Origin of the sequence: Acinetobacter sp. YH12135 (assembly GCF_013418565.1) — a bacterium.
Classification (GTDB): domain Bacteria; phylum Pseudomonadota; class Gammaproteobacteria; order Pseudomonadales; family Moraxellaceae; genus Acinetobacter; species Acinetobacter towneri.
On sequence record NZ_VPBU01000023.1, the window covers coordinates 1 to 43,722 of the forward strand.

General features: G+C 41.6%; 43 protein-coding genes and 1 rRNA gene. 38 read left to right on the forward strand and 6 right to left on the reverse strand.

Features of this window, described 5'->3' with window-relative positions; genetic code table 11:
• The 8 genes from rrf to hisC all read left to right on the forward strand — a co-directional run.
• Positions 1-86, forward strand: a 5S ribosomal RNA gene (rrf, locus tag FTU70_RS11880); the annotation flags it as partial.
• Positions 87-293: 207 nt separating this feature from the next.
• Entirely contained in the window at positions 294-1,748 is a 1,455-nt protein-coding gene (locus FTU70_RS11885; RefSeq protein ID WP_154320393.1) for an RNA polymerase factor sigma-54, read from the forward strand.
• Positions 1,749-1,914: 166 nt separating this feature from the next.
• Entirely contained in the window at positions 1,915-2,247 is a 333-nt protein-coding gene (gene hpf / locus FTU70_RS11890; RefSeq protein WP_004975196.1) for a ribosome hibernation-promoting factor, HPF/YfiA family, read from the forward strand.
• 138 nt (positions 2,248-2,385) lie between these two features.
• Positions 2,386-2,637: a BolA family iron metabolism protein IbaG gene (gene ibaG / locus FTU70_RS11895; protein ID WP_004975198.1), complete on the forward strand. Its 252-nt coding sequence runs from the start codon at positions 2,386-2,388 to the stop codon at positions 2,635-2,637.
• A gap of 7 nt (positions 2,638-2,644) precedes the next feature.
• On the forward strand, positions 2,645-3,901 hold the full coding sequence (murA, locus tag FTU70_RS11900; RefSeq protein WP_004975199.1) for a UDP-N-acetylglucosamine 1-carboxyvinyltransferase: 1,257 nt from the start codon (positions 2,645-2,647) through the stop codon (positions 3,899-3,901).
• Complete coding sequence (hisG, locus tag FTU70_RS11905) at positions 3,901-4,605, forward strand: ATP phosphoribosyltransferase (RefSeq protein WP_167846233.1); 705 nt, start codon at positions 3,901-3,903, stop codon at positions 4,603-4,605. Before murA ends, hisG begins: the two co-directional genes overlap by 1 nt.
• Positions 4,606-4,791: 186 nt before the next feature.
• Positions 4,792-6,096 (forward strand): histidinol dehydrogenase, encoded by a 1,305-nt coding sequence (gene hisD / locus FTU70_RS11910; RefSeq protein WP_162495523.1) that lies wholly within the window; start codon positions 4,792-4,794, stop codon positions 6,094-6,096.
• A 135-nt stretch (positions 6,097-6,231) separates the two neighbouring features.
• Complete coding sequence (gene hisC / locus FTU70_RS11915; RefSeq protein ID WP_180060637.1) at positions 6,232-7,320, forward strand: histidinol-phosphate transaminase; 1,089 nt, start codon at positions 6,232-6,234, stop codon at positions 7,318-7,320.
• Between the two features lie 66 nt (positions 7,321-7,386).
• Here the strand turns inward: hisC and pabB are convergent, their stop codons facing one another.
• Positions 7,387-8,727, reverse strand: a complete 1,341-nt coding sequence (gene pabB, locus FTU70_RS11920; RefSeq protein WP_180060638.1) for an aminodeoxychorismate synthase component I — start codon at positions 8,725-8,727, stop codon at positions 7,387-7,389.
• 255 nt (positions 8,728-8,982) lie between these two features.
• Between pabB and FTU70_RS11925 the strand changes: the two genes are divergently transcribed.
• The 6 genes from FTU70_RS11925 to FTU70_RS11950 all read left to right on the forward strand — a co-directional run bounded on the left by FTU70_RS11925 (position 8,983) and on the right by FTU70_RS11950 (position 17,159).
• A complete protein-coding gene (locus FTU70_RS11925) occupies positions 8,983-10,002 on the forward strand; it encodes a DUF6160 family protein (RefSeq protein ID WP_180052204.1) in 1,020 nt (339 codons plus the stop codon).
• Between the two features lie 192 nt (positions 10,003-10,194).
• On the forward strand, positions 10,195-11,028 hold the full coding sequence (locus FTU70_RS11930) for a C39 family peptidase (RefSeq protein ID WP_180060639.1): 834 nt from the start codon (positions 10,195-10,197) through the stop codon (positions 11,026-11,028).
• Between the two features lie 46 nt (positions 11,029-11,074).
• Positions 11,075-12,205 (forward strand): hypothetical protein, encoded by a 1,131-nt coding sequence (locus FTU70_RS11935; protein ID WP_180060640.1) that lies wholly within the window; start codon positions 11,075-11,077, stop codon positions 12,203-12,205.
• A 12-nt stretch (positions 12,206-12,217) separates the two neighbouring features.
• Entirely contained in the window at positions 12,218-13,882 is a 1,665-nt protein-coding gene (locus FTU70_RS11940) for an OmpP1/FadL family transporter (protein WP_070154334.1), read from the forward strand.
• Positions 13,876-15,228 carry a putative pilus assembly protein FilE gene (gene filE, locus FTU70_RS11945; RefSeq protein ID WP_180060641.1) on the forward strand — a complete coding sequence of 451 codons (1,353 nt, stop codon included), beginning with the start codon at positions 13,876-13,878 and terminating at the stop codon, positions 15,226-15,228. Before FTU70_RS11940 ends, filE begins: the two co-directional genes overlap by 7 nt.
• A gap of 20 nt (positions 15,229-15,248) precedes the next feature.
• On the forward strand, positions 15,249-17,159 hold the full coding sequence (locus FTU70_RS11950; protein WP_180060642.1) for a flagellar protein FilF: 1,911 nt from the start codon (positions 15,249-15,251) through the stop codon (positions 17,157-17,159).
• A 99-nt stretch (positions 17,160-17,258) separates the two neighbouring features.
• On the opposite strand, the gene FTU70_RS11955 is transcribed toward FTU70_RS11950, so the two are convergent.
• Complete coding sequence (locus FTU70_RS11955) at positions 17,259-17,807, reverse strand: NUDIX hydrolase (protein WP_026438436.1); 549 nt, start codon at positions 17,805-17,807, stop codon at positions 17,259-17,261.
• Positions 17,808-17,930: 123 nt separating this feature from the next.
• Between FTU70_RS11955 and FTU70_RS11960 the strand changes: the two genes are divergently transcribed.
• From FTU70_RS11960 to FTU70_RS12000, 9 genes are all read left to right on the forward strand, one after another.
• On the forward strand, positions 17,931-18,527 hold the full coding sequence (locus FTU70_RS11960) for a CoA pyrophosphatase (RefSeq protein ID WP_180060643.1): 597 nt from the start codon (positions 17,931-17,933) through the stop codon (positions 18,525-18,527).
• A 31-nt stretch (positions 18,528-18,558) separates the two neighbouring features.
• On the forward strand, positions 18,559-19,089 hold the full coding sequence (locus FTU70_RS11965; protein ID WP_180060644.1) for a gamma carbonic anhydrase family protein: 531 nt from the start codon (positions 18,559-18,561) through the stop codon (positions 19,087-19,089).
• A 160-nt stretch (positions 19,090-19,249) separates the two neighbouring features.
• The gene (gene tsaB, locus FTU70_RS11970; RefSeq protein ID WP_180060645.1) at positions 19,250-19,915 is read left to right on the forward strand and encodes a tRNA (adenosine(37)-N6)-threonylcarbamoyltransferase complex dimerization subunit type 1 TsaB; all 666 of its coding nucleotides are present in this window, start codon (positions 19,250-19,252) and stop codon (positions 19,913-19,915) included.
• A gap of 12 nt (positions 19,916-19,927) precedes the next feature.
• Positions 19,928-20,752 (forward strand): undecaprenyl-diphosphate phosphatase, encoded by an 825-nt coding sequence (locus tag FTU70_RS11975; protein WP_180060646.1) that lies wholly within the window; start codon positions 19,928-19,930, stop codon positions 20,750-20,752.
• Positions 20,746-21,567 carry a class I SAM-dependent methyltransferase gene (locus FTU70_RS11980; protein WP_180060647.1) on the forward strand — a complete coding sequence of 274 codons (822 nt, stop codon included), beginning with the start codon at positions 20,746-20,748 and terminating at the stop codon, positions 21,565-21,567. The genes FTU70_RS11975 and FTU70_RS11980 overlap by 7 nt, the downstream gene beginning before the upstream one ends.
• A 146-nt stretch (positions 21,568-21,713) precedes the next feature.
• Complete coding sequence (locus FTU70_RS11985; protein WP_180060648.1) at positions 21,714-23,123, forward strand: C13 family peptidase; 1,410 nt, start codon at positions 21,714-21,716, stop codon at positions 23,121-23,123.
• Between the two features lie 18 nt (positions 23,124-23,141).
• The gene (fghA, locus tag FTU70_RS11990) at positions 23,142-23,981 is read left to right on the forward strand and encodes an S-formylglutathione hydrolase (protein WP_180060649.1); all 840 of its coding nucleotides are present in this window, start codon (positions 23,142-23,144) and stop codon (positions 23,979-23,981) included.
• Positions 23,982-24,149: 168 nt separating this feature from the next.
• Positions 24,150-25,253, forward strand: a complete 1,104-nt coding sequence (locus FTU70_RS11995) for a YjgN family protein (protein WP_180060650.1) — start codon at positions 24,150-24,152, stop codon at positions 25,251-25,253.
• 14 nt (positions 25,254-25,267) lie between these two features.
• Positions 25,268-26,299 carry a M48 family metallopeptidase gene (locus FTU70_RS12000; RefSeq protein WP_180060651.1) on the forward strand — a complete coding sequence of 344 codons (1,032 nt, stop codon included), beginning with the start codon at positions 25,268-25,270 and terminating at the stop codon, positions 26,297-26,299.
• A 10-nt stretch (positions 26,300-26,309) separates the two neighbouring features.
• Here the strand turns inward: FTU70_RS12000 and FTU70_RS12005 are convergent, their stop codons facing one another.
• A complete protein-coding gene (locus tag FTU70_RS12005; RefSeq protein WP_180060655.1) occupies positions 26,310-26,594 on the reverse strand; it encodes a DUF2218 domain-containing protein in 285 nt (94 codons plus the stop codon).
• 228 nt (positions 26,595-26,822) lie between these two features.
• Here FTU70_RS12005 and rpe point away from each other — a divergent pair, with 228 nt between their 5' ends.
• The 8 genes from rpe (at position 26,823) to FTU70_RS12045 (ending at position 34,395) form a co-directional block, all read left to right on the forward strand.
• The gene (gene rpe / locus FTU70_RS12010; RefSeq protein WP_004975246.1) at positions 26,823-27,509 is read left to right on the forward strand and encodes a ribulose-phosphate 3-epimerase; all 687 of its coding nucleotides are present in this window, start codon (positions 26,823-26,825) and stop codon (positions 27,507-27,509) included.
• A 426-nt stretch (positions 27,510-27,935) separates the two neighbouring features.
• Entirely contained in the window at positions 27,936-28,457 is a 522-nt protein-coding gene (locus tag FTU70_RS12015; protein WP_253105011.1) for a hypothetical protein, read from the forward strand.
• Positions 28,458-28,502: 45 nt separating this feature from the next.
• A complete protein-coding gene (locus tag FTU70_RS12020; RefSeq protein ID WP_180060652.1) occupies positions 28,503-30,548 on the forward strand; it encodes a multicopper oxidase domain-containing protein in 2,046 nt (681 codons plus the stop codon).
• A complete protein-coding gene (locus FTU70_RS12025) occupies positions 30,535-31,470 on the forward strand; it encodes a copper resistance protein B (RefSeq protein WP_180060653.1) in 936 nt (311 codons plus the stop codon). The genes FTU70_RS12020 and FTU70_RS12025 overlap by 14 nt, the downstream gene beginning before the upstream one ends.
• A gap of 122 nt (positions 31,471-31,592) precedes the next feature.
• Positions 31,593-32,654 (forward strand): cation transporter, encoded by a 1,062-nt coding sequence (locus FTU70_RS12030; RefSeq protein WP_004975253.1) that lies wholly within the window; start codon positions 31,593-31,595, stop codon positions 32,652-32,654.
• Positions 32,655-32,800: 146 nt separating this feature from the next.
• Positions 32,801-33,118, forward strand: a complete 318-nt coding sequence (gene sugE / locus FTU70_RS12035) for a quaternary ammonium compound efflux SMR transporter SugE (RefSeq protein ID WP_004975255.1) — start codon at positions 32,801-32,803, stop codon at positions 33,116-33,118.
• A gap of 95 nt (positions 33,119-33,213) precedes the next feature.
• Entirely contained in the window at positions 33,214-33,705 is a 492-nt protein-coding gene (locus FTU70_RS12040) for a methylated-DNA--[protein]-cysteine S-methyltransferase (protein ID WP_004975257.1), read from the forward strand.
• 51 nt (positions 33,706-33,756) lie between these two features.
• On the forward strand, positions 33,757-34,395 hold the full coding sequence (locus FTU70_RS12045) for a nuclease-related domain-containing protein (RefSeq protein ID WP_180060654.1): 639 nt from the start codon (positions 33,757-33,759) through the stop codon (positions 34,393-34,395).
• Between the two features lie 63 nt (positions 34,396-34,458).
• On the opposite strand, the gene FTU70_RS12050 is transcribed toward FTU70_RS12045, so the two are convergent.
• On the reverse strand, positions 34,459-35,226 hold the full coding sequence (locus FTU70_RS12050) for a hydroxymethylpyrimidine/phosphomethylpyrimidine kinase (RefSeq protein WP_167846215.1): 768 nt from the start codon (positions 35,224-35,226) through the stop codon (positions 34,459-34,461).
• An 88-nt stretch (positions 35,227-35,314) separates the two neighbouring features.
• On the opposite strand from FTU70_RS12050, the gene FTU70_RS12055 reads away from it, so the two are divergent.
• Both FTU70_RS12055 and FTU70_RS12060 read left to right on the forward strand, forming a co-directional pair.
• Complete coding sequence (locus tag FTU70_RS12055; protein WP_019837216.1) at positions 35,315-35,974, forward strand: HAD-IA family hydrolase; 660 nt, start codon at positions 35,315-35,317, stop codon at positions 35,972-35,974.
• 106 nt (positions 35,975-36,080) lie between these two features.
• Positions 36,081-36,428 (forward strand): hypothetical protein, encoded by a 348-nt coding sequence (locus tag FTU70_RS12060; protein WP_004975264.1) that lies wholly within the window; start codon positions 36,081-36,083, stop codon positions 36,426-36,428.
• A gap of 117 nt (positions 36,429-36,545) precedes the next feature.
• On the opposite strand, the gene hemJ is transcribed toward FTU70_RS12060, so the two are convergent.
• Positions 36,546-36,998 (reverse strand): protoporphyrinogen oxidase HemJ, encoded by a 453-nt coding sequence (hemJ, locus tag FTU70_RS12065; protein WP_004975266.1) that lies wholly within the window; start codon positions 36,996-36,998, stop codon positions 36,546-36,548.
• Between the two features lie 18 nt (positions 36,999-37,016).
• On the reverse strand, positions 37,017-38,246 hold the full coding sequence (locus FTU70_RS12070; protein WP_004975268.1) for a beta-ketoacyl synthase N-terminal-like domain-containing protein: 1,230 nt from the start codon (positions 38,244-38,246) through the stop codon (positions 37,017-37,019).
• 284 nt (positions 38,247-38,530) lie between these two features.
• Between FTU70_RS12070 and FTU70_RS12075 the strand changes: the two genes are divergently transcribed.
• From FTU70_RS12075 to FTU70_RS12095, 5 genes are all read left to right on the forward strand, one after another.
• The gene (locus tag FTU70_RS12075) at positions 38,531-40,039 is read left to right on the forward strand and encodes an EcsC family protein (RefSeq protein ID WP_167846213.1); all 1,509 of its coding nucleotides are present in this window, start codon (positions 38,531-38,533) and stop codon (positions 40,037-40,039) included.
• Positions 40,040-40,178: 139 nt separating this feature from the next.
• On the forward strand, positions 40,179-40,553 hold the full coding sequence (gene rpsL, locus FTU70_RS12080; protein ID WP_000246374.1) for a 30S ribosomal protein S12: 375 nt from the start codon (positions 40,179-40,181) through the stop codon (positions 40,551-40,553).
• Between the two features lie 191 nt (positions 40,554-40,744).
• Positions 40,745-41,215, forward strand: a complete 471-nt coding sequence (gene rpsG, locus FTU70_RS12085; protein ID WP_004975277.1) for a 30S ribosomal protein S7 — start codon at positions 40,745-40,747, stop codon at positions 41,213-41,215.
• Between the two features lie 131 nt (positions 41,216-41,346).
• Positions 41,347-43,482 carry an elongation factor G gene (fusA, locus tag FTU70_RS12090; RefSeq protein ID WP_004975278.1) on the forward strand — a complete coding sequence of 712 codons (2,136 nt, stop codon included), beginning with the start codon at positions 41,347-41,349 and terminating at the stop codon, positions 43,480-43,482.
• Between the two features lie 95 nt (positions 43,483-43,577).
• Positions 43,578-43,722, forward strand: a 145-nt coding sequence (locus FTU70_RS12095; protein WP_257218308.1) for a GTP-binding protein, incomplete at its 3' end; no start/stop codon positions are given.

A 43,722-nucleotide genomic window follows, 5' to 3' on the forward strand; every position in this document is an offset into this window, starting at 1 on the left:
TGATCCCTTCCCGAACTCAGAAGTGAAACCTCTTCGCGCTGATGGTAGTGTGGGGTTACCCATGTGAGAGTAAGTCATCGCCAGCTCATTATTCAAACACCCTCAACTAGCGTTGGGGGTGTTTTTTTATGTAGGAAAGAAAAGTAGAAAGAAATCTGAACAGAACTTCTGATTAAAATCTTTATGTCTTTTGATAAATCTGTGCTATACCTAATAAAACGGCATAGAAATTGCTTATCAAAAACTTATATATTAAGTTGTTGAAAAACATAAATTTAAAAGAGTGGGTGAAAATGAAGTTATCGGTTGGATTAAAAGTTGCAAACTCCTTGTCACTGACACCGCAGTTACAACAAGCCATTCGTTTGCTTCAACTTTCGAGCTTGGAACTTGAACAAGAAGTTCAAATTCAGTTGGACAGTAATCCCTTATTAGAAAAAGTCGAAGAACAAAGTAGTGTCGAAAGTTTATCCACCTTAGAAGAGCAAGAGCATGATCAAAAGGATTTGACTAAAGAATTAAATGCAGATCATCTACCAAATGACTTGCCTGTCGATACAGACTGGGATGATGTGTACACTCATTTACCCACGAGTTTGGGAGCAGCGGAATATGAAGAGCGCGAGGATAATCGTCAGGGACATTTAGGTTTAAAAGAGCACATGATGCAACAAATCAATCTGTTGCATTTTTCTCAAGTCGAGCAGCTCATTGCCTACTGTATTGTCGATGCTTTGGATGACAATGGTTTCTTGGATTGTGAAATATCTGAAATCACTACATCTGTGCAACATTTATTGATCTCCATGGAATACGAAGATGAAGTTGAAGACGATGAAGTTTTGGTCGTTTTGAAACATATTCAGCGTTTAGAGCCGATTGGTATTGGTTCGCGTAATTTGGCGGAATGTTTATCTATTCAGCTTGAAAGTTTGGCTACAGATGTGCCTTATCGGCAGGAAGCACTGCAACTCTTGCAGCATTATGAGTTATTAATTTCGAATGATTTAGCCAAGTTAATTAAGCAAACGGGTTTAAGCGCAGATCAGCTACAGCATGCAGTGGCTTTATTAAAAACCTTGAAAGCGCATCCTGGTACAGCATTTGAAGATCAGGAGTCAGATTATCAAATTCCAGATGTAGTGGTCAGTAAAAAGCAGGACCATTGGCAGGTGCAGCTGAATCCTGATGTTGTACCGAAGCTTAGAATCAATTCATTTTATGCCAATATGATTAAACGCGCAGATCAAAGCGAAGACAATCAATATTTGCGCAATCAAATGTTGGATGCAAAAAACTTTATTAAAAGTGTCGATGAGCGTCATAAAACTTTATTAAAAGTCGCAACCTGCATTGTGCAACATCAACGTGAATTTTTAGAAATTGGTGCTGAAGGAATGAAACCGTTGATTTTGCGTGATGTTGCCGATGAGGTGGAGTTGCATGAATCTACAGTTTCACGGGTGACCACCAATAAATATATGTTAACTCCACGTGGTTTATTTGAATTGAAATATTTCTTTTCAAGTCATGTTGGAACAAGTTCAGGTGGAGAAGCATCCTCAACTGCGATTCGCGCCAAGATAAAAAAATTAATTGCAGAGGAAAATCCACGTAAACCTTTGTCAGACAACACAATTGCAAACCTTCTTAAGGAAGAGGGAATTGATGTAGCACGCCGAACAGTTGCGAAATATCGTGAGTCATTAAATATTCCGTCATCTTCTGAACGAAAAGTCTTGATCTAATTTTTAAAATCGGTCTATTCTAAGGATTCATTATGACCAAATAATGAATCTTTTTTGAAGGAATAGTTAGACATGATTTAAAGTGACCGCTACAGTGATCTGTTATTTGGCAATCAATCATGTGAACTATGCCTTCCTAATCCTAATGAAGGTGAGGGATAGAATTATGCAAATAACAATTCGTGGACATCACTTAGCTATCACCCCTGCAATTGAAGAAAATATTCGACTTAAATTTGCACAAATGACCAAACATCTGGATCAGGTCAATAGTATGCAGGTGAAATTAAGTAAAGATCATCAAATCGATAAACATTCTAAAAAAGGTAGCGCCAATCATATTGCAGAAGCGATTATTCGTTTACCTGGAACGGAGCTTTTTGCGCAGGCTAGTGCAGATGATATGTATACTTCAATTAAGATGATGACAGAAAAATTAAAACGTCAGTTAGAGAAACATCGGAAGATGCAGTTGGATTATCAGCCTTTAGCCATCTAGTTAAAATGTGATTTAAAAAGAGGTTTTGGATAAACCTCTTTTTTTATTGCGATAATGTATAGGATTAATGAATTATTTTTTCTATTTATAGTAAAATGACAGGTTTTTACACCGTTGGTCCTATAAGAGGTCTTTGTGATGAATAGTGAACAGCTCACTGAAATTTTAAAAGCTGCTTTTCCAGAGGCTGAAGTTGCTGTAAGTGGGCAAGGCGGCAAGTTTGATCTTCGTATTGTAGATAATCAGTTTGAAGGTAAGCGTCCTGTTGCTCGTCAACAAGCAGTGTATGCACCATTGAATAGCTATATTGCCAGCGGTGAAGTTCATGCGGTTACAATTCGTGCAATGACACAAGAAGAATGGCGTAAAGCAAGCTTATTTGGAGCTTAATAATTTAATGGATAAATTTTTAATTCAGGGCGGTAATAAGCTCGAAGGTGAAGTGCGTATTTCTGGTGCAAAAAATGCAGCCTTGCCACTTCTTGCTGCAATGATTCTTGCAGAAACGCCAATTACATTGAAAAATGTTCCAAATTTAAAAGATGTAAATACCTTGGTGAAGTTGATCGCAGGCTTGGGCATTAAAATGTCTTATGAAGGCGATACAGTCATTGCTGATACATCAACGTTGGACAACCAATTTGCACCTTATGAATTGGTAAAAACCATGCGTGCTTCTATTTTGGTGCTTGGCCCATTGGTCGCGCGCTATGGTAGTGCAAAAGTATCTTTGCCAGGTGGTTGTGCAATTGGTTCACGTCCTGTCGATCAACATCTTAAAGCACTCGAAGCGTTAGGCGCAGAAATTGAAGTTGAAAATGGCTATGTGAATGCCAAAGTTAATGGTCGCCTTAAAGGTGGCGAAGTGGTCTTTGATATGGTCACTGTTGGCGGAACAGAAAACATTCTCATGGCTGCGGTATTGGCAGATGGTGTTACCACTATTCGTAATGCTGCACGTGAACCTGAAATTACCGACCTTGCGCAAATGCTCATCAAAATGGGCGCTAAAATTGAAGGTTTAGACACCGATACTTTAGTGGTTACAGGTGTTGAACACTTGCATGGTTGTGAGTATTCAGTAGTTGCTGACCGTATCGAAACAGGTTCTTATTTGGCTGCGGCTGCAATTACGGGCGGTAAAATCAGAACCACACATACCGATCCTGCCTTGCTAGAATCTGTGTTAGATAAGTTTGAAGAAATGGGTGCGGAAGTCACACGTGGCGATGACTGGATTGAACTGGACATGATGGGCAAGCGCCCTAAAGCCGTGAGTTTCAGAACTTTACCACATCCTGAATTTCCAACAGACATGCAAGCACAGTTAATGGCGGTGAATGCGATTGGACGCGGTTTTGCTACCATTTCGGAAACTATTTTTGAAAACCGTTTTATGCATGTCCCTGAGTTGTCACGTATGGGTGCCAATATTCAGGTAGAAGGCAATGATGCGGTGGTGACAGGAGTAGAAAAACTTTCTGCTGCACCTGTTATGGCAACCGATTTACGTGCCTCATTCTCGTTGGTGTTAGCAGCATTGGCGGCAGAAGGCGAAACATTGATTGACCGTATTTATCATATTGATCGCGGTTATGAAAATGTAGAACAAAAGTTACAAGGTTTAGGCGCCCAAATTAAGCGAGTAAATTGATGAATGACATGAGAAACGATGATCCAAATTTTGACGTCATGGGCAATTTTGATCATGGTTTAACTTTGGCATTAAGTAAGGGGCGAATTTTAAAAGAAACTTTGCCTTTATTGGAAACTGCGGGAATTAATTTACTGGAAGATCCAGATAAATCACGTAAGTTGATTTTTCCAACCACACATAAACAAGTGCGTATTTTAATTTTACGTGCTTCTGATGTACCAACTTATGTTGAAAATGGTGCAGCAGATATTGGGGTTGCGGGTAAAGACGTGCTGATGGAGCATGGCGCTCAAAATGTATATGAGCCGCTGGATCTGAAAATTGCCAATTGTAAATTGATGACTGCGGGCAAAGTTGGTATGCAGCGTCCCAAAGGTCGTTTAAAAATTGCCACTAAATATGTGAATTTGACCCGTCAATACTATGCCAGCTTAGGCGAGCAGGTTGATGTCATTAAACTCTATGGCTCAATGGAATTAGCACCATTGGTCGGTTTGGGTGATTACATAGTCGATGTGGTTGATACAGGTAATACTTTACGTGCCAACGGTTTAGAGCCGCTAGAAGAAATCTGTAAAGTATCTTCACGTTTAATTGTCAATAAAGCCAGTTTTAAGCGCAAGCAAGATTTGCTCAATCCAATTTTGGCACAACTTGAAAAAGCAGTGGTAGAACGCGAGTTGGCAAAACAATCTGCTTAACTTTGCATCCATCATCCTGCTTTCTCAAAAAACCGTCATTTAATGACGGTTTTTTTATGTCCACCCATGATTCTGTTCTTGAATGATTTTGAACGTGAATTTCCATCAAAACATACTGCTTTCGCCATGTATAGATTCCCACAAAGCCCTAGAAACAAGGTAAACTAAACTTTTCTATCAAACCTTGTGGGTAAATTGATGCGACGTTTATCGACTCAAGATCAAAGCTTTAAACAAGCCTTTGCAGACTTGTTGGCTTTTGAAACTGTCAGTGATCCTGAACTTTTAAAAACTGTAGATCAAATTATTGCTGATGTGCGTCAGCACGGTGATGCTCAGGTTCTTAAACTCACTCAACAGTTCGATCGACATCCAGCGCATCAATTTTCAGAACTTGAGTTAAGTCAGGAACAACTGAAAGCCGCATTTGATGCTTTAGATAACGAAGTTCGTGAAGCTTTGGAATTGGCTGCTGTACGTATTCGTGAATTTCACCAAGCGCAAAAGCAGGATGGCTGGACTTATGTTGATGCTTTGGGCAATACACTTGGGCAAAAAGTCACGCCATTAGATCGCGTTGGTATTTATGTACCGGGTGGTTTGGCATCTTATCCATCTTCTGTGCTCATGAATGCCGTGCCTGCGCATGTTGCTGGTGTACCTGAAATTATTATGGTGGTACCTGCACCGAATGGTGAACTCAATCCATTGGTTTTGGCGGCTGCATATTTAGCAGGGGTGACTCGTGTATTTACCATTGGCGGAGCGCAAGCTGTTGCTGCATTGGCTTATGGTACAGAAACCATCCCATCGGTAGATAAAATTACGGGGCCAGGTAACCGCTTTGTGGCGGCTGCAAAACGTGCTGTATTTGGTCAGGTTGGCATTGATATGATTGCTGGGCCATCCGAAATTTTGGTTTATGCCGAAGGTGAAAATAATCCTGAATGGTTGGCGATGGATTTACTTTCCCAAGCCGAGCACGACACGGTTGCACAATCTATCTTTATTACACCAGATGCGCAATTGCTGAATCAGGTTGAACAAGCGATTGAACAGCACTTGGCGAATTTGCCTAAAGCTGAAATTGCCCGCACTTCTATTGCAAATCGTGGTGCATTGATCTTAGTCAAAGATCGTCAAGAGGCGATTGAATTGATCAACCAAGTTGCGCCCGAACACTTGGAGTTGTGTATGGATGATCCACAAGTGATGGCAGAAGAAATTCGTCATGCGGGTGCGATCTTTATGGGGCGCTATACACCAGAAGCTATTGGTGATTATTGTGCAGGGCCAAACCACGTATTACCAACGTCGGGTACAGCACGTTTTTCATCGCCATTGGGTGTTTACGATTTCCAAAAACGCTCAAGTCTGATTATGTGTTCAGCTGAGGGCGTGAAAAGTTTGGCGAAAACCGCTGATATTTTAGCGAAGCAGGAAAATCTGGATGCGCATGCACGATCAGCACGTTATCGTTATCAATCATAAATAGCATTACAACCTCTCCCTGACCCTCTCCTAATAAAGAGAGGGGAATTTAAACCACACAAATTTTGTGTCTTTAGTAATGAAAATTCCTCTCCCTTTGGGAGAGGTTAGGAGAGGGTTTAAAGAGAATACAAAATGAATATCACAGCAGAACAAATGCGTTTTTGGAGCCCTGAGGTACGTGAGCTAGAGCCTTATGTACCGGGTGAGCAGCCAAAAATTCAAAATTTATTAAAATTGAATACCAATGAAAACCCGTATCCACCTTCGCCTAAAGTGCTGGAAGCGGTGCAAAAGGTTTTAGAAAACTCGGCAGATGCACTGCGTTTATATCCAGATCCAGATGCGTCTGAGCTTAAGCAAGCCATTGCGAAACAGCAAAATGTAGCTGTTGGAAATGTCTTTGTTGGCAATGGTTCAGATGAAGTCCTTGCACATATTTTTAAGGCTTTTTTTGTTCAGGAACAGCCATTACTGTATCCGGATATCACCTATAGTTTTTACCCTGTATATAGTCAATTTTTTGGGGTAAAAACTAAAATTTTGCCTTTAAATGATGATTTTGAAATTGTGGTTGATGATTATAAGCAAGCCAATGGCGGCATCATCATCGCCAATCCGAATGCACCGACCAGTATTGCTTTGGGTTTAAGTGCGATTGAAGAAATTTTACAGGCCAATCCAAATTCAGTGGTGGTGATTGATGAGGCTTATGTCGATTTTGGTGCAGAGTCTGCAGTAAAATTGGTAGAAAAGTACGATAATCTTGTGGTGTGTCAAACCACATCTAAATCACGTTCTTTGGCAGGTTTACGTGTTGGTTTTGCGATTGCGCAACCGCATTTAATTGCCGCACTGGAAGCCGTGAAAAATAGTTTTAACTCCTATCCAATGGATCGTTTTGCGATTGCAGCAGCGGTGGCATCTTTTCAAGATCAGGCGTATTTTGAAGCACAATGCCAAAAAGTTATTGCAAGCCGTGAGAAATTGGTGACGGATTTAACGAGCTTGGGCTTTAAGATATTGCCATCACACGCCAACTTTATTTTTGCATCACATCCTCAACAGGATGCGGGTGAATTAGCTGCAGCATTACGTGAACGCGGTATTATTGTGCGTTATTTTAATAAACCACGCATCAATCAATATTTGCGCATTACTATTGGTACAGATGATCAAAATCAACGCTTAGTAGATACTTTAAAATACGATATTTTGGCTTAATTGTTAAAATATCGTAGAGGCGGGTGAAGCATTGAATTCACTCGCTTTTTTTGTTTTTGCGACATGCTATTGCGCAGGTTTGTACCAGCGGTTCAATAAGTCCAACATCGCTGAAACCTTGTCAAAACATTCTTGATATTCTGCTTCACAAACAGATGCAATCGTGACGCCACCACCAGCCCATAATGAAACATCTTGCTGATATTTCTGAATAGAACGGATCAGGATATTCCAAGAACCCGTTCCATCGGCATCAAAATAACCCATAGAGCCGCAATAGGCGCCACGTGCTGCACCTTCGAGTTCATCTATAATTTGCATGGCACGAATTTTCGGTGCGCCTGTAATTGACCCACCTGGCAAGGCAGACATCAACACATCAAAAGGATTCATCTCGGCTTTTAGTGTTGCGGTCACTTCACTGACCATGTGATGCACTTGGTTAAAAGACTCAATATTGAATAACTTTGGCGTTTTGACGCTGCCAGTTTCGGCATAAACACTTAAATCATTACGTAATAAATCCACAATCATCACATTTTCAGCCTGATCTTTTTTAGATTCACTTAATTGTTGTTTCGATTGTCGGTCTAATTCAGGATCATCATAGCGTGGCATCGTGCCCTTAATGGGTTTTGTGGTAATTTTTCGATTTTCCTCAAAATCGATAAAGAGTTCGGGCGAACAACTTAAAATTTCAAAATCACCAATACGTAAATAACCTGCATAAGGTGCATTGGTCAGTTGCCAAAACTGAGCTGCAGTCTCTAAAAGTTGACCTTGAGCCTCAGCGCTAAACTCTTGCGTAAGATTAATTTGATAACAATCTCCTGCCACTATATAGTCTTGAACATGTTGAAAGGCGCGTTGGTAATCTGTGAAATTCCAGCGTGCTTGACACTTTTGGCTTAATTGGAACTGTTCAATTATGGTTGATTGAGTATATAAATTTAAAATAAAATCAAAGATTTGAGTAGCAGCATCGTCTGAACTATAAAAATACCAGCCATCAGTTTCTTGCTGTAAATAGCTTTTAAATTGACCTAAAAAAATACTTGGCTGGGGACGAGACTGCATATTGATGTGTTGCTGTGCTGCTGCATCATACGAAACAAACCCCATTACACTGCAAAATGGGGCGGTGTCAGCATCTTCTAAAGCACCGAGATGAGCTGTTAAATCTAATTGAGTTGGACTTAATTCATATTGATCCAATGCCGTTTTTTGAAAGTAAAAATGTTGATGGTTTTGCTGCACACAATAGCGTTCAGCCAAAAAAGCAATACGTGCCTTTCCATTATTTTGCAAATAAATACAATGTGAAAGTGCTGCCAAAGCTTGCAAAATTCTTGCAGCCTCATATTCAGGTTCACATAATAATTTTTTAAAATGAGTAGGATAGGACATAAAGCGTAAACAGCTGAGAGATTTTAAAAGGCTATTTTACATGATTGCAGCAGATAAAAAGCAAATAACCGTTTGTCGGTAAGATGTGGATTGCGACAAACAGCAGTTGAACAAAAAATAACTCAGATATACCTTTGTATGTGCAAACCGACTACTCAAGGAATGTGTGTTAGTGTTGTCCTCATCAAATAAAAAAACAATTACTAGCACTGAGTGGTAAAACCAAAAAAATAATACTCTCGGGAGAGTAACAAGATGAAAAAATTTACTAAACTTGCTTTGGTATCATCAATTGCGTTAACGACAAATGCAATGGCAATGCAGGCAATGGACGATACTGCATTAAGCGCAACTACTGGTCAAGATGGTTTAAGCATCGGGATTGGTATTTCTAAAATCGAAATCGAAAAACTTTTAATCCATGATAATGATGGTTTGGCTGCAAAAGGTGCTGCTGGAGACTTAGGTTTCGGTGGTACTTCAAAGGCAGGTGCTATCGTAATTAAGGGCAATGGCGAAGGAAAAACAGCGAATCACGGTGTGGTTATTGAAGCCAATATGTCTGATGTGACAAATCCAACAAAATATTTATTGGCTTCTCATAATTTAGCAGATTTAGTCATTGATACAGATGCTGGTGAGACTGCTAATGGTGGTGCATTTATTAATGTAGCTGCTCAAGTAGCTGGGCTTGAAATTAATATTGGTGAAATTGGTGTCTCTGCATCGAATGCTAAGCCAGTAGCTGGTGCTACGAGCATTCGTCGTGGTAATGATGATAACAACTATAATGCAATTTTATCTGGCTTAACGTTAAAAACAGGTAAAATGGATGCCAATATTCAATTGGGTGCAGCGCCACAAGGTGCAATGATTAAATTAAATACCAAAATGGTGGGTGGTTTAGAAATCGCAAACTTAGGTATTTTGGACAACTCAACTAAGCAAGGTACTGGTGATGGTACTAAAGGTAATCGTGCAGCAGGTCAAATCTTTATTGAAAGCATTAAGTTTGCAGATGCTAATTCTACGGACTTAACCTTAAAGCAAGATATTAGTGTGATAGGTAAGGAAGGTGCAAACAATGGCTATATTCAAATCATTAGCCATGGTGGTGCAAAAGATAATTATGTACAAGGTATCCGTTTAGGCAGTAAGACTGCTGCTTCTATTGGTGATATGGAAGTTCAAGGCTTACAAACTTATTACGGTGGTAATACATTGCAACCTGCTGGTTATACACAAGGTGCAAAAATCACCATTTCTGGTCACTAATTTAAAAACTGAAAAAGCGCGTGAATTCACGCGCTTTTTTTTACAAATAAACTGATGAGTTCGCAAAAAAATAAAGAAAGCTCTTTTTTTTTTCTATAAAACGAGTATCTTTCTAAATACAAGGAAGTAGAGTGAAAACTCTAAAATAAAAATATTAGGCAGGTATTGCCGAGAACTAAAAAGTAAAAATATATGTTAGAGATCGCTTTGGGCTCGGCATTGATCTATTACGCTGCCACACAAGCCTTTGATTTAAAAGAACAGCATCCTGAAACTGTGCGTTACACAGAAACTTTGGATTCTAGAAATAATTCCTTTACCCGTATGCACAGAGAGCCTGTGCAAATTAAACCTGCTTTAGAAGATCAATTTCGCGGAATTGTGCGCCAAGCCTATGACTATAGCTGTGGTTCTGCAGCGTTAACGACTTTGCTCAATGGTTATGTTGGCACACAACTGAACGAACAACAGACCATGAGTGGTTTACTTCGTTATGGAGAGTATGAGCGAATTATCGAGCGTCGTAGTTTTTCATTGTTAGATATGAAGCGCTTTGTTGCTGCTTTAGGGCTAGAGAGTGGGGGGTATCGTGGTGAATTTGAAGATTTAGTCAAGCAAGGGCAGCCTGCAATCGTACCAATTTCTTATGCAGGTTTTAAACATTTTGTGGTGTATAAGGCATATAAAAATGGACGTGTCTATGTGGCAGACCCTGCATTAGGCAATATCAGTTTCGATGAAGAACGCTTTAAAGAAGTTTGGGAGAATAACACCTTATTTCTAATTAATGTCGCACCGCAAAATCGTCAAACTATGTTGGCATTACAAGAAAAAGACTTGCGTCATGTGGAAGACGCAACAGTGAATCGTTATGCCTTTGTTGATATTCAATATCCACAATTTGCGATGGAAAAAATAGCCGATAAAGCATCGACAATACGTCTAGAGCGTAATGTAAATAAAGATTCTGAAAATTACGGACAGTACGAGCATCGTTTTTTAAGACTCTACTACAAAAACAAATAATCAGTTGTTCACGAAATACAAAAATAAAAAATGGAAGGGGTAAATCATGGATCGTAAATGGATGAATAAAACCTTATTGGCTCTCAGTATTCAAATGGTATTTGGGGTGGCTTATGCCGCAGAGGAGCCGCAATTAGGGGAATATGAAACCACAACTGAACAGGCAGAAGTATCAGATACAGCAGCATCAACTGCAGATACAAGTGCTGAAACAAATAGTGCGGTTGTCGCTGCAAATGGTGCACAAGCAGCATCATCTGCTTTGCAACAGCAAGAGGGCGACGCAACCAAAGAGGCGAATTTAGAGGAAGTGTTTACCTCGAATGAGCGTCAATATTCCCTTATGAGACAAGGTGAAATTTCATCTTATTATGATATTGATTATACCTATCATCGTGATACGCAGCTCGACCTTGAAATGGCTCAAGGTCAGTTGTATCAGCTTCGTGTGCAAGAAAATGCGTCCCACGCATTAACTAACACCTTCACCGCACAATATGGTTTGCGTGACAATTTAACTTTATCTGCTTCTGTACCATTGGTTGCAAAGTCAGACTTGTTAAAAGATGCCACGGCAGCAGGCTTGGGGGATATTTCTTTAGGTGCACGTTGGGAGCCATTCCCATTAAAAGTGGGGCGTTTACCTTTAATTTTATTCGCAAATTTATCGACCAAAACGGGGGATAGTCCTTACGAGATTAATCCTGTTAAAGATTTATCAACAGGTAAGGGTTACTACTCTGCAGGCATCGGTGCAAGTACGCGTAAGTATATTGACCCAGTTGTATTGTTTGCTTCTGCTTCAGCCAACTATGGTTTTAAAGAAAGCGGTCTCAATCAAATTCGCGGTAGCCGTATTATTGAAGAGTTTGAGCCAGGTATTAGTGGTGGTTTTGCTTTTGGTTTTGCTTATTCGTTTAACTACGATGTGTCGATGACCATGTCCTATCAGCAAAGCTTTAATACAGGTTCGGAGTTTACTTATCATACGGGTGAAAGCTATTCACCTGCAGACCAGACCAGTTCGACTTTGGCTATTTCATTAGGCGTTCGCGTTTCACCTGAAACCATTGTGAATGGTACGGTAGGAATCGGTCTGACCGAAGACGCGCCAGACGTATCACTTGGTTTGTCATTCCCACTGGATATTCTCGGTTTCGGTAAAAAAATTCGCTAAGAGGCTAGTCGCATGAAAATGATACGACTTCGCCCGTTAGTGACTGCAATTATACTGTCGGGCTGTTCAGGGGCTGCTTTTGCGCAGCTTGGACAAAACTTATCTGTCGATATTCGTTCTTTGACTATGGGGAATGCGGTCACTGCAGATCCTCCTGGTATTAGTGCGATTCACTTTAACCCTGCTGCACTGACCAAGATTGAAGGTTTGCAAACAGATGTGCAAGGGGTGTTGGCACATTTTGATGTACAGCGTGAGCTTTCCGTTCCAGCAGGTTATGACGTATTTGGTTATTCTGATGACCCTGTGGTGTGTAACGATGGACCAGAAATTTTGGCCGATTTTTGTACCGATTTTAAAGGTACAGTACAAGCCGATGTAGAATATCCAACGCTGTATGTCCCGATTCTGAAAAAATTTGTCGATTTGGGTAAAGGCATGCCACTGGCAGCGCCAACCAACGGTATTGCCTATAATCCACCAGGTTCCAAAGTGACCTTTGCCACCGCATTATATGCGCCGTTGATTGCGGGCTTTGGTGCCGAAAATGGTAACCCTGGTAACTTTATGGGACAACAGGTTGCCTTAGAACGTATCACCTATCTTTCTCCATCTATCGCCTATCAAGTCAATGATGAATTGTCAGTCGGTGCGTCAATAGGGATGTCTTACCAAGCCATCGCCATGAATACCGATTTACGCTTCCCGAATGAACTGATCGGGATGTTACGTATGGTGGATGAAGTGGTCTGTACGCCATTTAAAGAAAACGCCAATATCATCACCGATATTTTGTTGCTCGGGATTTGTAATGCCGAAGAAGGCATGAATCCATTTTCCCGTTTTGGGCAAATGCAACTGGCGGTTGAGCAAAGTTTAAGCCCGAGTTATAACTTGGGTATTTTGTGGGAACCGACAGAAGATTTTAGCTTTGGTATGGTGTATCAGAGTGCAGCTAAAATGCGCTTAAAGGGCAAATATCATATTGATAACTCGAAAGCACCACGTGAGTTAATTAATGGTTTGATGTCTTCACCAACAGGTCAGATTTTAGCGGCAATTTTAGGTTTCCCAAGTTATATTCCAGCCAGTGAGTCTGGTTTGGTTTCTATGGATTTTGAATATCCTGCGCACTTTCAAGCGGGGATAAAATATAAAGTCATGCCTGATTTACAAGTCAATTTTGATGTGGGCTGGACTGACTATAAAGCATGGGATAAATTCAAATTCGAGTTTGACCGTCAAATCTCGGCATTAAAAATTGCAAAATTGCTTTCGGAGCATGTGTCTGATGACAGTTTAGCTTTGCCATTAGAGTTTAAGTCACCGTGGAACTGGGGTGTTGGCATCGAATATTCAGCCACAGACCGTTTAAAACTGCGTGCGGGTTATGAACCACGTGGTAGTGCGATTCCTGACAATAAACGTAACACTATGGTACCAATTAATAATGCACGTTTATTCGGTCTGGGTGTGGGATATCGTTTTGATGCAGATACAGACCTTGATTTATCCATCGGCTTTTTACAAAGTAAGGATAAAATTCCAGCCAATACCAGTAGCTTAGCCAATAAGGAAGGTGTGAATAACCTGCTGTTAAACCCTTATGCGGGTTTGAATGTGAAAACGGATACAAAAATTACAATTCTTGGATTGAGTTATAGAACACGATGGTAAGTTCAGTACGGAAAATAAAACGGACTTTATTTTCAAAGTCGATACTCACACTGATTTTCAGTATGGGATCGGTGTGTTACGCGAATCAGTTTTACACCATTATTGGACCAGATGGTCGTCCAATTGTGGTGCAGCGTAATGCTGCAGAAAAAAAGCAAACGATACAGGCGTTGGAAACCGCACAACAGCAAAAGCAAGTCCAACAAAAGCAACTACAAGAAAACCAACAACAAGACCAGTTTAAGCAAGACAAGGTGCATCAAGTACAGCAGATAACTGCTCAAACATCCGTTCAGGTATCTAAAAATATTTCTGTTCAGGCGAGCAAGCAACTGAATTTGTCTAAGCCGAATATCTCAGAACAATCCGCTATGTCACAAAATCAGGCTAGTCAAAGCAAAGAGAACTCATCATTGCGTGCATCACACACTGAGCCAAATGCAGTGCAGCAAGATATTTCCAGTGCGGAATCTGTTCATCAAACAGGATTGGCAAAAGAAGCAGCGATCAACAAAGTCGCGGTAAAACCATCTGTACTAGAGGATTTACAACAGCTTCCTCAGCCATTTACGATTGATCCATCCACAGTGACTGTCTCTAAAAAAACACCAGATCAAGCATCGAATGCATCCGCCCAACAAATGGGTTTTATAGAGATGGCGGGTGAACAATATGTTAAAAGTGAGTATTTAGAAGATCAGGAGTTTAATTTAGAAGGAAAAAAACGCTTTTACAGTATGCCAGAAGGCATGATTGACACAAAAAATGGCGGTGGTGCTCGCATGCAAGTGGTCGAACGTGAACGTGGTGTAAGTCAATCCGTTCTCAATAAATTATTTAAAAAGCAATCGGTTGCTAAGCCTCTAACTATTGTTTTGGCTGCAGACTATTATCGTGTTAATCAAGCTGAAGCAATTGAGGGTTTGGGGCAGCAATGTTTTGCTGAAAGCAAAAAAAATAAAGCTAAAACCTTAAAAGCACAACAAGATTTAAATTTGTGGCCTAGAGCACCCTTAACTGAAAAATTTGATTATGAGTTGGTGAAGTTAGAAGGCAACATCCAAAACATTCAAATTAAATCTTATGCCACAAAGCAAAATCAACCTACCTTTTATTGGCCTTTTGTGATTTTTCTGGATCAAAAAGGCTGTGTGATTGAAGGGGCTGGTGGTTTTAGAAATCAGGATACTGCAGGCAATGTCTTACGACATGAGGTGATTGAAGGTATGCTGCAACTTCCAGAAAATAGCCACTATGTATTATTAACGCCATTGGCTTCTGCAGTGGATATGGAACATCGCGCGCTCAGTAACCAAGGGCAATTAAAACTTATTGCGATACGCTAACAACAATAAGAGAATTCAGGATGAAAACAAGACATATTTTACCTTTTGCAACGACAGCATTGATGGCGGCATTGAGTGGCTGTGGTGGAGAAAGTGCCAATATTAATCCAGAGCCGAATGCTGTGCCGTATATCAATGGAAGTTGTGCCAGTACAGCAAAAAACTGTGTGGAATTTGCATTGGATTATCCTGTGGATGGTTTGAATTTTACCTGTAGCAGTGATACCAGTAAAACCTACATCACTATGATTGAGCCGAAAAGTAATGCGGCAACAGGTAAATGTAGTGAAGGAGATAAAGTCCACTTCTTTATTCAGGAAAAGACCAATCAATATATAGACTTAGGAACAGTGTCATTGTCTGATATTGGAATGGTCAGTACTGCAGGTGCGGGTTATCCACGTTTAAGTGTGCTTGATATGGCACGTGGATTAACAGGACGCCAAGCAACGAGTTTGAGTAGTAGCGACGAAACAATACAGGTCGCGACTGCAATTGTACGTTTGCTACAAGCACTTTCTGTTGAGGGTGGAGGAACGATTGCTGGTGATATTCAGCCTTTAACAATTACGCCCCTTAAAAAAGAACAATTGGCAAGTATTGCTGAGTCCGTTGACGTTGGGGATTATCGTTCAGGGGCTTATGCCAGTATTTTACGCCCATGGGTAGATGTGTCACAGGTGTCTCAAGATGATGCTTATCAAGCATTAAACACCTTGGTTTATATGAATAACTCGGCATCTTATCAAGCCAACTATCCAATTTTAGCCAAAGAAGATTCACAATTGCCACAAGGTTTATATGGCTGTAATTTGGCAGACTGTAAATCTACGGTCGCAGATTTGAAACACCTCATTGGGCAATATCAACTGATCACAGACCGTTCTGGATATACCTTCGGTTATGGTATGCAATGGAAAGGTACAGTGTCTGCAAACACCACCAACCCAATTTTAACGGTGAGTGGTGAATTGATTCGTAAAGTTCGTCCTGAGCGAATGGTGGCATCAGCACAAACCACATGGGTTAACCCATTGAATAAACGTATTCAGGGGCCATTCCATTTTAGTGTGAATGAAAATGCGTCTGATGATTTTAAAATAATCCAAGGTAAGGTATTTAATGATTATTTAATTGCGGGTACGGAAGGTTTTTATAAATTATTGACCAAATCTACAACAGCAAATCCTGCAGATTATGGTCAATGGCAACAAACCATAGGCACCGATCAGTTCAAAGGATCTTTTGATGCCTATAAATTCTTTTCTGTGAACTTTTTGGATAATCGTGTTTTTAAAACTCAGAAAAATGTACCTTTAGGCAGTCGCTATATTTTCCCAATTTATGCAACCTTGACCTTTAATTTTGATGGTGGAACGACGACAGATACCATCAAATTAGGTATTGTTTTAGATGAGGATGGCAATATTCGTACAGATATAGCACCAAATGCCACAGCAACCGATATGTCTGGTCAATGTGCAGCAATTCGTCAGTCTGCTGCTGAATATGTTGATACAAATGGTGTGCAGCAATACCGTATTGGTGTGTTAGGTGCAACCGATATTGACAATAAAGCAGTCACTTTGCGTATGATTTTAGCCAATCCAAAATTTAATAAACTTGATGGCGCAGTCATTGGTTTGAATACCAAAATTGAAGCGGTTGAAGGTGGGAATGGCCAAGTGGTGGGTGGTGCACGCGCTAATATAGGCAATTTAGTTGCTGCCAACTCTACACGTATTACTTTGTCTGATTTTAATGGCTCAGCAGTGAAGTGGAGCAATATTTATCATGCGCAACTAGCAACTTATGTGGCTCAGAACCCAACTTTAGCAACCGATGCAGATAAAGCTTTGGTGAAAGCTCAAGGTGGAGTTGTAAGTCTAGATGTTGCTGAGTGTTATAACCCAAATAAAGTGCGGACTTAGCATTCATTTTAGGTGACATCTAGATGAAAATAGCCCACTGCGAGAGTGGGCTATTTTTATTCGGATTTCAGGTTGATTCAAATGAACATCATGTGGGGGTTAACCCGTGTGATCGGTACGTGAACCTAAGGTTTCTAAATGGGTCGTGAAATGATTGTTTTTTCGATCTGCAAAGTAGTGCTGTAAAGTACGTTCTACACTTGGGAACGCCAATTCAGACCACGGAATTTCATCTTCACTAAACAAACGTGATTCGATGGTTTCTTCACCCGCACCAAATTGACCATTCAACAATTGAGCTTTGAACAGCACATAAATTTGCCCAATCCGTGGAATGTTATACATGCAATAAAGTTGTTCGATTTCAATTTCCGCTTCGGCTTCTTCGCGGGTTTCACGGGCAGAACCTTGCTCCATGGTTTCAAACATTTCCATATAGCCTGCGGGTAAAGTCCACAAACCATAGCGTGGTTCAATTGCACGACGACACAACAATACTTTATTTTCCCAAACGACCAATGCACCACAAATGACTTTTGGATTGACATAGTGAATATTGCCACATGCGCTACACACTTGACGTAATTGCTGATCGCCAAGCGGAATTTTCGTTGTTGTTTTTTGTCCACAATTTCCACAAAAGTTCATAGTGATCGTCATTGTTGAAGGGAGTTCTCAGAATAACTGAAAATTTCAACTTTGGCATCCTCTCTATCTATTGCCCACCTATTTCAGCTATGATGAAAACTTAGACAAGGAGAATTATAAGGCATGATTGATCATTCGCTCACGCATCTATTACAGCAACGTTTGCGCTTTTCTAAAACGTTCATGGAAGCGCATGCAGCGGTATTGATTGCCATTACCGACGAGTCTGATCCAAAGGTATTGCTAACCCGCCGTTCTACCTTACTCAATAATCACGCGGGTGAGGTGTCTTTCCCTGGTGGCAAACGCGATCCGCAAGATACCAGTAATATTGTGGTGGCATTGCGCGAAGCACAGGAAGAAACCGCATTAAATCCATTTGAAGTACAGTTGATTGGTGATTTGCCAATGCAAAAAGCCCGTAATGGAATGTTGGTTAAACCTGTGGTGGGGCTGATTCCCCCAAAAGTAGAACTAATTCCACAACCTTCAGAAATTGATCGCATCTTTTTTGCCTCTTTACAACACTTGATGGAAGCGCCACCGATGCCGTATGAAGTGAGCTTTGCACAACAAAAATTATATTTTCCGAGCATGCAGGTTGAAGATGAAGTAGTTTGGGGCTTAACAGCACGGATGTTAGTGTCTTTATTTGAATACGGTTTGGATTATCGTAAAGAATGGCCGTTTTTGTTAAATTCACCAACATTTAAGAAATAGAAAAATTTTGATGTGAAGATAGGAAGGAACCATGTTGTATAAATTTAAAGGATATGCCCCGAAAGCAATGCAGCAACCGTGGGATGGTTGGGTGGCGGATAATGCCACGGTCATTGGTCAGGTTGAGTTGGGACAGAAAGTCAGTATTTGGTTTGGGGCTGTGGTACGTGCCGATAACAGTAAAATCAAATTGGGTAATTTTAGTAATGTTCAGGAAAATGCTGTTTTGCACACCGATGCAGGTATTGAAATGCAGATTGGTGATTATGTGACTATTGGACATCTGGCGATGTTACATGGTTGTACCGTGGGCGATAACACCCTGATTGGTATTAATGCAGTGGTGCTGAATCATGCGGTGATTGGTAAAAACTGTATTATTGGTGCCAATGCTTTAATTCCTGAAGGGAAAGTGATTCCCGATAATTCTGTGGTGATGGGTTCTCCCGGTAAAGTAGTTAAGACTTTGGATGAGTCTGCTGAAGCACGTTTAAAAATGAGTGCGCTACACTATGCTGAACATTTTCAACATTTTGTAAACCTAGAACCTTGCACACTTTAAAATTGAATTTGCATCGTACAGTCAAACGCATATTTTCGCTGTAATGACTTAGAATTTTATACGCAGGAATTGCAATCTGGTACGTGTAAAACCTCGCTTGAATTTCAGGAGTGGAGTATCATAACGCCAATTTTTGATATTTAATTCTTGAAGGTTGTGCATGAAATTGCTGGCATTGGAAACTGCCAATGAGCAGTGTTCCGTTTCGATAGTAGATGAAACACAGGAACTTTTTTTTCAATTAGATGCGCGAGCAAAAGCACAAACGCAAACCATCTTACCGATGATTGAGCAAGGCTTTGCTGAAACTCAAATCAGTACAGCCGAGCTAACTGCAATTGCCTTTAGCCGTGGTCCGGGTTCTTTTAGCGGTGTGCGAATTAATGCTGCAGTGACGCAAGCTTTGGCGTGGTCACATGATGTACCTGTAATTCCTGTATCGACTTTGCAGGCATTGGCGCAAGCGGCTTATCGTCTTGAAGGATTAACTGCAGTTACTGCTGTGTTGGATGCACGCATGAATGAAGTGTATATCGCCAGTTATGAGCTAGATGCACAAGGAATTATGCAGGCGATTGATCAGGAACAATTATTGAATTATAGCGATGCTGCACAGGCGGTTCGCTTTCAATTGGTCGGTTCTGGGGCGGGTCTGATTGATCAAGAACAAATACAATACAAAGGCTTAAGTGCAAGCGCACAAGATATTGCTACTATTGCACGCGTCTGTGCACAGCAACAGCAATGGGTCAGCGCAGAACAAGCATTGCCTGTCTATTTACGTGACAATGCTTGGAAAAAAATTCCAGAACAAGGCAAGGCATAATTAGGGTTATTTATGGATCTTTTACTGCTGCTCAAAGCGGCAATTATGGGTATCGTAGAAGGGATTACCGAATTTCTCCCCATTTCTAGCACAGGACATTTGATTCTAGCTGCAGAGCTAATGGACTTTTGGACCAAAGAAAAAAGTGATGTATTTGTAATTGCCATTCAAATGGGGGCAATTGCAGCGGTCATATATGAGTATTGGGCACGTCTATGGGGCGCAGCCACAGGTATGTTTACAGGCGAAGAAAAAGGTCGACGCTTGGGCTTTGGTCTGATTATGGCATCTATTCCAATTATTCTGATTGGATTGACCTTTGGGCAGACTGTAAAAGAATTACTCTTTAATGATGTTGCCGTGGCGATTGGTTTGATTATTGGCGGCTTTATCATTATGTGGATTGAAAAACATCCACCACAAGTACGTGCCCATGAGGTTGAAGAACTAACTTACCGAGATGCTATTTGGATTGGTCTAATTCAGGTATTGTCGCTGATTCCGGGGACTTCGCGTTCAGGTGCAACTATTATTGGCGCGATGTTCTTGGGTGTATCGCGTAAAGCGGCAACTGAGTTTTCCTTCTTTTTGGGGATTCCTGTCATTATTGGTGCAGGCTTACTCGACTTGTACCAAAGCTATGATGTATTCCAAACCACCGAAGATTGGACCGTGCTCAGCTTCGGGATCATCGTTTCTTTTGTTTCCGCACTTTTGTTAATTCGTGCATTGGTGGCGTATGTGGCTAAGCGTGATTTTATGATTTTTGCTTGGTATCGTATTGCTTCAGGTTTAATCATTTTATTGTTCGCATTCACAGGCTGGAAACTATGGTAAGCGAACTTCGCTTATATACCGAAGCCAAGTGTCTCACTCAAGCACAGCATTATTCTGCTGTGCTTTTGTCTAGAGGCGTGCAAACGCGCATTGAAAAAGTAGAAAAACTCAATGCGCGTTTTTTGCGTTTGAACCCTGAGTTGGCATTGTGTGTCGATGCTGAAGGGCTGTGGTTGTGTGCCAATGGCATGAAAATGCAACCCGATTGGAAAGCTGAAATTGGGCGGTTAAAGCGTGCCTCGTTAAAATCGGAAATGATTGCCCGTGCCTGTAATTTGTTGGAAAAACCAAGCCTGATTGATGCTACGGCAGGATTAGGACATGATAGCTTGCTCATGGCACATTTGGGTGCTCAGGTCACGTTGTTGGAACGTCATCCGATTCTTTTTACTTTGTTGGAAGATGCTAAACGTCAAGCCGCAGATGATCCTTTTTTAGCAAGTGTTGTTGCTCGTATCCAATTGGTTTTTACAGATTCAGCATATTATTTACGCAACTGTGCGGCACAGGGCAAAGTGGTTGATGTGGTGTATTTAGATCCGATGTTTCCGCAGCGTGATCAACATCAACAGGCACAGAAAAAGCAGGCTCAAGTCAAAAAACAAATGCAGTTATTACATTTGCTGTTACCTGAAGATGGCGAAATGGATTTAGGTGATCATTTACTGGGTTTGGCACAGCAAATTGCCAAACGTGTTGTGGTGAAGCGTCCACGTTTAGCAGTATTTTTGGCGGGGCAGGAAACAATATATCAATGGCAGGGCGATGCTTGCCGATTTGATGCTTATTTCCAAGCAAATTTGAACAACGGGTAGATTTCTACCACTAAAGCAGTGGCAAGGCGTTCAATGCTTCTATAATGCGCAAAGATTTGTTATATAGTTAAAATTGACAATTGATAATTACGACGACAAGCATAAACTTGGAGTGTGGAAACGCGAGCTGCGATTAACAGAATCCTATGATTGACTTCAAACCCTCCATTAATTTTTGGCACGATTTTAAAAGCAACCAAGCCGCGGGCGTTTGGTTATTTTTGGGTTCGCGACGCTCTTTGCAAATTATTCGTCCTTCTATCTTACAACTGATTTTTTGGGGGATTTTAGGCGGTCTTGCCAATACCTTATTCAGTTGGTTGGTGGCGGGAGAAGTGGGGGAATTTAACCCACAGGGGTTGGTTAGTTATGCTTTGTGGCCCTTTATTGCCTTAATTGTCGGAATCATTCTTTCTCAGCGTGTCAATAACCCGCGTTTATTGTTAGTCCCTGCTTTGTTGTGGTTAGTATTAGATACTCACGTTGCTTTATTACAAAGCTTGATTCAATACATGGGCATGATAGATGTCTTGCCATATGTGTTGTATGACTATTTGCCTACCATTTTTATGGTGCTGTTTGTTTGGCAAAGCTTGGCCGTGGTGTGGGTGTTTTCACGTGAGCTGCATTGGCCGTGGTGGGAACGTGCACTGATTGTTTTGGCGACCTTATTCACTTTGGTGGTTTGGCAAATGTCAGTGAAAAGTCAGCCTATTTGGAAAGTAGAAGAAGTTCCACCAAGTTTAAGCGAAGAAGCTTTTTATGCACAAAGCCGTGTACTGAATAAAGCTTTAGACAGTATTCAATATGGGGAATTTGCCCAATCGCATTGGTACTTTTTAGGCGTTGCAGGGGCGAGCTATCAAGACGTATTTATGTCTGAAATTGAGCGCATTCGTGAACAGTTTGATACTCGTTTTGGCACTTTTGGGCGTTCGATGGTGCTTATTAATAACCCAATGACCCGCAATGTAATTCCAATTGCCTCGCAAACCAGTATTGAATTGGCGCTGCGCCGTATTGGGCAACGCATGAACCGTGAAAGTGATGTGCTGTTTTTATATATGACCTCACACGGTTTAAAAGATCATTTTGAAATTGAAAATGCGCCACTCGACTTAAATCAGGTCGATCCGAAATGGCTGCGTGATACTTTGGATAAATCGGGTATTCGTTGGCGTGTGATTGTCATTTCAGCTTGTTATTCAGGTAGCTTTGTATCCGCCTTGCAAGATGATAATACCTTGGTGATTACTGCATCGGCAGCAGATCGTGAGTCGTTTGGCTGTTCAAACGAAGCTGACTATACCTATTTTGGCCGTGCCTTTTTTGATCAGGCTATGCGTGAACAAAACTCTTTTGCTAATGCTTTTAATGAAGCCAAAGTGACTGTGGCGAAATGGGAGCAAGCGCAAGGTTTTGAACCTTCAGAGCCACAATGGGCAATTGGTAAAAATATGGAATTGATGTTGCCACAATTAGAGCAGCGTTTGTTTCCTCAAAAAAGTGTTGCAACATCGGCTGAAATTCAATTGAGTGCGCAATCTGTTCAATAAGCCAAAGAGGAGAGGGTGATGGAGTTAATTCAGAGCAACCGCTGTTTTGAGGGTGAGCAACGGATTTATCGTTTTCATTCAAATGCTTTACAGACTGAAACTCAGTTTGGCATTTTTTTACCAGAACAAGCTTTGGCTGGGCAGGCGTGTCCTGCGGTATTTTTTTTAGCGGGTTTAACTTGTAACGAAGAAACCTTTGCGATTAAAGCACATGCGCAGCACATGGCAGCACAATTGAGACTAATCTTGATTAGTCCAGATACTTCACCACGTGGTGAGGCTGTTGCTAAAGGCGACCATTGGGATATTGGACAGGGTGCAGGTTTCTATATCAATGCGACACAAGCACCGTGGGCGACACATTATCAAATGGAAACGTTTGTCGCCGATGAGCTTTATCAATTGGTACTGCAACAGTTCCCAATTCAGGCACAGCAACTTGGCATCATGGGGCACAGTATGGGCGGTCATGGTGCATTGACCCTCGCGTTTAAATATCCTGAAAAATTTAAGTCAGTGTCTGCTTTTGCTCCGATTTGTGCGCCAAGCCAATGCCCGTGGGGTGAAAAAGCGTTTTCGAATTATTTAGGTACAGATCAGCAAGTATGGTTACAGCACGATGCGACTGCTTTGGTGCAGGCCAAAGGTGCATTGTTCAGTGAAATTTTGATTGATCAGGGATTGAAAGATCAATTCTACAGTCAGCTCAATCCTGCATTATTTCAGCAAGCTTGCGATGCGGTTGGGCAAAAATTGAGTTTGCGGGAACATGCAGGCTATGATCATGGCTATTATTTCATTCAAAGCTTTATAGATCAGCATTTGCAATTCCATGCGGTACAATTGCAAGCGGACTAAGCCAAGTACTCAATTTTACGCATTGATTTTTAAACTTTTCTAGGCAAGTTGTTCACTTTTTATTAGAATGTTGAAGACTTGCTTTTTTACCATTTGGAAACATTGCTCATTTGGGTTTGAGTGTCTGGGTAAAATAACGACCGCACAATAAAATAAATAAGGCATCACATGCACAATTCAGAATGGGATTCACCACAACAAGCAACGCCATCTTCCCCGTTTTTTCCAGTGGAACCGACAACGCCACCCGCACGGAATCCATTACTTGGACGGATTCATCATTTTCAGTTTCATGGTAGCGCCTCAGAGTATTTTGGTATTTGGATTGTCAATATTTTGTTGATGATCGTGACCTTTGGGCTGTATGCACCGTGGGCAAAAGTACGTCGTTTGCGCTACTTTTATGGCAATACCGAATTAATCAAACGTCGTTTTGATTTCACGGGCATCCCACATAAAATTTTATTAGGGCGTTTAATTGCCATCGGAATTTATGTTGCGATCTCGGTGATTTCCAATTATTCAGTCAAAGCCATGGTTATTGGCGTGGTGGTTTTATATTTGGCTGTGCCGTGGTTGATTCGAGCGACCATCCGTTTTAAGGCGCGAAATAGTAAATTTGGCAATGCGCGTTTTTATTTTTCAGGCAGTAACAAAGAAGCCTATTGGGTATTTTTAAAATGTATCGTAATTAATTTGTTTACTTTGGGCTTATTTTTTCCTGTGTTGGTGTGGATGTATAAGCGCTATTGCCTAGACCATTTATATGCAGGGCAGCTTAAATTTAAGCTGAAAGCAGATTGGCCTGCTTATATGCGCGCGATGTATATGCCTATTTTATTGTTCTTTGGCATTTTGCTTGCTGTCGGGATGATGTTGGCTTTGGCAGGACAGTTGAGTCGCAATCCTACGCAGTTGGTTTGGTTATTTGTAGCGGTTTATCTGTTGGGGTTGTTTTTAATTTGGCCATTAATGTCGGCGCGAATTTTTATCACCACATGGAACAATACCAGTATCAGTCGTAGTGAATTTCAGACCGATTGCGGACAGTGGCACTATACTTGGATTGTGGTGACCAATTGGATTGTGAAAGTTCTGAGTTTGGGTTTAATGACCCCATGGGCAGCCATTCGTTTATATCGCTATCAGGTTGAGTCTTTAAGTCTACATTTAAAAAATGATCCAGATTTGATGATCAATAAACTGCAGGCTGAATATAGCGCACTTGCAGAAGAAATCAGTGATATTTTTGATATTGATGTATCGCTGTAAACTAGGAGAGGAATATGGCGGCACAGGTCGTGGATGTAGTGTTTTATGATGGTGTAGTGTCTAAACCATGGGCTGCCAAAATCTCTCCTGTAGATGCTCAGTCGGTACTCATCCGCTACGGTGAAAATTTACAGCAACAACGACGTTATCATTATCAAGACATGATGTTGGTGGGTGCACTAGGTAAAATTCAACCTGTCATTGAACTTAAAGATGATGCGCGTATTGAATTTTCCCAAGCCTTGCCTGAGTGGTTTCAACTGCGAAATAAACAGGTGCAGCATTCTATTTGGAAATTGGAACGTACGCCAAGCCTAATTGTATTTAGTCTGGTTTTTGTGTTGTTGATGGTATTTGCCACAGTGCAATGGGGCATCCCAAGTGCATCCAAATACGTTGCTTTTCAGTTACCTGCGAATACCTTAAAGCAAATTGGTGATGAAGCAGAGCGTTATATCTTAGACATGACAGCGCCAAGCCAACTGCCCGCAGCGCGTCAGCAGAAAATTCTAACAGATTATCGACAGCTTATTGCAGGAGATACACCTGCCAAAGTGCTGTTTCGACAAGGTGATCGCTTAGGCGCGAATGCTCTGGCAATTCCGAATAACACCATTATTTTGACCGATGAATTGGTGGAATTGGCGGAGAATGATCAGGAAATCATTGGCGTGTTGGCACATGAACAAGGGCATTTGGTAGAACGACACAGCTTGCAACAGGCTTTATCGAGCTTAGGGTTTAGTATTATTTTGCTCGCGATTACAGGAGATGGTACAGATTTAGTTTCGACCTTGCCTGTGGCGCTCGTGGGGGCAAATTATTCACGTAATTTTGAATCTGAAGCAGATTATTATGCTTTAAATACGATGCATGCTCAGGGCATTCCAACCATTCATTTTGCCCATTTTCTGGAGCGTTTGGCAGAAGATGCAGGTGAAGACACCGCCAAAAGCCCTTTGGATTTTTTACAAAGCCATCCTGCAACACAAAAACGTATTCAAGCGGTTAAGGATTTTGAACAAACGCAGCGTTTAGCGCCTTAACATGAAACAGTTAGTACCGTTGCCAAACCGCGCTCAATTCTGTTTGTCCCATACGACTTAAATGATCAAGCACGACTTGTTCGAGGTAACTTAAATCTGTTTCAGTATTTTTTACCTGAATTTCAACTACAAGCTCATGTGTTTGGGGTATAAGTAGAATTGTGGCACTTGTTGGCATCATAATTTGGTATTGGGTTGCGCTTTCTGCAACGTCAAATTTATGTTTCCAGTGGTTGAGTAGACGCTTGGCAATACGGCTTGCTTGCGTTGTTTGAATATGGGCAGAACTGTTCATCATCTGTTGAAACCAGCATTTTGTTCAAATGAGTAAAGACCTTTACTATACAAAGCCAGACTGAAAGAACAGTGGAGTGCTGCAACAGAGCGTTGCGGAGATAGAATTATCAAATTGGCTGATCGACCTGAATCATCGAACTGAATGATCCAATCGTAACAGAATCCACCACACCAAGCAGTCTTTGCTATAATGCGCCACAATCCCAATATTTAGCTAGGTTCTCCCATGTCCAAGCCTTATTTAATTGCGCCGTCTATTTTATCTGCAGATTTTGCTCGTCTAGGCGAAGAAGTGGAAAATGTACTTCAGGCAGGTGCCGATGTGGTGCATTTTGATGTGATGGATAATCACTATGTACCGAATTTAACTTTCGGTGCAGGTGTATGTAAGGCATTGAAAAACTATGGTATTACTGCACCAATTGATGTGCACTTAATGGTAAAACCTGTAGACCGCATGATTGGTGATTTTCTAGAAGCGGGCGCAGACATTATCACGTTCCATCCTGAAGCTTCAGAGCATATTGACCGTTCATTGCAACTGATTAAATCGGGTGGGGCAAAAGCGGGTTTGGTCTTTAACCCTGCTACACCGCTGCATTATTTAGATTATGTACTTGATAAAGTTGATCAGATTTTACTCATGAGTGTGAACCCTGGTTTTGGTGGGCAAAAATTCATTCCAATGACTTTAGAGAAATTACGTCAGGCACGTCAAATTATTGATGCTTCAGGTCGTGATATCCGTTTAGAAGTCGATGGTGGTGTGGGACCTGCCAATATTCGTGAAATTGCAGAAGCGGGCGCAGATATGTTTGTTGCAGGCTCAGCAATTTTTGGCAAGCCAGACTATAAAACGGTGATTGATGAAATGCGTGCTGAATTGGCAAAAGTTGGCGCAGTCGAAGTATAAATTTCTACAATCACAAGTGCTTATGCTGTGGATAACTTTGTAGATAACCGTATGGATATCTATGTTGATAACACTATGGATAAGCCGATTAATTTATAAACATTTGTACATCAATTGTTTATGACTTATACAAAATAAGTATAAAAAGGATTCAGTCGAATCCTTTTTGTTTATTTTAAATACACTGAATTTATTGAGTATTTACTCAGTTAATTATAAAAATAAGTTGCTTAATATATAACTTGATTGTTTTAGTTGGCTTTTAAATCGCACGGATTCACTCTGTTTTTCAATGCAGAAGATATTGTGTATAAGTGGGGCTTGAATTATATTGAGTGCATTGCAGATTGTGGATTGTACTTGGCAAAAATGTTCAATTCTTGTGCAAGTTCAGGTCTGCATCTTTCATACTCAGGAATTTATTTAGTGCTGACTCAACCCTACAATCAAATGTGGTTTGTTGTCCTGATGGCATTTGTCATAGGGTGGAGTGGTATTGTTAGTGCTGCGGTAAAACCTGCACATGATTGGATGATGTCAAATCAGGCAGCAGGGTCTGAGATTCGACATTCTGCAACCGCAGCGAGTGAAATGACATCTTTACCAGATTGTCATACCACAGCTTTACAAACGTATCCTGAAACCAAGCAGCATATATCTGGGCATGATGCCAAGGCCAACCATCATCTCAGTCAGCACACATCCGCAACGGATACCGATTTAAATGCGGCAGATTGTTATGGCTCGGCTGATTTTTCTACTGCAAAGACGAATTGTCAGGACTGTGCGCAGTTGCATTGTCAAAGCTTAAACAGTGTGTTGAATGTGCAAGTCCCTGAACTGATTCAACCTATAGCATTTACATCGGTCAATATTCTATTGCCTGCTTATCAAGCTCAACATTTACTTGGGCATTGGCAGCAAATTTTACGTCCACCCAAAGCTTAATCCTGAATTCAAAACACCTTTACGTTTTATTTTAAGGATTAAGTCATGTCTAAATTTTATCAGCCTGCGCTGTTTTTAACAGTCTGTGCATTGTGTTCGAGTTCTGCATTTGCTGCGGTCAAGGAATATCACCTGACCATTGCAGAACAAACGGTCAATATCACGGGAAAACCTGTTCAACGTATTACAGTCAATGGACAATTTCCCGCGCCTGCACTCGAATTTGAAGAAGGCGATGAGGCGGTAATTCACGTTAATAATCAATTAAAAAATCAGGACTCATCTATTCACTGGCATGGTTTATTGTTGCCCGGTTTGATGGATGGTGTGCCTGGATTTAATGGTTTTCAAGGGATTAAGCCACAAGGACATTTTGTTTATCAATTTAAAGTACGTCAAAGTGGTACCTATTGGTATCACGCACATTCCAAAGGTCAGGAACAAGATGGTCTATACGGCTCTTTGGTGATTCATCCTAAAGCCAAGCCAGCCGTAAACGCACATGAATACACAGATCGTGATTATGTGGTGATGCTGTCAGATTTTCATGAAAAATCTAGCAATCAAATTCAGAAAGATTTAAAAATTTCAGCCGAGTTTTATCAAAATCAGCGTGAAACCTTAGGTGATGTTTGGCGTCAAGTACAGCGTGATGGGCTAAAAGCCACATGGTCAGACCGCAAAATGTGGAATCAGATGCGCATGCTGAAAACCGACCTTTCCGATGTCACAGGCTATACTTTTTTAATGAATGGCAAGACACCTGAACAGAACTGGACAGGTGTATTTAAGCCAAATGAAAAAGTGCGTTTACGTTTTATCAATGCCTCTGCCATGTCGTTTTATGATGTGCGGATTCCAAACTTAAAAATGACAGTGGTCAGTGCCGATGGTCAGCCAGTCAAACCTGTTACTGTGGATGAATTTCGTATCGGCACTGCAGAAACCTACGATGTGATTGTTGAACCTCAAGCAGCGCATTATCAAATTGAAGCGGAATCAATAGACCGCTCAGGTTTTGCTGTGGGTAGCTTGCAGAGTGAACTTCATTCTGCAACATCAAATCTACAGCTCCCTGCAGCGCGCCCGCGTGCTTTACTCACCATGCAAGATATGGGGCATGCTACAGAGCATTCAGGCGATGATCATTCCAAGATGAACCATGCAACGATGTCTGAAATGGATCACCCAAAAATGAATCATGCAGCGATGTCTGAAATGGATCATTCCAAAATGAACCATGCAGCGATGTCGGATATGGATCATTCCAAGATGAACCATGCAGCGATGTCGGAAATGGATCATTCCAAGATGAACCATGCAGCAATGTCGGAGATGGATCATTCCAAGATGAATCATGCAGCGATGTCGGAAATGGATCATTCCAAGATGAACCATGTAGCGATGTCAGAAATGGATCATTCCAAGATGAATCATGCGGTAATGTCGGAAATGGATCATTCCAAGATGAACCATGCAACAATGTCTGAAAATACGCATACACAACATGGCATGCCTTCAACAGAACACAAAAATGCGGTGGTATATGGATGGGCAAATGCTTCTACACCCGCGGGGCATAAAGCCTTGCACTATGAAGATTTGAAATCGCTGCAGCCACAAGCAGATACACGTGAACCAAGCAGTGAATTGGTCGTGCGTTTAGGCGGTACGATGGAGCGTTATATCTGGACAATCAACGGTAAGAAATTTAGTGATGCCACACCACTCAAGGTGAAATATGGTGAGCGTATTCGGATTAAATTTATCAATGACAGCATGATGGCACATCCAATGCATTTACATGGCATGTTTATGCAGTTGGAAAATGGTCAAACGGCAGCAGAAATGCCGAATAAACACACCTTAATTGTGCCGCCAGGTCAAACTGTAACTGCACTGCTTACTGCAGATGAATTAGGTGAATGGGCAATACATTGTCATTTGCTCTATCACATGAGCGCGGGAATGATGAATAAATTGATTGTAGCGCAGGTGAGTGAAAATGAACCGCTTTCAACCACAGCAATTCAAGCCACTCAAACCCCTTCAGCGACAGCGCAAAAAGGAGCAGCACATGCACAACATTAATCTTTTTGCGAAAACAGTTTTAAGTATTTCTGTCTGCTGCATCAGTACAGTTGGGCTAGCAGCGACAGAGGTGCATAGTGCACATGCCAGTTCAGCAGAGATTGCAACAATTGCAGCTCAGGCTGATACTCAATCGCATCAATCGCATCAATCGCATCAATCGCATCAATCGCATCAATCGCATCAATCGCATCAATCGCATCAATCGCATCAATCCGATTCGTCCGTGCAAGAGTCGCAGTCACACGATCATCGTAAAGAACATGGTGCGCAGGTGTACGCGGTGAGCACTTTAGATACGCAATGGCAAGTGAATGATCATGCCGAGGGAGTGCTCAAATCTAAATTACAAACTCGTATCGGAACTGATGAAAACAAGTTGTTTGTGAAAATTCATAGCGATAAGCAAGAGTCACAAGCGACTGAATATGATGCCAAGTTGTTATACAGTCGTATGATTTCAGATTTTTGGGATGTGCAAGCAGGTGTGCGTTATCGACACGAAGTGAATCAGCAAGAGCATCAAACAGACCGAGAAGATAAGTTTGACGCTGTGTTTGGCTTACATGGTTTAGCTCCATATTTTTTTGAAACCGATGCTTATTTTTATTTGGGTGAGGATCAATATGCGGCTTTGAGTTTGGAAACCACACGGGATCTGTTATTGACTCAGAAATTGATCGCACAGCCTTATTTAGATGTAGATGTTATTCTGCAGGATGATGCCAAATATGCGAAAAAAACAGGACTCAACCGCGCAGCTGTGGGTGTGGAAATGCGTTATGAAATCAGCAAGAACATCATGCCGTATATCAGTGCAGGTTATGAGTATACGAAAGGTGATCAACACACTGATTGGCAGTCTGCAACCGATTCCGAGCAGAGCGGCTTATATGCGATAGGCTTGCGTTTCAGGTTTTAATGATTAGGGGTATTTATCAATGATTAAGTCAATGGATCGTTGCTGCTTCTAAATAGAATAGATTGTCCCTAAATACATAGGCTTGGTTTATACTGAGCCTATTGTATTTTTGGGTGTGGCGTATGTCTTCATCAACTCAAGATCCTCAATCGAATCAAGATAAAAACTTAGAAAACCAAAATCTAAACAATACTGGCTGTGGTTGTGATACGCAAAAAAATGTAAACCAGCCTTGTGCAACTGCGCCTACACACTCCAAGTCATGTGGCGATACAGGCTGTGGTTCGTCTTGCGATACAGAAAAAAGCTGTGCTGATCAAAATAGCTGTACATCTGCAACGACTGCCAAGGCAGATAAAGCAACAATTTTGGATTCGGAACTTTTGAGTCCGTGGGTGAGTGCATACCATATTCCTAAAATGGATTGTGGCGCAGAAGAACAAATGGTGCGGATTGCTTTGGCAGATCATAATGATATTGCAGCCTTGTCTTTTGATTCACCTGCACGACTTTTAAAGGTTTATCACAGCAACCAATCTGCCACAGAAATTACCCATAAATTAGAAGCATTGGGTTTGGGTGCTGTGTTGCAACAGACTGAAGCCAATACACAAACTGAACTGCCTGTATCTAACAGCGCTGCACAACAAAAAGTGCTATATGCCTTGCTTGGTATTAATGCCGCTATGTTTTTGGTGGAATTAATTGCAGGTTTAATTGCATCTTCGACTGGGTTAATTGCTGACTCCTTAGATATGTTTGCCGATGCCGCCGTGTATGGTTTGGCTTTATTTGTCGTGGGTCAATCCGCCAAGAAACAGCTCAAAGCTGCACATTTGTCTGGTTGGGTACAACTGGGTTTGGCTGCACTGGTTATCTTTGATGTCCTGCGCCGTTTCTTCTTAGGCAGTGAGCCTGAATCCATGTTGATGATGGTCATTGGTGCTGTGGCATTGCTGGCAAACGTCACCTGTTTATGGCTAATTTCAGGGCATAAAGATGGTGGAACCCACATGCAAGCCAGTTATATTTTTTCCGCCAATGATGTGATTGTGAATTTAGGTGTGATTATCGCGGGCGGTTTGGTGATGCTGACAGGGTCGAATTATCCAGACCTGATTATTGGCTTAGTTGTGGCCATGTTTGTATTGAATGGTGCGCGCAAAATTTTAAGTTTAAAATAGACGGATCATCGCTGCGCGGTGGCTTAAATTGCAACAGGAGGAACGACCTCCCTTGTTTGGGTTTTTAGAAATAGTCAAAGTGACTGAACACTCGACAAGAAAAATCTTCAGGACGGCCTGATTTCATGCTATTGAAGGAGGGCGTTATGGCCTGGATGATGTTGATATTGGCGGGTATTTTTGAAGTGGTTTGGGCATACTCCATGAAGTTGTCTGACGGCTTTAGTAAATTAACGCCCAGTATCGTGACTATCTTTTTTATGATTTTAAGTTTTGCGCTTTTGGCCTATGCCATGCGTACTTTGCCATTAGGCACGGCTTATACGATTTGGACAGGTATAGGCGCAGTCGGTTCATTTTTAGTCGGTATTTTTGTTTTAGGCGAACCTGCCAGTGCTATGCGTATGTTGGCTGCAGTTCTGATTATTTCAGGTTTGGTGCTTATGAAAATTTCATCCAGCTAACTTGGAATGCAGTCTTTTAGTGTGTGCTCAATAACAGATCGGTTTGAGTTAAAAACAGGATGACCTGATACCCAACCTGCTTGAGGAGAAAAATAATGCAATTGGCATTTACTGAAATGGACACTCCTGTAGGCGTGCTTAAATTGGTGGCTCACGATCACGCATTGGTTGCGGTAATGTGGGATAACGAAGATCATAAACGGGTACGTTTAGCCAGTTTAGTTCGACAAGATGATCATCCAATTTTGCTCAAAACTCAGCAGCAACTCCAAGAGTATTTTGCAGGTCAGCGTCAGCAATTTGATGTGCCTCTTGATTTTGAAGGCACTGAATTTCAGAAGAAAGTCTGGCAGGCGTTATTAAGCATTCCTTTTGGGGAAACTCGTAGTTATAAGCAAATTGCCGAACAAGTTGGTAGTGAGAATGCGATGCGTGCCGTAGGGGCGGCAAATGGCAAAAATCCAATTTCGATTATTGCACCGTGTCATCGGGTGGTGGGTGCAAGTGGAAAATTGGTGGGCTTTGCAGGCGGGTTGGATAATAAAGCGATTTTGTTAAAGTTAGAATCTTCAACTTCAAAAGTTTAAATGACTGAGATTCAACAACAATTTTGATCAAAATAAAATAGAGCAGGGGAAATGTTAAAAACATTATTGTTGCAGTTTTGGTGGCTTATTCTGCTTGTTGCAGGTGTAGGGCTTATCAAAATTTTCAAACCTTTTCTAAAGGGAAAGGTGGGGGAACTCGCAGTAAGTACGCATGTGAAGTTGTATTTAGATGAACGTTATATCTTGTTGAATGATGTAACTTTGCCTGATGAGTTCGCAGGAACAACTCAAATAGATCATATTTTATTGAGTCCTTTTGGGGTTTTTGTGATTGAAACAAAAAACTATAAAGGCTGGATTTTTGGTGGAGAACGCCAAAAAGTATGGACACAAAAAATTTATAAAAAGACCTACAAGTTTCAAAATCCTATCTATCAGAACTATAAGCATATAAAAGTTTTGGAATCAGTATTGAGCGATATTGTCGAGCCTGAATATCTGCATTCTGTGATTGTATTTATGCCAGACTGTGAGTTTAAGACCTCTTTGCCCAACAATGTTTTTAAAGGCAGTGCATGGGTTGAGTATGTCAAAGGTTTTCGGCATGAAGTCATTTCACCGATGAAACTGAAACGTATTCAGCTGAGAATTGAAAAAGAACTACTTGATAAGTCTTGGAAAACCAATCGTCAACATGTCGAAAATTTGAAACAACGGCACGAACGTTAAAAAGTTGCAATGAAAAACCCTGATACAAGGTGATCAGGGTTTGAAGGAGTTGAACGATAAGCACTAAAACCTTTTCGGAATTTTCTGTCCGTTCGGTACAGGCGTTTCCGCATATTTAAGCACACCAAACAACCAAGTTTCAGCATGTTGTACCGCTTGTTTCAGTTGATCTCCCATTGCCAAGCGCCCTGCAATAAAGCTCGCCAATGAACAGCCTGAACCGTGATATTCACCTTCAAGCCGTGGACAGCGGGTTTCTGAAACCATTTCATTGTTAATATACAGTGCATTACGAATATGATCAGGGGTATCTTCATGCCCACCTTTGACCAAAACGGCCTGCGCGCCCATTGCAAATAATTTAGCTGTTGCGCGTTCTAAATCATCTTCACCCGTTAAGGCACGTAATTCCACAGTATTTGGCGTGATTAAAGTCGCCAGTGGAATCAACTCGACAAATGCCTGAACCAAAGTCGCTTGATTACCTAAAGAACCACCACTATTGGCAACCAAAACAGGGTCAAGCACATATAAATAATCAGGATGTGCACGTAAAAAATCTGCCAGCGCTGCAATATTGTCAGTGGTGCCCAACATGCCCGACTTTACAACTTTAATGGGCAAATCATTCACCACCGCATTGGCTTGCGCCAATAACAATTCTTTAGACGTTGCTTTAAAGCCAAATACTTGCTGAGAGTTTTGAATGGTCAGTGCTGTGCAGGCAATCGCTGCATGTGCACCGCTATTGCCAACGGCTTCAATATCAGCCTGTAAACCAGCGCCACCCGAAGGGTCTAAACCAGAAAAACATAGTACTGTTGGTCGCACACACATATCCTTAATTGCTTCTATTTACGTTAGTATAGGCAACTTTGGAGTAACACTCGATAGTCATTTAGGCACATAGGCTGACATTGTGATAAAGAACCTTTTAATTGATTTAGATGGCACGCTGACCGACCCGAAAGAGGGCATTACCGCTTCTGCGCGTTATGGTTTGGCTAAGGTTGGACATCCTATTGCAGATACGGAAAATATTGATTGGATTATCGGGCCGCCCTTAAAAGCCTCTTTGGCAAAATTACTTCATGTAGATGTGCATGACGTATTGGCAGAGCAAGCCTTAGCAGGCTATCGAGAGCGTTTTGCTGCAACAGGCTTATTTGAAAATCATGTCTTTGAAGATGTTGCTGCAACATTGGCAGATTTAAAACAGCAAGGCTATCGACTGTTTTTAGCAACAGCCAAACCTGAAATTTATGCACGCCAAATTTTAGATCACTTCGATTTATTGCAATATTTTGAATATCCCTACGGTAGCGAACTAAATGGTGAGCGTACCAATAAAGCGGATTTAATTGCCTATATTTTGCAGCAAGAACAATTGCAACCTGAACAATGTTTAATGATTGGAGATCGTGAACACGATATTTTAGGTGCACGAGCCAATGGAGTCGATTGTGTTGCAGTCGAATACGGCTATGGTTCGGCTCAGGAGTTAGACTTGGCTGCACCAAAACATAGAATTCAGTGTTTTGCGCAAATTTTGTCGGTGCTTGAACAGTTATCTGGATGAGCGAGATGCTTACATCTGTTTGCATTTCTAGCGCAGTGTTATTGCAAAGATCGTGCTTCAATATTTAATTTGAATATTTAATTTTAATATTGAAAGAGGGTATGTGATGAAGATATTTAGTCAATCTATTGCAGTAGTAGCGGTTTCAATACTGATGACTGCATGTGCCAATCATGCTGCTACATCCACAACACCTACTGCGCAGGTCGAAATGTACACATCATTGCAACATCGACAGTGTGAGCCAGATTCAGGTTTAACCCTTACGGAAATTGTTCAGCGTTTACAGCAAGCACAGATTCAGGTGAAGCGGGCCAGTGTAGGTTCAGATGGGCGGATGTATGCACAGGTCTGTGGTGGTGCAGATGGAAAAATTGCTATTGTCACGATTCCTCAATCTCAGCAGAAACAAGCAGCGGCATTGGGCTTTCAGCCTTACTCACAAATACGTTGAATTAAAGCATAAGTGCTGTTTTTAGTTGTCACCCATAAAAAAACCTCAGTTCTTTGCACTGAGGTTTTTTTACAACCGAATCAGGTTGAGATGTCAGGATACTTGGCGTTTCAAATTTTAGAACTGTGGTTTTACCACGACTAAAATTACAATCGCTAATAGCAGCACAGTCGGCATTTCATTGAAGAATCGCCAGAACTTGTGTGATTTATAATGCGCATTGCCAATCAGTTTTTGGCGGTAATAGCCACAAACCAAATGGTAAATCACCAATAAACCGACCAATGCTACTTTCAGGTAAAACCATAACGCATCGTGGTAATTGCGGGTCGCATCGCCCCAATCTACCAAAAAGTGTGCCGTGATGAGGGTGGCAATCATAGACGGCCACATAATCCCTCGGTACAACTTGCGCTCCATGATTTCAAAACGCTGATGGCTCAGTGTATCTTCACTCATGGCATGGTAAACATATAAACGTGGTAAGTAGAACAATGCAGCGAACCAGCAAACCACGGCAATAATATGTAATGCTTTTACCCATAAAAAAGCATCAGAAGGTGCATCCATCGACTATCCTATAGGAGATTATTCATCCCACTTCTTGAAAATAAGGCAGGCATTTACACCGCCAAAACCAAAACTGTTACTCATCACAGTATTCAATTTTGTGTCGCGTTTTTCAAGTACGATATCAAATGCTTTCGCGCCTTCATCAAGTTCAGTGACGTTGATGTTTGGTGCAATGAAGTCGTTTTGCATCATCAAGACAGAATAAATTGCTTCTTGAACGCCTGCAGCACCCAAGCTGTGACCAGTCATTGACTTCGTTGAGCTAAGAGCAGGCACTTTACCTTCACCAAACGCACGTTCCATGGCTTTCAATTCAGTCACGTCGCCTGCTGGAGTAGAAGTACCATGTGTGTTCACATAGTCAATTGCGTCTACACCGTGTTGTTTCGCTTCGTCTAAAGCCATCAAGATACAACGTGTTGCACCTTCACCGCTTGGTGCAACCATGTCTGCACCGTCAGAGTTTGCAGCATACGCAACCACTTCAGCTAAAATATTTGCACCACGTGCTTGTGCGTGTTCAAGTGATTCAAGAACCACGAAACCACCACCACCTGCAATGACGAAACCATCACGGTCTGCAGAGTACGGACGAGATGCTGTTTCTGGTGTGTCGTTGTATTTAGAACACAAAGCACCCATCGCATCAAACAATAAGCTTTGTGACCAGTGATCTTCTTCACCGCCACCTGCAAGCATTAAATCTTGTTTACCCAATTGAATTAGGTTGTAGGCATAACCAATTGCATCGGCAGAAGTTGCGCATGCACTGGTAATTGAGTGCGCGATACCTTGTAATTTGAACGCAACACCCAAGTTTGCCGTAATGGTGTTCGACATGTTACGTGGTACGAAGAACGGGCCAATTTTACGTGCGCCTTTTTCTTCAAGTAGCTCAATCATTTCTGCAACAGATGCAGTTGAGTTACCGCCTGAACCACCCGCGATACCGTAACGTGGGTTGCCTGCTAAATCTTCTTGCTTTAAGCCCGCATGTTCAATGGCATCTACTGCAGCGTTGTAAGCGTACATCGCACACACGCCCATAAAGCGTTTTAATTTACGGTCAATGTGGTTAAAGTTTTGTTCTGCTGCTGCACTTACGTGGCTTTTAAAATTAAGTTCAGCATAAGTTGGGTTGGAACGTGTCCCAGAAATACCGTTTTGTAAAGAATGAGTCACAGCTTCTAAAGTATTACCAATGCACGAGTTAATGCCCATGCCGGTGATTACAACACGTTTCATCTACAGATCCCTTTTATGGTGATAATGTTGAGCCGAACACCGTGACTGCCAAGCAATCGCTGATACGGTGTGACTCATGTCTTACAATTGCGTTCATAATAGCAGAAAGAATTTTGAATTCTTATGGCAAATATGATGCCACTTTGCAGGGAAGATCAAACCGCAGCGAAGCGGTAAATGAGATGCAGGAAGCCAACCAAAAGATACACAATCATATTGAGATAAACTTAGACTACACCTAGTATCTACCCATAAATCATAGAAATTAAAAATGAGGAGTAAGAATGTCAGATTCCAAGAATAAACAATCAAGCGGATTCTTCTCGAATGCGATTGGGGTGGCTAAAAAGCTCAGCAGTACAGGCATCCATGTATTGCAGCAAGTTGCACCGGGTACTGTAGCGAAGGATGAGCACAGTGCAAAATCAGGGCAAATTATTGAAGGTCAGGCACGTAGTTTTAGTGCTTTTCAAGCGCGTCAGTATGACAATCCTCAACACATGCTCAGACAGCATGTGCCACAAGTTTCACGTCAGCTTTTAGGACGTCACTATAATCGCGTCAATCAGGTAGCGAGTTTTGTGTCGCCCGATTTTTCCGACAAAATTTCAGATTATTTATTTGATCAGCTGAATAGTTTTACCTCCAATATTAGCTCTGTTGATGATGTGCTTGATCAAGCAGGTGTGCGCGATTTAGAAGAATTGACTCAAGATGTAGATCGTTCTAAACGAATTAGTCAGGCACTTGCAGAACAAAATAAATGGATTGCATCACTGCAAGGCGCATTGACAGGTGCAACAGGAGTAATCGGTTCAACCATTGATGTGCCTGCATCTATTGTGATGTCTTTACGTACCATTTATCAGGTTGGGCGTGCCTACGGTTTTGAACTGAATAAAGACACTGAGCAAGAAATTGTTCAGTTTATTTTTAAACAAATTGATTTAGGCGTCATTGCAGAAAAGCAAGCAGTGTTGATGGGGCTAAAAACCTTATCTAATATGCTGCAAACTCATGATGTGCATCAATTGCAAAATATGCTCGGTTCAAGCAATGATTATGAGGTATTAAAGAAATACTTCTTAAATGAGCAAGGTCAAGTCAAATGGCCGTGGTTGAATCATGTACCTAAGTTTTCCATGTTGAATAAACTCACGCCTGTAGCAACCGCATCGGTGAGTGCGGTATATAGCTGGAAATTAGTGGAAGATGTGCATCACAAGGCACAGCAAGTATTTTCCAATGCCCGTAGCTATTTAATTCAGCATAAAGACAGCAATTTATCTGCCATTCATGCGTATGAAAAATCGTTGGAATTGCTGGCACAGGCTGCGCCTAAACTCTTAGAGCAGTTGAAGGGCAATGAAGCCAAACATGCAGAGCAAGATGCATTAGTAGAGGGGCAAGAGAGAGCAGAATCTGCGCCGTCAGATGCTTTGCTGCAAACCGTATCAGACCATGAAAGTATCAGAACGGTAAAAGTGCAGAAAAAATCGAACAAAGTGGAAACAACTGCAGCACAACTCGATGAAAATATTCAGCAAGGTCTAGAAGAATTGGCAGATCAAATGCTAGAGCCACATGCTGAAGTTGCACCGCAAAAACCTGCTGTACCTGCAGAAGAAATTGATGAATATAGGCTGGAAGATGCTTTGGAGCCAGTGGAAGATTCAACTCAAGTGGCTGAAACTGTTTCGGAAAATCCAGTAACATCAAGCAAAGAAACTGCAAAGCAGGTTACAAAAAAGCCGAGAACTCGTACAAGTGCTCGCAAGCCAAAAGCTGAATAAAAACAAGTGATAAGTAGAAATTTGGTTGGTATTTTAACTGCCTATGAAATATTGACCATTTTTCTATCTTCGCTTACAATTGCATGCCCTCAAAAAGTAGTATGTTTTTGGGGCTTTTTATTAACGGGAGAATTGCCACATGGCAACAACAAATCAGTTGATCCGTAAGGGTCGTACGACTTTGGTTGAAAAATCAAAAGTTCCTGCGTTGAAGGCTTGTCCACAACGTCGTGGTGTTTGTACACGTGTTTACACAACTACACCTAAAAAACCTAACTCAGCAATGCGTAAAGTTTGCCGTGTTCGCTTAACTTCAGGTTTTGAAGTTTCTAGCTACATCGGTGGTGAAGGTCACAACCTACAAGAGCACAGTGTTGTTCTTATCCGTGGTGGTCGTGTTAAAGACTTACCAGGTGTACGTTACCATACCGTTCGTGGTTCTTTAGACTGTGCTGGCGTGAAAGATCGTAACCAGTCACGTTCTAAATACGGTGCTAAACGTCCTAAGAAATAATCTTCTAAAGATTAAACTCTTAGTTCGTAGATTAGTTCGTAGAACTGCAATCCTTTATCGTCTCGCTTGTCTGATTTCTGCATTTAATTTTGTGAAATTCAAGCGACGTGTAGTAAGGCCAGCGAAATGCACACGACACTTTGTGCTACGGCTGGATCACCCTGAAGTGTCATATTTATAGGTAGTTTAAAATGCCAAGACGTCGCGTAGTCGCTGCTCGTGAAATCCTTCCGGATCCTAAATTCAGCAGCCAAACAATCGCTAAATTCATGAACCACGTAATGCAAGATGGTAAAAAATCTATTGCTGAAAGTATCGTTTACGGTGCTTTAGACCGCGTTCAAGAAAAATCTAAAGTAGACCCAGTTGAATTTTTTGAAGCTACGCTTGAAAAAGTTCGTCCAATGGTCGAAGTAAAAGCACGCCGTGTTGGTGGTGCTACTTATCAAGTTCCTATGGAAGTACGCCCATCCCGTCGTACTGCTTTAGCGATGCGTTGGTTGGTAGATGCTGCTGCTAAGCGTTCTGAAAAAACTATGGCGTTACGTCTTGCTGGCGAGTTGCTTGATGCATCTGAAGGTAAAGGCGCAGCGATCAAAAAACGTGAAGATGTGCACCGTATGGCTGAAGCCAACAAAGCCTTCTCTCACTACCGTTTCTAAGCGGATAAAACAGGCCCTAATCAGGAGGGTGATGAATCGGTTGTCACTGAATTGTCATCAAATCGCTTTAAGTTGCTAGGCAGCTTAAAGCGTCCTGTTTTAAACAACAAAATTTAGGAATGCTAGAAATCATGGCACGTCAAACCCCAATTTCTCGTTACCGTAACATTGGTATCTCTGCGCACATCGATGCGGGTAAAACAACAACTTCAGAACGTATTTTGTTCTATACAGGTGAAAGTCACAAACTTGGTGAAACTCACGAAGGTTCAGCAACAACTGACTGGATGGAACAAGAGCAAGAACGTGGTATTACTATTACCTCAGCAGCTGTAACATGCTTCTGGAAAGGTATGGGTAACCAATTTGACCAACACCGTATTAACGTAATTGACACCCCAGGACACGTTGACTTCACAATTGAAGTTGAGCGTTCTATGCGTGTTCTTGACGGTGCATGTATGGTTTACTGTGCTGTAGGTGGTGTACAACCTCAGTCTGAAACTGTATGGCGTCAAGCAAACAAATATAAAGTACCTCGTTTAGCGTTCGTGAACAAAATGGACCGTACAGGTGCAAACTTCTTCCGCGTTGTTGAACAAATGAAAACTCGCTTGGGTGCAAACCCAGTGCCTATCGTTGTTCCAGTGGGCGCAGAAGACACATTCACAGGTGTTGTTGACTTAATCGAAATGAAGTCAATCATCTGGGATGAAGCTTCACAAGGTATGAAGTTTGAATACGGTGAGATTCCAGCTGACCTTCAAGCAACTGCTGAAGAATGGCGTACGAACATGGTTGAAGCTGCTGCAGAAGCATCAGAAGAACTCATGGACAAGTACCTAGAAAATGGCGAACTTTCTAAAGAAGAAATCGTTGCTGGTTTACGTCAACGTACATTAGCGGGTGAAATTCAACCTGCAATGTGTGGTTCTGCATTCAAAAACAAAGGTGTTCAACGTATGTTGGACGCAGTAATTGAATTCTTACCTGCACCAACTGACGTTGAAGCGATCAAAGGTATCTTAGACGACAAAGACGAAACTGAAGGTTCTCGTGAAGCGTCTGACGAAGCACCTTTCGCAGCGTTAGCGTTCAAAATCATGAACGACAAATTCGTTGGTAACTTAACGTTCGTACGTGTTTACTCTGGTGTTCTTAAAGCGGGTAGCCCGGTTTATAACCCAGTGAAAATGAAGCGTGAGCGTATTGGTCGTATCGTACAGATGCACGCAAATGACCGTCACGACATCGAAGAAATTCGTGCAGGTGACATCGCAGCGTGTGTAGGTCTTAAAGATACAACCACTGGTGATACATTATGTGACGAAAACCACGTAATTACACTAGAGCGTATGGAATTCCCAGAGCCAGTAATTGCATTGGCTGTTGAACCTAAAACTAAAGCTGACCAAGAAAAAATGTCAGTTGCTTTAGGTCGCTTGGCGAAAGAAGATCCATCATTCCGCGTTCGTACAGACGAAGAATCTGGTCAAACGATCATTGCGGGTATGGGCGAGCTTCACCTTGACATCATCGTTGACCGTATGAAGCGTGAATTCAACGTAGAAGCGAACATTGGTAAACCAATGGTTGCATACCGCGAAACGATCAAAAAGACGATTGAGCAAGAAGGTAAATTCGTACGTCAAACTGGTGGTAAAGGTAAATTCGGTCACGTATTCGTACGTTTAGAGCCGCTTGATCCTGAAGCTGGTAAAGACTACGAATTCGCTGAAGAAGTTGTAGGTGGTGTAGTACCTAAAGAATTCTTCGGTGCAGTAGACAAAGGTATCCAAGAACGTATGAAGAATGGTGTCTTGGCTGGTTACCCAGTTGTAGGCATTAAAGCGACATTATTCGACGGTTCTTACCACGATGTCGACTCTGACGAATTATCGTTCAAAATGGCGGGTTCTTACGCATTCCGTGACGGTTTCATGAAAGCAGATCCTGTTCTTCTTGAGCCAATCATGAAAGTTGAAGTAGAAACTCCAGAAGACTACATGGGCGATATCATGGGTGACTTAAACCGTCGTCGTGGTATGGTTCAAGGTATGGACGACTTACCTGGTGGTACTAAAGCAATTCGTGCAGAAGTTCCACTTGCAGAGATGTTTGGTTACGCAACACACATGCGTTCTATGTCTCAAGGTCGTGCGACTTACTCTATGGAATTTGCTAAATATGCTGAAACTCCACGTAACGTGGCAGATGGCATCATTGCTAAATTCCAGTCTGGTGGTAAAAAAGGTGACGACGAGTAATCTTTCGATTACTATAAGCGCAAACTAATTCATAGTTAAAAAACCTAATGCTCATGGAGTGATCCTCCATGAGTTGTTTTAAAAAGGAAGATCTCATGGCTAAGGCTAAGTTCGAACGTAATAAGCCACACGTTAACGTGGGCACAATCGGTCACGTTGACCATGGTAAAACAACTTTAACAGCTGCGATTGCTACAGTATGTGCACGTAAGTTTGGTGGTGAAGCGAAAGATTACGCTG

Excerpts from the sequence above, each read along its gene's own strand:
- FTU70_RS11885 (WP_154320393.1), top strand. The coding sequence starts at position 294 with ATGAAGTTATCGGTTGGATTAAAAGTTGCAAACTCCTTGTCACTGACA.
- hpf (WP_004975196.1), top strand. The coding sequence starts at position 1,915 with ATGCAAATAACAATTCGTGGACATCACTTAGCTATCACCCCTGCAATT.
- ibaG (WP_004975198.1), top strand. The coding sequence starts at position 2,386 with ATGAATAGTGAACAGCTCACTGAAATTTTAAAAGCTGCTTTTCCAGAG.
- murA (WP_004975199.1), top strand. The coding sequence starts at position 2,645 with ATGGATAAATTTTTAATTCAGGGCGGTAATAAGCTCGAAGGTGAAGTG.
- hisG (WP_167846233.1), top strand. The coding sequence starts at position 3,901 with ATGAATGACATGAGAAACGATGATCCAAATTTTGACGTCATGGGCAAT.
- hisC (WP_180060637.1), top strand. The coding sequence starts at position 6,232 with ATGAATATCACAGCAGAACAAATGCGTTTTTGGAGCCCTGAGGTACGT.
- pabB (WP_180060638.1), bottom strand. The coding sequence starts at position 8,727 with ATGTCCTATCCTACTCATTTTAAAAAATTATTATGTGAACCTGAATAT.
- FTU70_RS11925 (WP_180052204.1), top strand. The coding sequence starts at position 8,983 with ATGAAAAAATTTACTAAACTTGCTTTGGTATCATCAATTGCGTTAACG.
- FTU70_RS11930 (WP_180060639.1), top strand. The coding sequence starts at position 10,195 with ATGTTAGAGATCGCTTTGGGCTCGGCATTGATCTATTACGCTGCCACA.
- FTU70_RS11935 (WP_180060640.1), top strand. The coding sequence starts at position 11,075 with ATGGATCGTAAATGGATGAATAAAACCTTATTGGCTCTCAGTATTCAA.
- FTU70_RS11940 (WP_070154334.1), top strand. The coding sequence starts at position 12,218 with ATGAAAATGATACGACTTCGCCCGTTAGTGACTGCAATTATACTGTCG.
- filE (WP_180060641.1), top strand. The coding sequence starts at position 13,876 with ATGGTAAGTTCAGTACGGAAAATAAAACGGACTTTATTTTCAAAGTCG.
- FTU70_RS11950 (WP_180060642.1), top strand. The coding sequence starts at position 15,249 with ATGAAAACAAGACATATTTTACCTTTTGCAACGACAGCATTGATGGCG.
- FTU70_RS11955 (WP_026438436.1), bottom strand. The coding sequence starts at position 17,807 with ATGAACTTTTGTGGAAATTGTGGACAAAAAACAACAACGAAAATTCCG.
- FTU70_RS11960 (WP_180060643.1), top strand. The coding sequence starts at position 17,931 with ATGATTGATCATTCGCTCACGCATCTATTACAGCAACGTTTGCGCTTT.
- FTU70_RS11965 (WP_180060644.1), top strand. The coding sequence starts at position 18,559 with ATGTTGTATAAATTTAAAGGATATGCCCCGAAAGCAATGCAGCAACCG.
- tsaB (WP_180060645.1), top strand. The coding sequence starts at position 19,250 with ATGAAATTGCTGGCATTGGAAACTGCCAATGAGCAGTGTTCCGTTTCG.
- FTU70_RS11975 (WP_180060646.1), top strand. The coding sequence starts at position 19,928 with ATGGATCTTTTACTGCTGCTCAAAGCGGCAATTATGGGTATCGTAGAA.
- FTU70_RS11980 (WP_180060647.1), top strand. The coding sequence starts at position 20,746 with ATGGTAAGCGAACTTCGCTTATATACCGAAGCCAAGTGTCTCACTCAA.
- FTU70_RS11985 (WP_180060648.1), top strand. The coding sequence starts at position 21,714 with ATGATTGACTTCAAACCCTCCATTAATTTTTGGCACGATTTTAAAAGC.
- fghA (WP_180060649.1), top strand. The coding sequence starts at position 23,142 with ATGGAGTTAATTCAGAGCAACCGCTGTTTTGAGGGTGAGCAACGGATT.
- FTU70_RS11995 (WP_180060650.1), top strand. The coding sequence starts at position 24,150 with ATGCACAATTCAGAATGGGATTCACCACAACAAGCAACGCCATCTTCC.
- FTU70_RS12000 (WP_180060651.1), top strand. The coding sequence starts at position 25,268 with ATGGCGGCACAGGTCGTGGATGTAGTGTTTTATGATGGTGTAGTGTCT.
- FTU70_RS12005 (WP_180060655.1), bottom strand. The coding sequence starts at position 26,594 with ATGAACAGTTCTGCCCATATTCAAACAACGCAAGCAAGCCGTATTGCC.
- rpe (WP_004975246.1), top strand. The coding sequence starts at position 26,823 with ATGTCCAAGCCTTATTTAATTGCGCCGTCTATTTTATCTGCAGATTTT.
- FTU70_RS12020 (WP_180060652.1), top strand. The coding sequence starts at position 28,503 with ATGTCTAAATTTTATCAGCCTGCGCTGTTTTTAACAGTCTGTGCATTG.
- FTU70_RS12025 (WP_180060653.1), top strand. The coding sequence starts at position 30,535 with ATGCACAACATTAATCTTTTTGCGAAAACAGTTTTAAGTATTTCTGTC.
- FTU70_RS12030 (WP_004975253.1), top strand. The coding sequence starts at position 31,593 with ATGTCTTCATCAACTCAAGATCCTCAATCGAATCAAGATAAAAACTTA.
- sugE (WP_004975255.1), top strand. The coding sequence starts at position 32,801 with ATGGCCTGGATGATGTTGATATTGGCGGGTATTTTTGAAGTGGTTTGG.
- FTU70_RS12040 (WP_004975257.1), top strand. The coding sequence starts at position 33,214 with ATGCAATTGGCATTTACTGAAATGGACACTCCTGTAGGCGTGCTTAAA.
- FTU70_RS12045 (WP_180060654.1), top strand. The coding sequence starts at position 33,757 with ATGTTAAAAACATTATTGTTGCAGTTTTGGTGGCTTATTCTGCTTGTT.
- FTU70_RS12060 (WP_004975264.1), top strand. The coding sequence starts at position 36,081 with ATGAAGATATTTAGTCAATCTATTGCAGTAGTAGCGGTTTCAATACTG.
- hemJ (WP_004975266.1), bottom strand. The coding sequence starts at position 36,998 with ATGGATGCACCTTCTGATGCTTTTTTATGGGTAAAAGCATTACATATT.
- FTU70_RS12070 (WP_004975268.1), bottom strand. The coding sequence starts at position 38,246 with ATGAAACGTGTTGTAATCACCGGCATGGGCATTAACTCGTGCATTGGT.
- FTU70_RS12075 (WP_167846213.1), top strand. The coding sequence starts at position 38,531 with ATGTCAGATTCCAAGAATAAACAATCAAGCGGATTCTTCTCGAATGCG.
- rpsL (WP_000246374.1), top strand. The coding sequence starts at position 40,179 with ATGGCAACAACAAATCAGTTGATCCGTAAGGGTCGTACGACTTTGGTT.
- rpsG (WP_004975277.1), top strand. The coding sequence starts at position 40,745 with ATGCCAAGACGTCGCGTAGTCGCTGCTCGTGAAATCCTTCCGGATCCT.
- fusA (WP_004975278.1), top strand. The coding sequence starts at position 41,347 with ATGGCACGTCAAACCCCAATTTCTCGTTACCGTAACATTGGTATCTCT.